The sequence below is a fragment of the Streptomyces sp. NPDC005070 genome (genome assembly GCF_053600395.1).
Genome location: NZ_JBSFZS010000014.1, coordinates 56,417 through 97,678, shown reverse-complemented (window position 1 = coordinate 97,678; position 41,262 = coordinate 56,417). Strand labels below are relative to the sequence as shown.

Below are 41,262 nucleotides of genomic sequence, written 5' to 3'. Positions count from 1 at the left end.
CGACCGCGTCCTGCGACACCGTCACCTAGGACGGCGATACACCGACGGGGAGCGCACGGGACCACACGATGTCGAGCGGCTCCGCCATCTTCGCCTTTCGGCGCCGGGGCCTGTCCTCCCCTGTGCTGACCCGGAGCCCCGAGCTCCCAGGGTCATTCCCTTCGGACCGTTTTCCCCGAGCGGTCCGCCTCCCGCAGGAGATCTCCCCCGGGCGACGACGGTCAATCCTGGTGGGCGGTCACTCGAACGAGGGGTGTTGCGGCCGGAAAGGCCAGTTTCGAATCCCCATTCGATAACGTGGCGATGTGGCGGAGTGCGCGAGGGCATCGACCCGCACACGGAAGAGCGGCAGAAAGCGGTACGAGTGGACCGGCCGGGAAGAGCGGGAGCGAGCGGGTCCGAGCGAGCCAGGGGGGTGCCATTACCGATGGTGCGGCGCATCGACGTGACAGGAGCGGGCGGTGTACGCCTTGCCGCATGGGAGTACGCCGACCCTCCCAAGAATGACCAGCCGAAGGCGTCCGAGGCGCCCGGCGTGCTGTTACTGCACGGCCTCATGGGCCGCGCCTCGCACTGGGCGTCCACCGCCCGCTGGCTCTCCGAGCGGCACCGCGCCATCGCCCTCGACCAGCGCGGTCACGGCCAGAGCGACAAGGCCCCGGAGGCCGCGTACACCCGCGAGGCCTACGTCGAGGACGCCGAAGCCGCCCTCGACCAGCTCGGCCTCGGACCGGCCGTCGTCGTCGGCCACGCGATGGGCGCGCTGACCGGCTGGCAGCTCGCCGCCAAGCGCCCCGATCTCGTCCGGGCCCTGATCATCTGCGACATGCGGGCCTCGGCGCTCGGCTCCGCCTCCCAGCGTGAATGGGAGGATTGGTTCAAGGCCTGGCCCGTCCCCTTCGCCACACTCGCCGACGTACGGAAGTGGTTCGGCGAGGACGATCCCTGGGTGGAGCGCCCACATCCCTCCCGCGGCGAGTTCTACGCCGAGGTGATGCACGAGTCGTCCGACGGCTGGCGCCCCGTCTTCGAACCCGAACAGATGCTCAAGTCCCGCCAGACATGGGTGTACGACGCCCACTGGGAGGAGCTCGCCCAGGTCCGGTGCCCCGCCCTGGTCGTCCGCGGCCTCGACGGCGAACTCGGCCGGGCCGAGTCCCAGGAGATGGTCCGGGTCCTGCCGCGCGGCCAGTACGCCGAGGTCGCGGACGCCGGCCACCTCGTGCACTACGACCAGCCCGAGGCATGGCGCGCCGCGATCGAGCCGTTCCTGGACGGAGTGCTCACCGGCTAGTGCCGGCGCCGTCCGGACGCGTCACAAGGTGATCACAAAGCTTCACTGGATCTTCATATTCCGTTCATGTGCGGTGCCCAATAGTGCTGCGGCGCGGTGTGCCGTCCCGGCCGCTCAGCTCACCTCTCAGGGGGACGCGCACCGCAACGCCGCACGAGCACCGGTGGCTGCCCGCCCGTTCACCCCTTGCTGACCGCCGTCAGGATCTCCGGCAGCCGCCCCGCCGTCCGGGGCGCCGCGAGCTTGAGCCCCAGCAGCGTGATCAGCGCCCCGTAGACGGCGCCCACGGGCAGCAGCAGCCAGGTCCAGCGGTCGCCGTCGGCGCTCACGTTCAGCCAGATCGTCAGGGCGATGACGGGAGAGGCGAGCAGGGCGGCCGAGATCAGACCGCCGAAGATCGCGATCCAGGCGAGACCGGCCTGACCGGGCGCCACGTTCTTGTAGCCCTCCTGGGGGATGGAGTACGGGAAGCGCGCCGAGGACCAGGCGCCGGTCGCCAGCATCGCGCCGAGCAGCGCGAAGGACAGGCCGAGCACCTCGGGCAGCTTCCCCCACGCGCCGAGCAGTCCGGTCGTCACGGTGGTCACGAGCGTCGCGTACGGCAGGGTGATCAACAGCAGGGCCAGCGCCCGCCCGCGCAGTTCGACGTACGCGTCGCGGGTCGAGGAAATCGTCAGCGCCACCATCCAGAACGCGGACGTGTCCTGCCCGAACTGGTTGTACATCTGGATCCCGAGCATCCCGGCCGCGAAGCACGCGAAATACACCGAGCCGGTGCCCTGGAGCGCGTTGAACACCGGCACGATCAGCCCGATGGCCAGCGAGGTCACCCAGGCGGCCTTGGTCTTCGGATCGCGCCACACGTACCGCAGGCTGCGCTCCATGACCGTGCCGGTGCGTCCGGCCGGCAGCAGCCGGGCGAGCCCCGAAGGGCCGCGCTCCTTGGCGGCGGGTTCCGCGGCCTGGAGCGTGGACCCGTCGGGCGAGGTCATCAGCCGCGTCAGATGACGGGACCAGAGCGCCAGCAGCCCCGCCAAGGCGGCCGCGCACAGCGCGAGCTGGACCGTTCCTGCCCCGTACGCCCCGTCGCTCACCGAGTCCACGGCACCGATCGCCGACGCGGGCGGGATCCAGCGCAGCACGTCCGTCACCGGGTCCAGTGCCGACAGCCCGCCCGCCGAACCGAGCCGCTGCGCGCCGAAGTTGACGAGCTGGGCGCCGACCGCGACGACCAGTCCGCTGAGCACCGCCAGATCGCGGCCCTTGCGGCTGGACAGCAGCCGGATGTTGGCGGCCGCGACGGCCCGCGCGAGGGCCACGCAGACCAGCAGGGCGAGTACGAGGGCGACCACCGCCGTCGCGTACGCGGCCGCCCCGTGCGCGACCGCGATCACCGAACCGAGCAGCAGGCAGAACGTGAAGAGCGGCCCGATACCGACCAGGGAGGCCGCCAGCAGCGCCCGGACGAGCGGCCGCGGCCGCAGCGGCAGCATCACGAGCCGCGTCGGATCGAGTGTCTCGTCGCCGCTGGGGAAGAACAGCGGCATCACCGTCCAGCCGAGCGCCAGGACCGCCACGAGAAGGACGCCGACGGCGGTGGCGTGCTCGTTGCCGCGCAGTGCGATCAGGCCGATCAGCTGGAGCGCGGCGAAGAGCAGCACGAGCACCGTGGAGGCGATGAACGCGGCCCGCCGCCCGGCGGACTGCCGCAGGCCGTTGCGCAGGAGCGACAGCTTCAGCCGGACGACGACGGGGGTGATCGACGCGGCGGAGACGCCGGTGCCGGCGCTCATCGGGGCGTCCCGCCGCCCAGCCAGTCCAGATCGGCCGTGGGGCCGCGGCCGTGCGCGCCGACCAGTTCCAGGAAGGCCTGCTGGAGCGAGGGTGCGCCACCGCGTACCTCGGCGAGCGGACCGTGCGCGCGGATGCGCCCGGCGGCCATGACGGCGACCCAGTCGCACAGCGACTCGACCAGCTCCATCACATGGGAGGAGAAGACGACGGTGGCGCCGGACGCGGTGTACCGCTCCAGGACGCCCCGGATGGTCTGCGCGGAGACCGGGTCCACGCCCTCGAACGGCTCGTCCAGGAAGAGGACTTCGGGGTTGTGCAGGAGCGCGCAGGCCAGGCCGATCTTCTTGCGCATGCCCGTCGAGTAGTCGACGACGAGTTTGTGCTGGGCGCCCGCGAGGTCGAGGACGTCGAGGAGCTGGGTGGCGCGCTTGTCGACCTCGGCGCCGGGCAGCCCCCTCAGCCGGCCGGTGTAGCCGAGCAGTTCGCGTCCGGAGAGCCGCTCGAAGAGCCGGAGCCCCTCGGGCAGCACGCCGATCCGGGCCTTCACCTCCGCCGGGTCGCTCCAGACGTCGTGACCGACGACCTCGACCGTGCCCTGATCGGGCCTGAGCAGCCCGGTCACCATCGACAGGGTGGTGGTCTTGCCGGCGCCGTTCGGCCCGACGAGCCCGATGAACTGTCCCGCGGGAAGCTCCAGATCGATCCCGGCCACGGCGACCTGCTCACCGAACCGCTTCCAGAGCCCCCGCACACGCACGGCGGGCACGCCGCCGCCCTTCGCTCCCTCGCTCATACAGGCACCCTAAGGGCCCCCGGCCGCCCGGTACCGGTCCCCTCCGCGTCCCGGTCGATCTAACGATCCCGTCCGCAGGCGTAGGCCAGCGGGGAGATCAGCTCCTCCGCGTCCGGCAGCCAGCGGTTCGCGGGCGTCGGCCGGCAGGCCCACTGCACGGCGCCCCGGGATCCGACCCGGGTCGGCGGCGCGGCCACGTAGGCGCCCTCGCCGAGCACGGTCAGATCGAGCGAGGCGGGCGGCCAGCCCAGCGCCCGCACCAGGTCGGGGACCTTCGCCGCGGCTCCGGGGAGCACGAAGAAGTGCATGCGGCGGTCCGGGGTGCACGTCACCGGCCCGAGGGTGAGCTCCATCCGCCGCATTCGGGCGAGCGCCAGGAACCCGGCCGTCTCGGGCACGTCGATCGCGTCGAACGTACGCCCCGTGGGCAGCAGGATCGACGCCTCCGGCCGCACCGACCAGAACCGCCGCGCGACGGTCGCGCTGCCCGTGGCCTGGGCCGCCCAGTCCTCGCGCGCCGGATGCGCGCCGGGCGCGGCACAGGCGGGTTCACCGCAGGAGCAGAGCTGCACTCCGCCCGCCGTCACCAGCCAGGTGCCCGGGAACACGTCCCAGTGGCGTTCCTCGGCATAGCGCACCGCGGTTTCCGGCAGCGATTCGCCACGCTGCCGGGGAATGTGCGCGGACTCGGTTCCTGTGATGATCTCTTCCACGCCGATCTCAACTTCCGCGTCAGCCCAGGGTTACGGGGACACGCGCGCGGGGGAGGAGCATCGGTTCCCCGGCTGGGGCGCATGGATGCACGTGTGGGGGCGCGCGGGGGCAGCGGCAGCCGGTAGCGGGTAATCAGGGGTGGGGTCGGGCGACCGCCCTTACCCCGGCAATCCTCACATGTCTCGCATCTTCGGCATGTCTGCGGGGCATTGATCTTTCTGGCCGGCCTCCTTCGGTGCACCGGCCGGTGAGGACACGTCAACTCGGTGCGTGGGCAGGCACCGCAGCCACAGGGGGTACGCCATGGCCGCAAGGCCTCTCATCGCCAGGCAGCCGAACGAACGGCTCCAGGCACTCATCCAGGAAGCGGGCTGCTCGAACGCCGGGCTGGCCCGCCGAGTGAACATGTGCGGAGCGGAGCACGGACTCGATCTGCGCTACGACAAGACGTCGGTCGCGCGCTGGCTGCGCGGGCAGCAGCCCCGGGGGCGGGCTCCGGCGATCATCGCCGAGGCGCTCGGCCGCAAGCTCGGCAGGACGGTCACGATCGACGAGATCGGCATGGCCAACGGCAAGAACCTGGCGTCCGGCGTGGGTCTCCAGTTCTCGCCGACGATACTGGGCGCGATCGAGCAGGTCTGCGAGCTGTGGCGCAGCGACGTGGGGCGACGGGACTTCCTGTCCGGGTCGTCCGTCGCCGCCTCCGCGCTCGTCGAGCCGAGCCGCGACTGGCTGATCTCCTCGCCGGACTCGCAGGTGGCCCGGTCGGCGGGCCCGCGCGTCGGGCCCTCGGACGTGGCGGCGGTCCGCGCGATGACCCAGGCCCTGACCGACCTGGACCACCAGTACGGCAGCGGGCATGTGCGCCCGGTGGTCGTGCACTACCTGAACAGTGTGGTCTCCGGGCTGCTCGCCGGTTCCTACCGCGAGGCGGTCGGACGTGAACTGTTCGCCGCCGTCTCCCGGTTGACGGAACTCGCCGGCTACATGGCCATCGACACCGGCCAGCCCGGGCTCGCCCAGCGCTACTACATCCAGGCGCTGCGGCTCGCGCAGGCGGCCGGCGACCGGGCCTACGGCGGATACGTCCTCGCCGCGTCCATGAGCCATCTGGCCGCCCAGCTCGGCAACCCGCGCGAGATCGCGCAGTTGGCGCGCGCGGCCCAGGAAGGGGCGCGCGGCCGGGTGACACCGCGGGCGGAGTCGATGTTCCACGCCGCCGAGGCGCGCGGGCACGCGCTCATGGGCGACGCGCGCGCCGCGCAGGTGGCGTCCGGGAGGGCCGTCACGGCCCTGGAGAACGCGGACGCGGCCTCCGGGGACGACCCGACGTGGATCGCGCACTTCGACGAGGCCTATCTGGCGGACGAGTTGGCCCACTGTCACCGGGACCTCGGCCAGGCCGAGGCCGCCGCGCGGTGCGCCGAGGAGTCCCTGGCCGGTCTTCCCGAGTCGCGTGCCCGCCGCCGGGCCATCGGCTATGTCCTGCTCGCCACGGCACAGGTCCAGCAGCGCGAGGTGGAACAGGCCTGCCACACCGGTCTGCGCGCCGTCGAACTCCTCGGCACACTCCGCTCCAACCGCGGTGCCGAGTACCTGGAGGACCTTCAGCAGCGCCTGGCACCGTTCCAGGACGAGGCCGTGGTGCGGGAGTTCGGGGCGCGCATGGAGCTGCAGGCGGCAGCGTGACCCTACGCCGGCGCGGGGTGTGATCATTTCGCTTCGCGATCTTCCGGGCTCGGGTCCGTGAACATATGGCCCGTAGAGGAGTGAACGCCGGGAAAACGAGGGCGCTGTGGGGGAGGGGAGTGAGATACAGCGCATTCGGGGGCGGTTTCGTTACCCGCGTCACAAGGCGCCGCGGTCACCGCAGGTGCTGCGTGGCACCGGGTTGTGGGGACCCGGTAGCGTGAGCCGATGATTCCGAAGGTCCCCCATTCGTAGGAGTCCCGGTGACGCAGAGTGGACAGGGCGAGGAGCCCTCGGCGCGGCCCGCGCGCGAAGGCATCGTGCTGCCCTCCGACGGTAGCGAACCCCTGCTGCCGGGCACGACGGGTGACCGTGTGACCCCGGCCAGTGGTCCGGCCTGGGGTGGGCAGTGGGGCCCCGACCAGTCGGCCGCCCCTGCCCCGCAGGCCGCCGACGGCTGGGGCGCGCCCGCGAACGCCGATCCGTCGTGGGGTGCCCCCACGCCTCCCGGGGCCCAGGGCTGGCCGGCGGCGGACCCGCACGGCGCACAGCAGGCGCACGGCTTCGGCGCGCCCGGATCCGGCTCCGCACCGCTGCCGCCCGAGAGCGCGCCGTCCTCGGCGTACGGCGCCCAGAACGGCTATGCGCCGGGGGCGCACGGCTCGGGCGCCCCGGGATACGACGGCTATGGCGCCTACGGGATCCAGGAGCAGCAGGGCGGGCACGCCGGCCACGGGACCCAGCTCCCGTCCGGCGGCGAGGACGGCGCCACCCAGTACATTCCGTACATACCGGCCGCCCCGGGTGCCGACGACGGGGCGACGCAGTTCATACCGCCGGTCCCCGCCGCGGACGAGGGCGCCACCCAGTTCATCCCGCCGGTCGGGCCGGGCGCCCTGCCGCCGGAGGTCGCGGCCGGCATCCCGCACTACCCGGGGCAGACCGCGCGGGGCGGCTCGGACGCCGACGCCACGCAGTACATCCCGCCCGTCCCCGCGCAGCCCTCGGGGTCCTACGGGATGTCCTCCGGCGCGCCCGAGGAGCGGCAGCCCCCGGCGGAGTTCGACAATCTCTTCCGCAGCGAGCCAGAGGTGGCCGGGGCGACGCAGATGCTGCCCCGTATCGACGCGGGCGGCCCGCAGGATCCGTACGGCCCGCAGGACCCTTACGGGCCGGGTGACCGGTACGGCGCCCAGCCGGTTCCCGGCGGCGGACGTGCCGCCGGGCGGCGTGGCGGTCAGTCCGGCGGTGACGGGGGCGGCGGTGGCCGCAGCGGCTCGCGCGTCCCGCTGATCGCGGCGGTCGGCGTCGGCATCATCGTGCTCGGTGTGGGCGCCGGTGCCCTGCTCAGCGGTGGCGGCGGTGGCGACGACGGCAAGGACGACACCGGCAAGACGGTGGCCGCGACCGCGCCCGCGACGGCGGGTTCGTCGGCGCCCGCCGGTGCCGATCCGGTGAAGGCGCAGGCCGTCGAACTGGACAAGCTTCTCGCGGACAGCGCCAGCAGCCGCGACTCGGTGATCAACGCCGTGGCGAACGTGAAGGCGTGCGGCGACCTCGACCAGGCGGCCGGTGATCTGCGGGACGCGGCCAAGCAGCGCGGCGAGCTGGTCACCCGGCTCGCCGGCCTCTCGGTCGACAAGCTGCCGAACCACGACGAGCTGAGCGCCGCCCTCAACAGCGGCTGGAAGGCCTCCGCCGCGGCCGACAACCACTACGCGGCCTGGGCCGACCAGGTCAAGAACGACAAGAAGGGCTGCCGCAAGGGCCATGCCCGCACCACCGGGCAGACCCAGGCGGGCGACCGGGCCAGCGGCACGGCCTCCGCGCAGAAGGGGCAGGCCGCGACGCTGTGGAACTCCATCGCGTCGAAGTACGGCCTGACGCAGCGGGCCCGCACCCAGCTCTGACCGCGTAGACCGGCTCCGGCCGCGTAGACCGGCTCCGACCACGCACGAAAGCCCGGCCCCCGCACCGAACGGCGAGGGGGCCGGGCTTTCGTCGTGAGCGGTGTCCCGCCTCCGGCCGGCTAGTCCTCCCCGGCGAGGGTCTTCGTCATGTTGACGAACCCCTTGCGCTGCGAGGTGAGCTGACCGCCGCGGACGGCCTGGAACGTGACGTCGGCGTTGACCAGGCGCGGGAAGTCGGCGGCGGTGCTGTCCGCGTCGAAGCGCCAGCTCAGCGTCGGGGTGAGCCCGCCCGTTTCCACCTTGAGGCCGTTGTCGAGTTCGCGCCGGAGGGTGAGGGGCGAGACCTCTCCCGCACCGAGGGACTCGATGGCCTTCTTCAGCACGGTGTAGGCGATCCAGGTGGTCTGCACCCCGGCGTCGGCGGGGTCGATCCGGTTGTCGCCGAAGGCCTGTTCCTTGATCACCGCGCGCATCGGGTTCCAGCGCGAGTCGTCGGAGGTCGGGTACCAGCCGGTGACGTACGAACCCTCGTAGGGGCCCGACTTGCCGCCGGTGGCGTCGATGAGCGACTGGTCGACGTTGCCGATGACCGTACCGGTGTGCACCTTCGGGAAGTCCTCGGCGTCGCGCCGGAAGGAGTCCATGAAGGTGTTCGTGCGGTCGCCGAGCGCGGGGACCACACAGCCCGGCCTGCTCGGGTCGGACGTCGCGTGCTTGAGCGCCTGCTGGGTCGGCAGGGAGTACTCGGTGGCGTCCTCGGCCGCCCGCTGGTCCGCGGCCCTGGAGTGGCCCAGCGCCTTCAGGCCGGAGTCGAGCAGCACCGGCAGCTCGTCACCGGCGATGGTGTCGGGGCGTATGAGCGAGACAGGGCCGCAGTTCTTGCCGAGCTGCTCGCCGAGGCCCGCCAGCAGGACTCCCTGACCGCCGTTGACGGGGTAGGAGACGGGGCTGGTGAACTCGTCGTCGGTGACCCCGAAGCCCCCGATGTAGGGGATGCCCGCGCTCTCCAGCGGGGCGAGGAACGCCCGGCTGTGCTGGCTGTAGGAGCCCACGACCGCGACGACGTCCTCGTCGGCGGCCCGCTCGGCGCAGTGCGCGGCGTCGACCGAGTCGTTGTGGTCGTTGCAGGTGAGGACCTCAAGACGACGGCCGTTGATGCCGCCGTGGGCGTTGACCCAGCGTGCGTAGGCCTTCGCCAGGGCCGGCATTCCGGGCTTGTTCGTCGCGTTGGTCTTCTCGGGGGCCCAGGTCATCACCTTCACGGGGCCATCCCCGGAGCCCCCCGTGGCACCAGGGATGACCCCGCATCCGACGGCGACCGACGCGCACGCTACGAGAGCGCTCGCGTACAGCAGCTTGGCCTTGCGGGGCCGGGGCGGGGTGGGGGAGATGGTGCGAGTGCGTCGCCTACCGGTCATGGGCACGCACGATTCCGTCACACGAAAAATATTTGTGTGACCCGCGGTCGACACCAGGTGACGCAGAGGTGAATTACAGGGGGCGATGAACTGTTTTTCACAAGGAACGTACGATCGATGACCGTGCAAGACTCGGAGAACTCTTCCCGCCGCGGCCGTCGCTCATCCACCATGGGCGGCATGCCACTGAACGACATGCCCTGGTGGCGCTGGCGCAGCAATGTGCGCTCCGCGCTGCACATGCTTTCCGACCCCGCGTTCCAGAGAGACGTCTGGCTCGCCGGCGTCGACGGATACGGCGACGTCACCGACGCCGTGTACCGCCTGGTCGAGGACACCTGGCTGGACAACTGGTCGGCCGAGAAATACGTCGGCACGATCTTCCGGGACTCCCAGGAGGCGGCCCTCGTGGACAGTGCCGTCCTGCGGGTCCTGCGGATCATGCACCAGGTCGGACCCGACGCGCCGGTCTCCGCCTATCTCGACCACCAGGGCTGGCCGGACGCCCTGCAGGCCGCGCGCGCCGCGCACGTACGGCTGGCGTCGAGCGACGGAGAGGACCCGGACGCGCCTCCGCGCACCCTGGAGGTCCTGCGCATTCTGACGCGGTCGGCGTAGGTCCCGCGCGGCGTTCCGACACCGTCGGCGCGGGGCCCGTGCGGCGTCCGCGTGGCGGGACGGCCCTCCTGCGCGGGTGCCTGGTATGAAAGCCTGTCCCGCATGAATGAGCCGTCCGTCCGCGAGACCGTGCCGTCCGCCGAGCAGTACGTCCTGACGCTGTCCTGCCCCGACAAGCAGGGCATCGTGCACGCCGTGTCGAGCTACTTGTTCATGACCGGCTGCAACATCGAGGACAGCCAGCAGTTCGGCGACCACGACACGGGTCTGTTCTTCATGCGCGTCCACTTCTCCGCCGAGTCCCCGGTGACTGTGGAGAAACTGCGTGCGAGTTTCACAGCGATCGGCGACGCCTTCCACATGGAGTGGCAGATCCACCGGGCCGAGGACCGGATGCGGGTCGTCCTCATGGTCAGCAAGTTCGGCCACTGCCTGAACGACCTGCTCTTCCGCGCGCGGATCGGCGCTCTGCCCGTCGACATCGCCGCCGTGGTCTCCAACCACACCGACTTCGCGGAGCTGGTGGGGTCGTACGACGTTCCCTTCCACCACATCGCGGTGACGAAGGACACGAAGGCCGACGCCGAGGCGCAGTTGCTGGAGCTGGTGCGCGAGAAGGGCGTCGAGCTGGTCGTCCTCGCCCGCTACATGCAGGTCCTCTCGGACGACCTGTGCAAGCAGCTCAGCGGACGCATCATCAACATCCATCACTCCTTCCTGCCGAGCTTCAAGGGCGCCAAGCCGTATCACCAGGCACACGCTCGCGGGGTCAAGCTCATCGGCGCCACGGCGCACTACGTCACCGCCGACCTCGACGAGGGCCCGATCATCGAGCAGGAGGTCGAGCGGGTCGGCCACGACGTCACCCCCGACCAGCTCGTCGCCATCGGCCGTGACGTGGAGTGCCAGGCGCTCGCCCGCGCCGTGAAGTGGCACGCGGAGCGCCGCATCCTGCGCAACGGACGCCGCACGGTCGTCTTCGCCTGACTTCCGGGCTGCCTGACCGCCGGGCCGCTCGGCGTTCCGGCCGCCTCGCGATCGGGCCCGCCCGACTTCCGGGCGGCCGGATCACATCCGGCTCAGCGAAGCCGCCGCGGACAGGACGTCCCTGATGACGTCGCGGTCGCCGTCCTGTCCGGCGGCCGCCTCCTCCGGGGAGACATGGCCCGCGGCCAGGCGGCAGAACTCCACCCCGTCCAGCGCGACATGGGCCACCTCGTGGTCGGCGGAGCCGACGGCGCCGGGCGAGTCGAGCGGGATGAGCCACTCACCGCCCCCGGAGCCCTCGATCTCCAGGCGCAGACTGCGTCCCGGAGCGCCGGCCGTGACGAGATGCCGGACCGACCGGGCCGACAGCCCGGCCCGGCGCCGCTCGGCGAGGGAGACGGGCAGCATCCGCGCGGCCAGGTCGATCATCCGGTGCAGATGCCGGGGAGCGGGCGGCTCGTACGGGTAGTCCACCGCGTCGGCGATGTCCCCAGCGTGCACCCAGCACTCGAAGGCCCGGTCCAGCATCGAGTCGCTGAGCGGCAGCTCGAAACCGCCGTACGCCACGGTGAGCCGCCCGGAGGCCTCCCCGCCCGCGACCCCGCCCGCGGCGGGGACGCCCTCCTCCACGAACGACACGCTCCGGACGATGCGGTGGCTCTGTTCCCGCCAGGGGACGCGCACGGACCGGGTGGGCGGGACGCGCGAGGAACGCCAGTACGCTTCGGTGCGCTCCTGCGGGGTCGGGCGCTCCTCTCCGGCCGTGCCGACGGGGTCGTCCAGCCCCAGTGCGACGGCGACCAGTCCGTCGACGCTCAGCAGATGGGCGATGACCCCGGCGACGGTCGTACGACGGCTCACGGGTCCGTCGCCCTCGAACCAGCGCAGCCGCACGGGCGCGTGCCATTCGGAGCCGCCGATGTCCTGGAGCAGGGCGTCGAGACGGGCGGTCTCCGCGTCGTACGGAGCGGCCCACTCGGGTACCGGGATGCGCGGCGGGCGCCGGTCCAGGCAGTTCGTCAGGACGCGGGTGCGCAGCGCCGGGTCGAGGTCGAGGCTCTCCGCCGGGTGCAGCAGCCCGACCGCCTCGCGCAGCCGCAGCGCCTCCTCCGCGCACGAGCCGCAGTGCCCGAGGTGGTCCTCGACGGCAGTCGTCTCGTCCGCCGAGCAGGCGGCCAGGGCCCAGGCCCCCAGCAGCGACTTCAGGACCCGGTGTTCGAGGACCGGCGGTGCCGGACGGTCGGTGCCGGCCGGTTCGGGCAGCGGCAGCCCGGTGTCCTCCACGGAGGTGCGGGGCGGCGGTATGCGTGGCGGCCCGCCCGGCAGCGGCCCGGCGCCACCGCCGTCGGCGTCCTCGTGCCCGTCCTCGTGCATGCCGCTGTGCCCGTCCTCGTTCTCGTCCGTGGTCCCGTGCCCGTCCCTGTGACCGTCCTCGTACCCGCCCGCGCGGCCCTCCCCGTCGTCGGGCGACGGGAACCGGCCAGGTTCCTCGCTCACCGCGCACCCCCGGGTTCCGGCGGTGTGCCGGCCGGCCCGGCGTCATGGGCGGTGGACAGCAACTGGAGGCCGAGGCGCAGCCGGCGGCGGGCCTCGTCCTCGGTGACGCCGAGGTCGGCGGCCGCCTGGCGGTAGTCGCGGCGCTGGAAGTACGCCAGTTCCAGGGCGGTCCGCAGTGGGGTGGGCATGGACGTGACGATGTAGTCCGCGCGGGCGGCGACGGACGCGCTGCGCACCTTGCGCTCCAGCTCCTCGGCGGTGCCGTCGCCTCCGAGGGCGAGGGCGGCGGCCTCGGTCGTGCGCAGGCGCTGCACGGCCAGGCGGTGGGTCAGGGTGGCGACCCAGGAACGCAGCGGACCCTGCTTCGGGTCGTACGCGTCGGGGTTCTCCCAGACGTGGGTGAAGACCTCGCGGGTGATCCCGTCGGCGGCCCGCTCGTCCCCGAGCACGCGATGGGCGAGACCGTGCACGAGCGAGGCGAACCGGTCGTAGAGCTCGCCGAGTGCGGCGGCCTCCCCGCGCGAGAGCCGCTGCTGCATCTTGCGGTCCCAGCGGGGCGGTGCGTCCTGCGTCGCCATACGGCCCCCTCACCCCTGGTCGTGCCCGGCGCCCGTCCCTGCGTCCGGCCTGTGTGCCGGTCGTGTCCCCTGTCGCTGTCCAGCCATGCGGTGCTGCCGTCCAGCCTGTGCGCATCCGCTGTCCTGAATGTAGTCGGCACGTCCGGCGACGCACGCCCCTTTGCGTCAATGTGCGCCCCTGGGCGGGCGGTGGATGGTAGAGGCGCGCCACTTCCGCCCCCGTGCCTGACCGTAACTGGCCGTATGCGACCGAAAGAGAACCCTCGTGAAGCACTTTCGACCGTAGACAGACGTTTCTTCCTGGCGGGATCCGTGTTTCATGGAACTACGGCGGGGCAGCCGCGCTGGAAGGAAGCGTACGGAGTGCTTCCGTTTCTGCTGGGCGAGGCGAGCGAAAGGCGTGGCGGTGACGCTCGAAGTGACGCACGTGACCGACGTGACCGACGGCGAGTGGGCCGTGCTGCGGGTGTCGGGCGAACTCGATCTCGTGACGTCGCCGGGGCTGCGGCAGAGCGTCCACGACGTGGTGGCCGCGGGCCGGCACAGCATCGTCCTGGACCTGTCCGAGGTCGTGTTCTGCGACTCCAGCGGCGTCGGCGTCCTGATCGCGGCCCGTCGCCTCATGCGCTCCTGCCGCGGGCGTCTGCGCCTGATACTGCCCGCGCGGGGCGCGGTCGACGGCTCCCATGTCAACCGCGTCCTCGGGGCCCTCGGCGTGCGCCGGCTGTTCGACGTGTACCCGGACGTCGGCGCGGCCACGGACGAGGAGTCCCGCCCGCTGTCGGCCTGAGGGCCCGGTCACGACCGCTCGGTTCGACGGCCCCGGCGACGGCCGCTTCCCGCCCCGTCGCGCCCCCGCCCGCCCCGTTCCGGTCCTTTTCCGGTCCCGTCCCGGTCCCTTTCTCGTGTCTCGGAATTCTTGCGGTCTTGGTACAACCGTCGCTTTCCGGCACCCCGGACGGTTCGGTCGTCGTACGCTCCGTCCCAGATGAACCGCAGTCCGGCCGAGGCCGGCTGAGTAGTGAGGCGGTCCGACAACACCATGGTCAGTTCCGAGTACGAGCGCAGGATCGCCGCCCGGTTCGCCGGCTTCGACCAGGACGGCAACGGCTACATCGACCGGGAGGACTTCAGCGCCGCGGCCAAGTCCGTGCTCGCCGAGTTCGGCACGACCGCACGGTCGGACAGGGGCCAGGCCCTCTACATCGGGGCCGAGGCGTTCTGGCAGGGCATGGCCGGGATAGCGGACCGTGACGGCGACCAGCGGATCACGCGCGAGGAGTTCGTGAGCGGCGCCGTGAAGCGGCTGCGCGACAACCCCGAGCGGTTCGCCGAGATCGCCCGTCCCTTCCTGCACGCGGCCCTCGCCGTGGCGGACACCGAACGGGCCGGCGCGGCCACGGTCGGGGAGGTCACGCGCGTCCTCAGGGCGCTGGGAGTGGGCGAGAGCGTCGCCGCCGGCGTGGCGGCCGCCCTGGACTCGGACGCCGACGGGCGGATCGGCGAGACGGAGATCGTGAGCGGGTTCGCCCGCTACTTCACGGTGCCGGACCAGCCGGAGTAGCCGCACCACCCAGCCCACCCGGTGCGGCCGCAGTAGCCGGTCCACCCGGACCAGCCCCAGCGGCTCGGGTGGCCCGAGCGGTCCGGCGCGGGGGGATCACCCCGAGAAGCGCTCCCTGAGCCGGTACTTGAGCACCTTCCGCAGCGTCTCGTTGCGCGGAAGGGCGTCCACGACCTCCAGTTGCTCCGGCAGCTTGTGCACGGACAGCCCTTCCCCGCGCAGGTACGACGTCACCGCGGCCAGCGTCAGCTCCGGCGCGTCCGGCGGCTGCTCCACCACCGCGCACACGCGCTCCCCGCGCTCGGCGTCGGGCAGTCCGATCACGGCGGCGTCGCCGACCGCCGGGTGCCGGTGCAGCAGATCCTCGATCTCCTTCGCGGAGATGTTCTCGCCCTTGCGGATGATGATGTCCTTCACCCGGCCGGTCAGGACGAGGTGACCGCTCCCGGTCAGATGCCCCACGTCCCCGGTGATCAGGAACCCGTCCCCGTCGAACGCCTCCGCGGTCTGCGCCGGGTCCAGATATCCCTGGCACACGGCCTCCCCCCTCAGCCGCACGTCACCGTCGGCCCCGCACGGCCGGTCGGCGCCCGCCGCGTCCACGATCCGTATCTCCATGCCCTCGGGGGGCCTGCCCTCCGTGGTGGCCAGGTTCTCGGCCGTGTCGTCCGGTGCGCCCATCGTGATCATCGGGACCTCGGTCATCCCGTACCCGTGGGTGAGCTGCACGCCCATCTCCCGGACGACCGAGTGATAGACCTCGGGCGGCTTCGGGGCCCCGCCGCCCGCGAGCAGCCGCAGCGTGGGAATGACCGGCTCCCCGGGCCGCTTGCGCTGTTCGGCGAGGAACATCGAGTAGAACGCGGTCGACCCGCCCGCCACCGTCACGCCGTGCCTGCGGTACTCCTCCAGGGCGGCGGGCAGCGCGAAGTGCTCGAACATCACGGCCGGGAAGCCGTACAGCAGCAGCATCACCGTGTAGTCGGGACCGGCGATGTGCGCGTACGGGAAGGCCATCGAGCCGACGTCGCCCTCGGACAGCCGCAACGCGTGGGCGAGGCAGGAGCCGCCCGCGATCAGTGAACGGTCGGTGTGCAGCACGCCCTTGGGGTCGGAAGTGGTGCCCGAGGTCCAGTAGATCCAGCGGACGGAGGTCCCGTCGGCGGGCGGGGGCGGAAGGACGGCGGGATCGCCGTCGGGCAGCGTGTCGTACACCTCGAAGACGTTCTTCGCGTCGAGCCGGTGGGCCATCGCGGTGTGGTCGAAGCCGCGCCACTCGCCCGGGACGGCGACGTACTCGGCCTTCGACTCCCGCAGCGCGAAGCCGACCTCGCGGTCGCGGTAGAAGGGGATGACCGGCGACTGCACGGCGCCGATACGGGCCAGCGCGAAGGACAGCAGGGCGGTCTCGATCCGGGTGGGCAACTGCCAGGCGACCACCGTGCCCGGCCGTACGCCCTTGTCGTGGAGGCCCGCCGCCACCCGCTCGGCGCGGTCGCGCAGCTCGCCGAAGGTCAGGGAGCGGTCGCCCTGGAGCAGGACGGGCCGGTCGGGGGTGAGGCCGGCCCGGCGGTCGACCAGTTCCCACAGCGTGCGCGCGGAACTCAGGGCGTGTGCGGTGTCGTTCACTTCGACCCCCTGTGGTCGTTCTCTTCGACCCAATAGCTGACGGACAGTCAGATCGTGGCAGAGCGTAGGGCTCGGCGCCTTGTCGGTCCATAGGCGCGGGGCTAGCCTGCTGGTGGAATTGAATCTGACGGGTCATCAGAAACGTACGCCAGGCGGAGGGGACCATGACCGAACTGCCCCGCATCATCAGCGTCGACGACCATGTGATCGAGCCCGCGCACCTCTTCGAGACCTGGCTGCCGCGGAAGTACCACGACCGGGGACCGAGGCCGCTGACCGCCGGCATCGGTGAACTCGCCTACGTCGCCGGCAAGTACCAGATCACCATGGATCCGGACGGCCCGCCGACCGACTGGTGGATCTACGAGGACCTCAAGTTCCCGTACAAGCGCAACATCGCCGCCGTCGGCTTCGACCGCGACGAGATGACGCTGGAGGGCATCACCCGCGCGGAGATGCGGCGCGGCTGCTGGGACCCCGTCGAGCGGCTCAAGGACATGGATCTCAACCATGTCGAGGCCAGCCTCTGCTTTCCCACCTTCCCGCGCTTCTGCGGCCAGACCTTCGCCGAGGCCCACGACAAGGAAGTGGCCCTGGCCTGTGTGCGGGCGTACAACGACTGGATGGTCGAGGAGTGGTGCGGCGACAGCGGCGGCCGGCTGATCCCGCTGTGCCTCATCCCCCTGTGGGACATCGACCTCGCGGTCGCCGAGATCCGCCGCAACGCGGCCCGGGGCGTGAAGGCCGTCACCTTCTCGGAGATCCCCACGTATCTGGGGCTGCCCTCCATCCACTCCGGTCACTGGGACCCGTTCTTCGCGGTCTGCCAGGAGACCGGGACGGTCGTGAACATGCACATCGGCTCGTCCTCCCAGATGCCCGCCGCGTCCCCCGACGCGCCCCCCGCCGTCCAGGCCTCGCTGTCCTTCAACAACGCGATGGCCTCCATGATGGACTTCCTGTTCAGCGGCGTCCTGGTGAAGTTCCCGCGCCTCAAACTCGCCTACTCCGAGGGCCAGATGGGCTGGATCCCGTACGCCCTGGAACGCGCGGACGACGTCTGGTCGGAGCACCGCGCGTGGGGCGGGGTCAGGGACCTGATCCCGGAGCCCCCGTCGACGTACTACTACCGCCAGATCTTCTGCTGCTTCTTCCGCGACAAGCACGGAGTGGCGTCCCTCGACGTGGTGGGCCGCGACAACGCCACCTTCGAGACCGACTACCCGCACGTCGACTCGACCTTCCCGCACACCAAGGAGGTCGCCCTCGACCACGTGAAGGGCCTCGACGACGAGACCGTCCACAAGCTCATGCGGGGCAACGCCATCCGCATGCTGGACCTGGACCTGTAGTGGACCTGACGTACACCCCCGAGGAGGAGGAGTTCCGCGGGCGCCTGCGGACCTGGCTCGCCTCGGCCCTGCCGGCGCTGCCGCCGAAACCGTCCCCCCGCGACTGGCCCGCCAGGCGGGCGTACGACCTCGGCTGGCAGCGGATGCTGTACGACGCCGGGTACGCGGGCCTGCACTGGCCCGTCGACGCGGGCGGCCGGGGGGCCACGCCGACGCAGCACCTCATCTACCTGGAGGAGACCGAGAAGGCGGGCGCCCCCTATGTGGGGGCCAACTTCGTCGGGCTGCTGCACGCCGGACCGACCATCGCCTCCGAGGGGAGCGCGGAGCAGCGGGCGCGCTGGCTGCCGCCCGTGCTGCGCGGCGACGAGGTCTGGTGCCAGGGCTTCAGTGAACCGGACGCCGGCTCCGACCTCGCGTCGCTGCGCACGCGCGCGTGGCGCGACGGCGACGACTACGTCGTCAGCGGGTCCAAGATCTGGACCTCCCACGCCGAGGTGGCCGACTGGTGCGAGCTGCTGGTGCGGACGGACCCCGCCGCGCGCAAGCACCGGGGCATCACCTGGCTCGCGATGCCGATGGACGCGCCCGGCATCACCGTCCGCCCGCTGCGGACGCTCGCGGGTTCCACCGAGTTCGCGGAGGTCTTCCTCGACGAGGTGCGCGTCCCGGTCGCCAACCGGGTCGGCGCCGAGAACGACGGCTGGCGCGTGACCATGGTGACGCTCTCCTACGAGCGCGGCACCGCCTTCGTCGGCGAAGTCGTCGCCTGCCGCCGCGTCCTGTACGAGGTGGCGCGGGAGGCGCGCAAGAACGGCCGCTGGGACGACGCCGTCCTGCGCCGCCGGCTCGGCAGGCTGAACGCCGAGTTCCGCGCGCTGTGGCGGCTCACCCAGTGGAACGTCAGCGAGGCGCAGAGCACCAGGGGTGTGCCCGGCGTCGGCGGTTCGGTCTTCAAGCTGAGCTATTCGCACGCCCGTCAGGAGCTGTTCGAAGCCGCCGCGGAGGTTCTCGGCCCCGAGGCCCTGGACCTGGGACGGGAGTGGACGCTGGACCGGCTCTCGTCCCTGTCGTACACGATCGCGGCCGGCACCTCGCAGATCCAGCGGAACATCGTGGCCGAGCGGATCCTCGGCCTTCCCAGGGGGAGGTGAGTTCGACCGGTGGACTTCCGGCTGACGGATGATCAAAGGGCTCTGCGGCAGGGCGTACGCGAACTGCTCGAAGGCCGGTTCGGGCGGGAGGCGCTGCGCGCGGCCGTCGACCGGGCGGACGGGAAGGGCGCGGCGGGCGGGACGGAGGAGACCGGCGGGACAGGAGGGACCGGCAGGGCAGAAGAGACCGGCAGAGCAGAGGGGAAAGGCGGGACACAGGGGAAGGGCGGGATCGAAGGGGTGCGTGGGAGGCGTCCGGGGGGCGCCCGGGTGCTCGACCGGGAGCTGTGGCGCGAGCTGGGCGCCGCGGGGTTCTTCGCACTGCGTCTGCCCGAGGCCGAGGGCGGCGTCGGGCAGGGCCTCCCGGAGGCCGTGCTGGCCTTCGAGGAGGCGGGACGGGTCCTGCTGCCGGGACCGCTGATCTCCACCCATCTCGCCGCGGGCGCCGTGCCCGGAGCGGCCGCCGGGGACGTCGTCGTGACGTCCGCCGACGGGGGGCTCGTGGAATGGCTGGACGAGGCCGATGTCGTACGGGGCGACGCCACGGGGGCCGAGCGGCTGGACTCGGTGGACCCGCTGACGCCCCTGCACCGGCTGCCCGTGACCGACGGCCGGCCGGCCGGGCGCGGCGCACCCGGGACGGCCCCGGCGCCGGACAGGCTGCTCGTCTCGCTCCTCACCGCCGCCGAACAGCTCGGCAGCGCCGCCCGAACCTGCGAGACCGCCGTGCAACACGCCCGGACACGCGAACAGTTCGGGCAGCCCATCGGCGCCTTCCAGGCGGTGCAGCATCTGTGCGCGGGCATGCTCGCGCGGGTCGAGGTGGCCCGCGCGGCCGTCTATGCCGCCTCGGTCACCGGCGACCCGGCGGATGTCGCGGCGGCCCGTCTGCTCGCCGACGAGGCCGCCGTGCGCGGTGCCCGCGACTGTCTGCAGGTGCACGGCGGCATGGGCTTCACCTGGGAGTCCGACGTCCATCTGCACCTGAAGAGGGCGTGGACGCGGACGTATCGTGCCGGTGGCACTACGCAAAGTGAGGAAGAGCTGGCGGACGATCTGATGGTCGCCGAGGCGTAGCAGGCCGCTGTCCTGGGGTGTCACGGGAAGAACGGGGCTGGATGTCGCGGATCGTGGCAAACCGGGATCACGGAGTGTCGAGACCTGGTTGTGTCCTAGGCGTGACTTGTCACGGCCTGGAGTCGGCGCCGGGCTCCGGTACCTTGTGTGGGATGCGAGTGGTTCTGAGGCTGAGCCATCCCGGTGTTGCCCCCGAGGCCGCGCCGGACCCGGCGATGCGCGCCGCTCGCGGGGCAGTGCGGACCCCCGTACCTGCCTGTTCGACTCCCCGTGGCGAGCGTCGCACAGTATGCCGCACGCGTACTCCTTCGCGCTGGAATATGCCCGAAGCGCTTGTTGGGGTGACTGTACGTCAACCATGCTGTCTCGCAAGGGAATCACGTTCCGTGATCCTTGTTCTGGCCATGCAGAAAATGGCTACGATCGTGGCCCTTGTGAGGCGCGAGGCGATGTGTCCGCCGGTTCGGATGGTGTGAGCGGTGCAGGTGCTTCAAGTGCAGCTGGAGATCCGGCCCGACCCCGCAGAGGTGGGGCGAGCCCGGCGGTGGGCCCGTTCGAGGCTCGCGGGGTCCGGGATAGACGCCGATGAACCACTGGCCGAGACGCTGATCCTGCTCGTCTCGGAACTTGTCACCAACGCCGTGGTGCACACCGGGTGTCCGGCCGTGCTGCGCCTGTGTCTGCCGGGTGGTGCCGGAGCCGCCACCGTGCGTCTCGAAGTGGCCGACTCCAGCGCCAGGCCGCCGATGCCCCGCCATGCCGACGGTGACGAGACCAACGGCCGAGGCCTGGAACTGGTCGACGGCCTCGCGGACCGCTGGGGCTGGAATCCCGAGGGTGCCGGCAAGCGCATCTGGTGCGAGCTGGACCGCTGCGCCTCGGACGCCGCGCAGGACTCCCCTTACGGCGCCTACGGCGGCTTCGCGTACGAGGCGGTCTAGGGCCGGTCCGTCCGGCCCCCTTCCTCGCCGTCGCCGTCGCCATCGCCGTGCCGTGCGGCCGGGGTCGGCGAGGTGGTCCGTCCTCCTCGCGCGCGTCTCGCGTTGTGTGCATGTATGCACGAAAGCGCTGTACACGGCCGCGGTAGTGGCCGAATGCGCCGGGTCGTGCTTCCGTACGCGCTGTCTCAAATAGGATGAAACGCTATAAATCCCCGATCGACTGTTGACGTGGCGTGTCCGTTTGATCACGCTTATGTTCAGCGATTCGCCGCGAGGGGACGACGAGGGTTCCGGTGACGGGGGCCCTCGGCGAGTGTGGGTCGTGATTCGGCGTCGGCTCCCCCACGGGCGGGGGAGGTAGGGCGGGTACGCCGGAGGCGGATGGCGGCGCGCGGTGCCGTGCCCGGGGTGAGGTGGGGACCTTCGGCCGGGCGCAGTCGAGAGTGGGGGAAGCGCGCCGCCAGTCGGCCCTCGTACGGCAGGCCCGTGGGCCGCTCTCGCGCGGACCGGGTGTCAGAGGATCGCCACGGGTGCCACCGGTGTGCCGGTGCCGCCGACGAACGGTTCCGGCATCGCCGACAGCAGGAAGGCGTACCGGCCTTCTTGTCCACAGGCTGTGGACAACTCTTCGAGATTCCAGTTCTGGCCCTGCAGCATCCCCATCTCGACCAGGTCGAGCGCGTGCACGGGCAGCCACAGGTCCTCGATCTCGGGCGGGAAGATCTCGAAGGTCAGGGTGTCGTTGGCGACGGCCGCGACATCGCGCGCGTGGAACCACTCGGGGGTGCGCACCGACAGGCCCGGCGACGGATACCCGTACCCGTGCTTGTCGCCCGCCAGATACACCTGGATCTGCCCGGTCCGTACGAGCACGATGTCGCCCGCCCTCACCCGCGTGCCCGCCAACTCCTCCGCCGCCTCGAGGTCTTCGGGGGTGACGGCGTGCCCGCCGGCCAGCCGGTGTTCGCCGCGCGCCCGCGCCACGTCGAGCAGGACGCCCCGCGAGACGATGTGCCGCGGCTTGTCGATCCCGCTGAACTCGGCGCCGCCGTGCGGGGTGACGGTGGAGGCGGGGCGTCCGTTGTAGAGCCTGCCGGAGTGCGAGACGTGCGGCAGCGCGTCCCAGTGGGTGGCCGCCTGGAGGCCCATGGTCACGGCGTCGTCGCTGCACGCCACCGTGCCGGGGCCGAAGATCTCCTGGTTGATCTGCACCATCGCGTGCAGCGGATTGACCCGCCCCGGGATCATCCCGGTCTGCACGCCGTCCTGCCGGAGCGGCAGGGCGAGCGGCACGCGGAGCCCCGTCCGTACGGTCGCGGCGGCTTCCCGCACGACCTCGTCGGTGACGAGGTTCAGCGTCCCGATCTCGTCGTCGGCGCCCCAGCGCCCCCAGTTGTTGACGCGCTTGGCGATCTCGTGGAACTCCGGATGGAGCGCCGACTGCGACATGAGTCCTCCCCGGGGGCTTGTCTCCAGGTATCCGACGGGCCGTAGAATCCGAGTTGAATCTAACGGACCGTCAGAAACTGCGGGAAGGGGCCGGGCATGGGGAACTTCCTTGCGGGCAAGGCCGTCGCCGTCACGGGCGCGGGCCGGGGGATAGGCCGGGCGGTCGCCCTCGCCGCGGCCGCCGAGGGCGCGCGCGTCGTCGTCAACGACTACGGCGTGTCCGTCGAGGGCGGCGAGCCCACGAGTTCCGTCGCCGAGACCGTCGTCAAGGAGATCGAGGCGGCCGGCGGGGAGGCGGTCGCGGTCGCCGACGACATCTCGACGATGGCGGGCGGGCAGCGCGTCGTCGACACCGCGCTCGCCTCGTACGGACGGATCGACGGAGTGGTGTGCGTGGCCGGCATCCTGCGCGAGCGGATGCTCTTCAACATGTCCGAGCAGGAGTGGGACCCGGTCGTCGCCACCCATCTCAAGGGCACGTTCACGCTCTTCCGCGCCGCCTCGGCGGTGATGCGCAAACAGGGCTCGGGCACCCTGATCGGCTTCACCAGCGGCAATCACCAGGGGTCGGTGGCGCAGGCCAACTACAGCGCGGCGAAGGGCGGGATCATCTCGCTGGTGCGCAGCGCGGCCCTCGGCCTGCACAAGTACGGGGTCACCGCGAACGCCGTCGCGCCCGTCGCCCGTACGCGCATGTCGGCGAACGTACCGATGGAGCTGAAGGAGATCGGCGAACCGGAGGACGTGGCCGCGCTCGTGGTCTACCTGCTGTCGGACCGGGCCCGCGAGGAGCGCATCACCGGGCAGGTCTACACGATCGCCGGACCCAAGATCGCCGTATGGGCCCAGCCGCGCGAACTGCGCGCCGGATACGCCGAGGGCGCCTGGACCCCGGAGAAGATCGCCGACTTCCTGCCCGGGACCGTCGGCGTCGATCCGATGCCGCTGCTCGAGCAGCTCGAGGCGATGGCAAGGGCGGCCGCGGACAAGGCGCGCCCCAACGCGTGACCGTTCCCGGTCCCGGTGCCCCGGGTCCGGTGGGGAGGAGAGCGCGTGGATTTCGCATTCGGTCCCGAGGACGAGGCCTTCCGGCGCGAGGCGCGGGCCTGGCTGGAGGAGCACCTGGCCGGCACCCCCGGGCGCCGCGACTGGGAGCGGGAACTCGGGAAGGCCGGCTGGATCGGCCTCGGCTGGGCGGAGGACGGGTACGGCAACCGGCGCGCGGACCTGACCCGGCAGGTCGTGTGGGCCGAGGAGTACGCCCGCTCCGGGGCGCCCGCCCGCTCCGGGCACATCGGCGAGAACCTGCTGGCGCCGACGCTCATCGCGCACGGGACACCGGAACAGAAGCGCCGCTTCCTGCCGCCGGTCGCCGAGGGCCGGGAGCTGTGGTGCCAGGGGTACAGCGAGCCCGGCGCGGGCTCGGACCTGGCCGGAGTCCGCACGACCGCCGTACCGGACACGGGGGCCGGGTCCCCGGGGGTGTACCGGGTCACGGGGCAGAAGATCTGGACCTCGCTCGCCCACGAGGCCGACTGGTGCTTCGTGCTCGCCCGCACCGAACCGGGGTCCGTCCGCCACCACGGGCTGTCCTTCCTCCTCGTCGCCATGGACCAGCCCGGCCGCGTCGAGGTCCGTCCGATCCGCCAGCTCACGGGCACGAGCGACTTCAACGAGGTCTTCTTCGACGGGGCGGTGGCGCGGGCCGGGCACGTGGTCGGCGGCGAGGGCGAGGGCTGGAAGGTCGCCATGAGCCTGCTCGGCTTCGAGCGCGGGGTCTCCACGCTCGCCCAGCAGATCGGCTTCGCCGAGGAGTTGGGGCGGGTGCTGCGCGCGGCCGTCGCCACGGGAGCGGCCCGGGATCCCGTCGTACGCGACCGGCTCGTGCGGCTCTGGGCCGAGCTGCGCACGATGCGGTGGAACGCCCTGCGCACCCTGGACGGTCCGGGGAGCGCCCAGGGACCGGGTGCGCCGAGTGCGGCCAAGCTGCTGTGGGGCGGCTGGCACCGGCGGCTCGGTGAGGTGGCGGTCCAGGTGCGGGGGGCCGCGGCGGCGGTGGGTCCGCGGGACTGGTCGGCCGCGCTGCCCTACGAACTGGACGCCTCCCAGCACCTGTTCCTCTTCAGCCGGGCCGACACGATCTACGGCGGCTCGGACGAGATCCAGCGCACGATCATCGCCGAGCGCGCGCTCGGCCTGCCGAAGGAGCCCCGGGGCCGGTCCTGACCGGCCCCGGAACCAACAGCCCAGGAACAGCCCGGGGCGGCCCGGGAAGAGGGGAGCCGGCGCGATGCGAGGCGTGATCTTCGACGGGAGAAGGACCCGGGTCGTGGACGACCTGGAGGTACGGGATCCAGGACCCGGAGAGGTACGGGTGGCGATCTCCGCGGCGGGGCTCTGTCACAGCGATCTGTCCGTGGTGGACGGGACCATCCCCTTCCCCGTCCCTGTGGTGCTCGGCCATGAGGGCGCGGGCGTGGTGGAGTCCGTGGGTGTGGGCGTCACCCATGTCGGGCTTGGCGACCATGTGGCGCTGTCCACCCTCGCCAACTGCGGGACCTGCGCCGAGTGCGACCGGGGACGGCCCACGATGTGCCGCAAGGCGATCGGCATGCCGCAGCGGCCGTTCGCGCGCGGGGGCGAGCCGCTCTACCAGTTCGCCGCCAACTCGGCCTTCGCGGAACGCACGGTGGTGAAGGCGGTGCAGGCGGTCCGGATCCCGAAGGACATCCCGCTGACCTCGGCCGCGCTGATCGGCTGCGGGGTGCTGACGGGTGTCGGAGCGGTCCTGAACCGGGCCGGGGTCGACCGCGGCGACACCGTCCTGGTCATCGGCACGGGCGGCATCGGTCTCAACGTCATCCAGGGCGCCCGGCTCGCGGGCGCGCTGCGGATCGTCGCCGTCGACTCCAATCCGGCCAAGGAGTCCGCGGCCCGGCAGTTCGGCGCGACGCACTTCCTGACGTCGGTGGACGGGCTGAAGGACATCCTGCCCACCGGCGCCCAGCACGCCTTCGAATGCGTCGGCCGCGTCGAACTCATCCGCCAGGCCGTCGACGCTCTCGACCGGCACGGCCAGGCCATCCTGCTCGGCGTCCCCCCGGCGACGGCCGAGGCGTCCTTCCTGGTCTCCTCGATGTACCTCGACAAGTCCATCCTCGGCTGCCGCTACGGCTCGTCCCGGCCCCAGCGGGACATCGCCCTGTACGCCGAGCTCTACCGCGAAGGCCGCTTGCTCCTCGACGAGTTGGTGACGGCGATGTATCCGGTCGAGGACTTCGAGCGGGCGGCCGAGGACGCGCACGCGGGGAAGGTGGCGAGGGCGGTGCTGACGTTCTAGGACACCGGCGCGCGGGGAGGTAGGGAGGGGTCCGGGGCCGCACGTCCGGGGGTCAGCGGTCCGCGGGGGTGCCGGATCTGAAGGTGCGCCGGTAGGTGGTCGGGGTGACGCCGAGGGTCGCCTGGAGGTGCTGGCGCATCGACTGGGCCGTGCCGAAGCCGGCGTCGCGGGCCACGTGGTCGATGGACAGGTCGCTGGACTCCAGGAGATGGCGGGCGTGCTCCACGCGCTGCCGGGTGAGCCACTGGCCGGGGCTGACGCCGACCTCCTCACGGAAGCGCCGGGTGAAGGTGCGCACGGACATGGACTCCTGCTCGGCCATGTCGCGAAGCTGGATCGGCTCGTGGAGGCGGCCGAGCGCCCAGGCACGTGCGGCGGTCGTGCCCGCCGAGCGCGCCTCCGGGACCGGGCGCTGGATGTACTGCGCCTGGCCGCCGTCGCGGTGCGGCGGTACGACGGTCCGGCGGGCCACCTCGTTGGCGACGGCGGCGCCGTGGTCGCGGCGTACGAGGTGCAGGCACAGGTCGATCCCGGCCGCGACCCCGGCCGAGGTGAGGACGTCTCCGTCGTCGACGAAGAGAACGTCCGCGTCGACGTCGATCCGCGGGAAGAGCCGCTGGAAGTGCTCGGCGTGCATCCAGTGCGTGGTGGCGGGGCGGCCGTCGAGATAGCCGGCGGCGGCGAGGACGTAGCTGCCGGTGCAGATGGAGACGAGACGGGTGCCGGGGCGGATGTGCGCGAGGGCGGCCGCCAGCTCCGGGGTCAGGATGCCCTCCCGCTGCACGGGCCCGAGCTCGTACGAGGCCGGGACGACGACGGTGTCGGCGCCGGCCAGCGCCTCGGGCCCGTTGCCCACGAGGACCGAGAAGTCCGCGTCCGTCTCGACCGGGCCCGGCGGCCGGACCGAGCAGGTGACCACCTCGTACAGCGGCCGCCCGTCCGTGTCCCGTGCCTTGCCGAAGATGCGCTGCGGAATGCCCAGCTCGAAGGGCAGCAGGCCGTCGAGGGCGAGGACGACGACGCGGTGCGGAGGCAACGTATCCGGAAGGGCCATGGCCCGATCCTAGCGAATGCTGTCTCTCGGGCCAGTGGTTCACCGGTGCCCGTTCCCCGAAGCTCTATGGCGTGACCCAGACAACCGAAGCCGCGCAGGTCCCGGAGGACGCCCGGCCCGTCCGCCCGACCCCCTCCCATCGCATCCACCGCGCCTGGTTCGTCGCCGCCGTCACCTTCGTGACGATCATCGGCGCGGCCGCCTTCCGGTCGCTTCCCGGACTGCTGATCGACCCGCTGCACGAGGAGTTCCACTGGTCGCGCGGCACGATCGGCGCGGCCGTGTCGATCAACCTCGCGCTGTACGGACTGACGGCGCCGTTCGCGGCGGCGCTCATGGACCGCTTCGGCATCCGGCGCGTGGTGGCCGTCGCCCTCACCGTGATCGCGGTCGGCTCGGGGCTGACGGTGTGGATGACGGCGGCCTGGCAACTGCTGCTGTGCTGGGGCCTGCTGGTGGGCCTGGGGTCCGGTTCGATGGCACTCGCCTTCGCGGCCACGGTCACCAACCGCTGGTTCACCGGACGCAAGGGCCTGGTCACCGGCATCCTGACGGCCGCCTCGGCCTCGGGCCAGCTCATCTTCCTGCCGCTGCTGTCCTGGATCGTCACGGAGCACGACTGGCGCCCGGCCGCGGTGACCGTGTCCCTCGCCGCCCTCGCGGTCGTCCCCTTCGTCTGGCTGCTGCTGCGGGACCACCCGGCCGACGTGGGCCAGATGCCGTACGGGGCGACGGAGTTCGTGCCCAAGCCCGAGCCGGTGCGCGGTGCCGCCCGGCGCGCGGTGACCGTACTGCTCTCCGCCGTCCGCACCGGCCCCTTCTGGCTGCTGGCCGGGACGTTCGCGATCTGCGGCGCCTCGACGAACGGCCTGGTCCAGACGCACTTCGTGCCCGCGGCCCACGACCACGGCATGCCCATCACCGCGGCCGCCTCGCTCCTCGCGGTCATCGGCGTCTTCGACGTCGTCGGCACGATCGCCTCCGGCTGGTTCACCGACCGCTTCGAGCCGCGCCGCCTGCTGGCCGTGTACTACGCCCTGCGCGGTATCTCGCTGCTGTTCCTCCCGATGCTCCTGGCCTCCACCGTGCACCCGCCGATGATCTTCTTCATCGTCTTCTACGGCCTTGACTGGGTCGCCACCGTCCCGCCCACCCTGGCCCTGTGCCGCGAGCAGTACGGCGAGGACAGCGCCATCGTCTTCGGCTGGGTGCTCGCCTCCCACCAGGTCGGCGCCGCGCTCGTCGCCTTCCTCGGCGGTGTCGCACGCGACCGCTTCGGCTCGTACGACGTGGTCTGGTACGCCTCGGGTGCGCTGTGCGCGGCGGCCGCGCTGATGGCCCTGGTCATCCGTCGGCGTCGGGTGGCGGGGCCGGGCCCGGGGGCGGCGGGGGTGCCTGCGGTGGGACCGGCTGCCGCCTGAGCCGGCTCGGGTGACGGGCTTCGGGGCGGGGGGCTTGGGCGAGGGGTCTCAGGTGAGGAACCTGCCCTTGTGGAAGAGCAGCGGCGGTACGTCGTCGCTCGCGCCGAGGGCGTCCACCCGGCCCACCACGATGAGGTGGTCCCCGCCCGTGTGCACCGCGTGGACCGTGCAGTCGATCCAGGCCGCTGCGCCCGCGAGGCGGGGGGAGCCGGACACCGGAGCGGCGTCGTGGACCACCCCGGCGAACTTGTCCGCACCGCTCACCGCGAAGCCGCGGCACAAGTCGCCCTGGTGCGCGCCGAGTACGTTGACGCAGAAGACGCCGGCGCGGGCTATGCGCGGCCACGTCGTGGACGTACGGCCGACCATGAAGCAGATCAGCGGAGGGTCCAGGGAGAGCGAGGCGAACGACTGGCAGGCGAAGCCGGCCGGGCCCGCCGGATCCCCGGCGTTCGCGGCAGGCGCCGTCACGACGGTCACGCCGGTCGCGAAGTGGCCCAGTACATGACGGAACCGGGCCGGATCGACCGGCGCCCGTTCGTCCTCGCGGACCGCGCGCAGATCCGGGCGCGGCAACGCCTCGACGGGCCCCGCGACGGTGGGGGCCCCGGCCGACCTGAGGTAGCGGACGGCGGCGGCCGCCATCCCTGCGTGTCCCATCACATCCACCATTGAAGCTGACGGACTGTCAGATAGGAAGGGGCTCGCGAGGCCCGCGGCACGGTGGTGCGGGGGGCCGCGACGGTTGCCCCGGCGGGGCGGACGGAGACAACCCCCTCGCGGCGCACCGTGTTTCGCCCGCGTATCTTTCGCCTCATGAGGTCGGCGAACTCCGGGAGGCTCACGCGCCCCTGGTCGGCATGGACCGGCGCGGAGGTGCATCTCGCCGCCGCGGTCTGCGCGGCGCAGCTCGCGGTCGCGCTCGTCGTCCGGTGGGTCGGCACGTTCGACGACGACGACCACGGCGCGGGCCTCGGCGGCGGGTTCGCCGCCGTCGGGCTGCTGTGCGTGCTGGTCTTCGGGCCGCCCCTGCTCGCGGCCCTGGGCCTGCTGCACGCGGTGACGTTCACCATGCCGGCGACCACGCTCGCCCGTCTCGCGCGCCGCCGCGCACCCGGCCCCGAGGGCGCCTGGCACCTGGGCTTCGTCCTGCTCCTCGGCGCCTTCTGGACCGTGCTCGCGGTCCTCCTCCTCGGCCTCGGCCCCACAGGCGCCCTGCTGCTCGCCGTGTCCGGTGTCCCGCCCGTCCTGGCGGCCGCCGGGGCGCGGTGGCGCGCACGGTCCGGCGGACCACCGCCGGACCGCGGGCGCGTCTGGCTCCGCTCGGCGCTCGTGGCCCTCGGGGCGTGCGTTCTGGTCGTGACGGCGGGCACCGTGGGCCTGGCCACGGGGCTCATCCAGGAGTACGAGCCCCCGAAGCTCGGCGCCGACCGGCTCACCGGCGTCTGGCGCGGTGATCACGGGGCGGTGCTGCGGCTGCGCGCCGGCGGCGGGGCCGAGCTCTCGTCCGTGCCCGCCCAGCCCGAGTTCGGGGACGTGGCCACCAAGGAGTTCACCCGCTGCGACGGCGCCGGCACGTGGTTCCTCGACACCGCGGGCCGCTACGACCCGTACGCCGACGGGCCCGACTCCGAGCGGCGGGACGGCGTCGTCGTCCGCGTCGGCGACTGCGGCCACGACACCTACTGGACCATCGGCGGCACCGGCACCCAGCCGGAACTCTTCGTCCTCTTCGGCGACCCCGACGCGGGGGATCTGCGCATATTGCGGCGGGGGTGAACGGGGGGCAGCAGCCCGTGTCCGGGTCCTGCCGGTGGGTGTACCGGCCAGCGGCCGGTGGTGGGTCGGGGCCGTGCCGGTGCATCAGCCCGTCGCCGTTGGGTGAGGGGTGGGCGTCGGTGGCGACGGGCATCGATGTACCGGCACGGCCCCGACGGTGCGTCGCCGGCTGCGGGTGCATCGTGGTGCTGCCCCGGGCCGGGTACGACGAAGGCGGCAGCCCCGGAACGGGGTGCCGCCTTGTGTGTGCTGGGCTGATCAGTACCAGCCGTTGGCCTGCCAGAAGCCCCAGGCGCCGGCCGGGCTGCCGTAGCGGGAGTTCATGTAGTCCAGACCCCACTTGATCTGGGTCTTGGGGTTGGTCTTCCAGTCGGAGCCGGCGGAGGCCATCTTCGAACCGGGCAGAGCCTGGACCAGGCCGTACGCACCGGAGGACGAGTTGGTGGCGCTGACGTTCCAGCCGCTCTCGTGCTCGACGATCTTGCTGAAGGCGTTGAACTGCGAGGCGTCCGGAATCATCGTGTGCGCGATCGACTTCGCGGCGGAGGCGCTCGTCGGCGTGGCGGCCTGGGCGGGCGCCGCGGCCAGGACCATACCGGCGGTGGCGGCGGCCACGGCGGTACCGGCGAGGGCCTTCTTCGGGGAAGCGACGATGCGGCGGATGACGGAGACGGACACGGAGAACCTGTTTCCTCGGGGACATGGAGTCGCTGGTGCGCCGTGACCACGTGGTGTGTGGAAGGAGCGGCGTACGTCGGCGCCGCGGCCCGTGAGGGCTCGTGGCGCCTGGCGACGTCCTCAAGACAAACAGGATCCGAGCCTGTCCGCAATGACCCTTTTTACTAGTTGTGGTCGCATCCGAGGGGAAAGTGTGGTGTGTGATGTGGCTCTCAAGCCGCAGGTCAGGGGGTGGATTGGTGGGGGCATGCCATGCGCTTTGATCTACTAGGGCGCCTCGTATGTGACCTGCGCCCTGTGGGCCGGTTCACCCCGCCCCTGACGGACGGTGCGGGGGAGGCCACGCGGTGCTGACGGGCGATGTGACGTGGGTCGCGGATCACCGGGGGTCGAACGTGACCGGGCTCTCGAAAGCCGCCCGGCGCGTGGCCCGGCGCAGTGCCTTGAGGAGGGTCGGGCCGATCGTCAGGGTCAAGACGACGGTGACGACCGCCCGCCCCAGGTCCCAGCCGAGGGAGGTGGCCAGGCAGTACGCGACGAAACGGGCGAGGTTGGCGGGTACGGCGGCGTGCGGGTCGAAGGCGATGTTCGAGGCCAGCGCGTCCATGAAGGGCCAGCCGGCCAGGTTCATGACGGTGCCGTACGCGAAGGCGGCGACGAAGCCGTACCCGGCGAGCATCAGGAGCTCCGCGCGGCCGCGCAGCCGGTCCGGGCCCGGCAGGAGCCCGGCCCCCATCGTGAACCAGCCCATGGCCAGCATCTGGAACGGCATCCAGGGCCCCACCCCGCCGGTCAGCAGCGCCGACGCGAACATGGTCACGGACCCGAGGACGTAGCCGAAACCCGGCCCGAGCACCCGGCCGCTCAGCACCATCAGGAAGAACATCGGCTCGATGCCGGCGGTCCCGGCCCCGATCGGGCGCAGCGCGGCGCCGGTCGCGGCCAGCACGCCGAGCATGGCGACCGCCTTCGGGCCGAGGCCCGACTCGGAGATCGTCGCCGCGACCACCGCGACCAGCAGGACGAGGAGCCCCGCGAACAGCCAGGGCGCGTCCTGGGCGTGCGCGCTGACCTGCGAACCGGGACCCGCGAAGAGCGGCCAGGCGAATCCGGCCGCTCCGGTCGCGCTGACCAGGACCAGGGCGGCGACGGAACGCGGGCCGAGACGGACGGCCCGGGCCTGGGGCTGGGGCCGGCGGCGGGGGGTGGACGCGTCGGCGGTGGTCATGCGAGGGCCCTTCCGACCTGGGCGACGGTGAGCCATGGCTCGGGGGCCAGGATCTTGGCGACCTGCGGGGCGAACGACGGGGACGCGACGACCACCTCGGCGGTGGGACCGTCGGCGACGACCTCACCGTCCGCGAGGATCACCACACGGTCGGCGAGCTCGGCGGCGAGTTCCACGTCATGGGTGGCCAGCACAATGGCGTGCCCCTCGGCGGCCAGTCCGCGCAGCACGGAGACCAGCCGGGCCTTGGCCGCGTAGTCGAGGCCGCGGGTCGGCTCGTCGAGGAGCAGCAACGGAGGGCGGGCCGTGAGGACGACGGCCAGCGCCAGCGCCAGCCGCTGCCCCTCCGACAGATCGCGGGGATGCGTGTCGTCCGCGATGTCCGGCAGCAGCTCGGACACCAGCGCCCGGCAGGTTCCGGTGGCGGCCCCGGCGTCCTCGTCGGCCGCCGCGCACTCTGCGGCCACCGTGTCCGCGTACAGCAGGTCCCGCGGCTCCTGCGGTACGAGTCCCACACGGCGTACGAGGTCACGCGGCGCCATGTGATGCGGTGCCGCCCCGCCGACGCGGACGGATCCGGCGGCCGGTTCGACGAGCCCGACCAGCGCTCCGAGCAGCGTCGACTTCCCGGCGCCGTTGCGGCCCATCAGCGCGATGGTCTCGCCCGGTCCCACGGTCAGATCGACTCGCCGCAGCGCCTCGACGCGTCCGCGCCGGACCGCCAGCGATTCGATGACGGCCACCGCCGACGGTGGCAGCAGCGGGGCGGCCGAGGAACCATGGCCGCGACCACGGAGGAGACGGGAGAACGCGGAACGGGGTGTGGCTGGGCGTGCCGGTGCCGGTGGCAGGGGACGGTGGACGGCGGCGGGTTCGGCCGGGGGCGGGGGCGTGGTGGTGAGGCGTTCGCGCAGTGCTCCCGACCGGCGTCGCGCGTCGCGCACGGTCAGGGGGAGCGGGGACCAGCCGGCCAGGCGGCCGAGCTCCACCACCGGCGGGCACACCGGGGAGACCGCCATGATCTCGGCCGGGGCGCCGAGCGTCAGCGGTGCTCCCGGCGCGGGCAGGAGGGCGAGCCGGTCGGCGTACTGGACGACACGTTCCAGGCGGTGCTCGGCCATCAGGACCGTGGTGCCGAGGTCGTGGACCAGGCGCTGCAGGACGGCGAGGACCTCCTCGGCGGCGCCGGGGTCCAGGGCCGAGGTGGGCTCGTCCAGGACCAGGACCCGCGGGTGCGGGGTGAGCACGGAACCGATCGCGACCCGCTGCTGCTGGCCGCCGGACAGGGTGGCGATCGGGCGGTCGCGGAGGTCGGCCAGCGAGAGCAGGTCGAGGGTCTCCTCGACCCGGCGGCGCATCACGGCCGGCGCGAGGCCCAGCGACTCCATGCCGTAGGCGAGTTCGTCCTCCACCGTGTCCGTCACGAAGTGGGAGAGCGGGTCCTGTCCCACCGTGCCGACCACGTCCGCGAGTTCGCGCGGCTTGTGGGTACGGGTGTCCCGCCCCGCGACGGTGACCCGGCCGCGCAGCGTTCCGCCCGTGAAGTGCGGGACCAGTCCGCTCACCGCGCCCAGCACCGTCGACTTGCCGACCCCGGACGGGCCGACCAGCAGCACCAGTTCGCCCTCGGGCACCTCGAAGTCCACGCCCCGGACGGAGGGTTCGGCCGCTCCGGCGTACGTCACGGAGACATCCTCGAAGCGGATCACGGTGACTCCTCAGGGGCAGGTGCGGGGGTTCGCCGGGGGGCCGGGGCCGGGGCCGTGAAGGCGGGGAGCAGGCCGAGCAGGATCGCCGCCGCCGGCCGGAGCGGGAGGTCGGGGGCGACCAGGGGGATGACGCCGGGGCGCAGCGCGGCGGGGTCCTGGGAGGCGGCCACGATCATCAGGGCCGCGACCGCCACGCCCGACCCGGCGACCAGCCAGGCCCGGACGCCCCAGAGGTCCGGCCGGTACCGCGTCCGCGGTGAGCGGCGGCCGCCCAGCCACAGGCCGCCGAGCGCCGCGCCGAGCCCGGCCAGCAGGACCGGAAGGCCGTAGCTGTCGCCCGCCGCGGTCAGCAGTCCGTACGTGCCGGCGCAGACGCCGAGCAGGCCGCCCAGGGTGAGGGCTCCGGTGGTCCGGCGTACGGCGGCCGGGACCTGTGCCGTACGCCCGTACCCGCGTGAGTCCATCGCCGCCGCCAGCGCGACCGAACGCTCCAAGGCGCCCTCCAGGACGGGGAGTCCGACGTGCAGCAGGCCGCGCAGCCCCCGGTCGGGGCGGCCGCGGAGCCTGCGCGCGGCGCGCAGCCGCTGGACGTCGGCGATCAGATGCGGCGCGAAGGTCAGCGCGACGACCACCGCGACGCCTGCCTCGTACAGCGCTCCCGGCAGCGACTTGAGCAGCCGTGCCGGGTTCGCCAGGGCGTTGGCCGCGCCGACGCAGACGAGGAGGGCGGCCAGCTTCAGGCCGTCGTAGAGCGCGAAGAGCAGGCCCTCGGCGGTGACCCGGCCGCCGACGCGCACCCCCTGCGCCCAGTGCGGGAGGGGGATCTCGGGGAGTGTGACGATCACGTGCGTGCCGGGGATCGGGGAGCCGAGAAAGACGGCGAAGGCCAGCCGGATGACGAGGACGGCCGCCGCCAGCTTCACGAACGCGGTGTAGGAACGGGCCCAGGGGGCGTCGGTGCGGTGGGTGGCCACCACGAAGCCCGCCACCGCCATGAGCAGCGCCAGCAGAAGCGGGTTGGTGGTGCGCGAGGCGGCCGTGCCGAGGCCCAGGGCCCAGACCCACCAGGCCCCGGGATGCAGCGCGTTGGCGCGGGTCGCCGCGGGGGCGAGGGTACGGGGGAGAGGGCGAGGACGGGGACGGGGACGGGGACGGAGAGCAGGGCGGGTGCGGGTGCGGGAGTCCGACGCCGGCTCAGCAGGGGCGGCGGGCGGTGATGATCCTGCCGGGCCGGTGCGCGGTGGGGATTCGGTACGGCTGTCGCTCGGCGACGATTCCGCCGGGCTCGCGGACGGCGTTGATCCTGCCGGGCCGGTGCGCGGGGGCGATTCGGTACGGCTGTTGCTCGGCGATGACTTCGCCGGGCTTGCGGGCGGTGGTGATCCTGCCGGGTTCGGGGTCTGCGGTGTCCCCGACTCGGTCGTGTCCTGGTCGATGCGGCGGGGGCCCGGGACGTCGGGTTCCCGGTGGCGTTCGGGCAGGCGGGAGCCCCACCGCTTCGGGGTGGTGGGGCGGTCGGCCTTCGTCATGAGCTGTGCCTAGCCCTTGCGCCGGCGGGCCTGCCAGACGGCCGCCGCGCCCAGCACGGCCACCGCGGCAGCCCCCGCCAACAGGCCCACCGAGGGGCCCTGGTGGGCCGGCGCGGAGGCGCCCGGGCGGGCGGACGCGGTCGGTCCGCCGGCCGCGACCGGCTCGCCGCAGCCCGTACGCGGATAGCCGGTGATGGCGCAGAGGAGGGCGTTGGTGTCGTAGCGCAGGGGGGCGGCGACCTCGGCCAGGGCTTCAGCCGTGCTCGCGTCGGGGGCGACCTGGGCGCAGGCGGTGCGCGCGGACGGCGGACGTTCGCCGGACGGCGCGTCGGCGGCCGTGCCCGGGTCGATGACCAGGGCCACCCGCTTCTTGCCGTGCCGCGCGGGCGTCTTGGCGCATATCGCGGCGAACGCCCGCTCCCCGCGCGGCTGTACGGCGTGCCGGGAGTCCTCGCTCACCGCGAAGCGGAAGCCCTGGACGTCGCCGTCGGACGGCCGCGCGGTCGACGGGCCCTGGGTGGCGTACGTCCACTTTCCGCCGGTCAGGTCCCAGAAGGACCAGTAGCGGTAGCCGACGGCCCGGGCCTGCCCCGCGCCACCGAGGACGAGGAGCAGGAGGGTCAGCGCGAGGGCCAGAGCGGGCGCGGCCGTCCGACGGCCGGTCACGGCTGGCGCTTCTTGTTGCGGCCGCTGATCAGGAAGCCGATGCCGATGCCCGCGACCAGGCCGACGCCGATGATCCACCAGACGCCGAGCCCGTTGCCGTCGTCCTTCTTCTCGTCGTTCTTCTTCTCGCTCGGGCTCGCCGAGGCGCCGGCCGCGGCCGGGGCGGGGCCCGTGGCGTTGAGCTGCGCGACGAGGTCCTTGCCGCCGAAGTCGCGGGGGTCGGTGCCGGTGGCGTGCGCGGCGAAGATGAGCTGCGCGTACGCGGCGGGGCCGGACTTGGCCGCCCAGTCCGCGGAGTTCTTCTCCAGCCAGGCGAGCGGCTCCTTCACGAGCTTCGTCGCGCCGTCGGCCGACAGGGCCACGACCGCGTCCGCCGTGTTGCCGTAGTCGGGCTGGTCCTTGGCGCCCGGGAGCGCGGACTTCAGGTAGGGGGTCTTCGCGAGCGACCTGGCCAGGTAGTCGGCGCCGTTCGAACCGGCGTCCGTCCGGTTGGGCGTCCCGGCGATCACGCAGTCCGTGAGGTCGTACGGCTGGAGGCCGGGCTCCGCCACGAATCCCTTGCCGAGGCTCGCGATCACGCCCGCCGCGGTCGCGTCCGCGTTCGCCACCAGCTTGCCGGTCTTGTCGGGCTGGTAGGCGAAGGCGCCGCCGCCGTCTCCGCCGCAGACCTTCGACAGCTTCACCAGCACGTCGTACGGGGACTTGCCGTCCTTGGTGACGCTCTGGGGCTTCTTGTCGACCGCCTTGAGCGCGCCGATCACGACGGACGTCGAGTTGGTGTCGCTGGCCCCGCCGGCCATGTAGCCCCAGCCGCCGTCCTTGTTCTGGACGGACTTGAGCCAGGTGACGGCCCGGCCGGTGGCGTCGTCGTGCCCGCCGAGGGCGCCGAGCGCCTGGACGGCGGCCGCGGTGCTGTTGGTGTCGACCTGCGTCTTCGCGTCGCACGCGGCGGTCGCGTCGGCGCGGTACGCGGCGAAGGCGCCGTTCGCACACTGCTGACCGGTCAGCCAGTCCACGGCCTTGACGGCGGGCTTCACCCCGACGGTGTGCTGGGCGAGCAGCGCGAGCGACTGGCGCCAGACGCCGTCGTAGGTCGGGTCGGCGGAGCCGAACAGGCCCGAGGGGAGTGCCACCGAGGGCGACGGGGACGGGGACGAGTCGGCGGCGGAGGCGGCCGGGGCGATCACCGCCCCGAGGACGGCGGTGGCGGCCAGTACCGCTGCGGTGCGGCGAACAGACATGACTCTCCCTGCGGGGAGCCGGGCAGCACCGGGCACACGGAGGTATCCGGGCGGCTCCGGCTCCGTATCCCTCGACGGTGCCGGCCGTCGGCGGGCTGCCGAGGGCACGAGCCGGTCACGTCCCGGGCGAGGCGATCCGGCTCACCACCGAAGTGGCTCACGGTTGCGGGTCAGCGCCGGATTTGCACCGGCTTCTCCTCGTACGGGTGTGATGACGACGCGCACACTCTACCGGCCGGTCCGACGCCGCCGACTGTCGCGTGCGGCACTGGCTCGGAGTGACCTGGGCGACATCCGCTAGGTTCGGGCGCATGCGAACGGGGAGACTGCTCGGCTCGGGGCGTTCGGCGGACGTCTACGAGATCGACGAGGCGTGGGTGCTGCGGCGGGACCGCGCGGGCTGGGGCGACGCGACGGCCGAGGCGGCGGTGATGCAGCACGTGCGCTCGCACGGCTATCCGGTGCCGGGTGTGCGGGCCGCGACCCGCGGGGACCTGGTGATGGAGCGGCTGTCGGGGCCGACCATGCTGGAGGCCTTCGGGCAGGGCCTGCTCTCCGCCCCGGAGGCGGGCCTGACCCTGGCCAGGCTGCTGCGCAAGCTGCACGCCGTGCCCGCCCGGCTCTCGGACGATCCCGGAGTCCGTGTCCTTCATCTGGACCTGCACCCCGACAACGTGATGCTCACCCCGGACGGGCCGAAGGTCATCGACTGGTCCAACGCCGAGGAGGGGCCGCCCGGTCTCGACTGGGCGATGTCCGCCGTGATCCTCGCTCAGGTCGCCGTCGGCGGCGAGGCGATCGGGGACGTGGCCGCCGAGACGCTGGAGGCGCTGCTCGACGGGAACGAGGACCAGGTGACCGAGGCGGGGCTCGTGGAGTCGGGCCGGCGCCGTGCGGCCAACCCGACGATGAGCACGCGGGAGGTTGAACTCCTCGGCGAGGCGGACGAGTTGATACGGGAGCTGTTGGGCTGAGGTGTTGGCGGGCGCGGACGCGGGTGTCGTCCGGCGGCGTCACACCGCCGCGTACGTCACGGGGTCGCTGCCGGGTACCGCCTCCGCCCGTCCCAGTTTCACCAGGCGGCGGATGTGGGCCTCGGCCTCGGAGACCGCGATGTTCCGTGATCCGTAGGGGATGTCGGCCCAGGGGCGGTTCCACTCCATGCGCTCGGCGAGCTGCCAGGGCGTGAGCGGTACGGAGAGCAGGGCGAGCAGGCCGGTGAGCCGCTCCTCGTGGTGCGCGAGCAGCTCGGCGACCCGGGAGGGGGCGTCGGTGAACACGTGCTGGTGAGCCGGAAGCACCTCGGCGGGGCCGAGGCGGCCGACGCGCTCCAGGGAGTCGAGGTAGTCGCCGAGCGGATCGGCGATCTCCCCGAGGCCCTCGATGCCGTTGGCGTAGGGAGGGCGCCCGTGGGTGTCCGGGTCCTCGTAGAGGCCGATGTGCGGGGTGATCCTCGGCAGCAGGTGGTCGCCGGAGAACAGGCGTCCGTTGCCGGGCAGCCGGTCCGGGTGGGCTTCCTCCAGGTGGAGGCACACGTGTCCGGGAGTGTGGCCGGGGGTCCAGACGGCGCGCAGCCGGCGGCCGGGCAGGGGCAGGAGTTCGCCGGGGACGATCTCGCGGTCGGGCAGCGCGGGGGAGAAGCCGGGCAGGGTGCTGGGGCGGCGGAGCGCGCGGGGTGCCTCGCGGAGCGGGGCGACATGGTCCTCCGGGGCGCCGCAGGCGGTCAGCTTGGCGGCCATGTAGGCGAACCAGCCCTCCGGCCGGGTCTCGCGGGTGCGCCGGACGATCGCCGCGTCGGCGGCGTGCATCGCGATCCAGGCGCCGGACGCCTCCCGGACCCGGCCCGACAGGCCGTGGTGGTCGGGGTGGTGGTGGGTGATGACCACGCCGTGGATCTCCGTGACCGAGGTTCCGCAGCCGGTGATCCCCTCGGCGAGGGTGTCCCAGGAGGCCGGGTCGTCCCAGCCGGTGTCGACGAGCACGGGGCCCGCGTCGGTGTCGACCAGATACACCAGCGTGTGGCCGAGCGGGTTGTCCGGGATGGGGACCCTGATCGACCGTACGCCCCCGCCGTGATCGGTCACGTGCGTCATGCGTTCCCACCCATCGCCGATTCCCGCCACTATAACTAGAACGGGTTCCAATGGGAGCCCAAGTCGACTGGTGTGTCCGCGCGGACGGCGGCCCGTCGCGGTGTCCGTGCCGTGGACTCATCCGACGAGAACTGGTATCAGTTCTCGTATCTGATGAAGCGTCAGAATCAGTGACAGAGAGCGTCCTTGGGAGGCAGTCGGCCATGACCGAGCTCGTGGAACACGGACAGCTGTTCATCGGCGGGGAGTTGACCGACCCGCTCGGCAAGGACGTCATCGAGGTGATCTCGCCGCACACCGAGGAGGTCATCGGCCGGGTGCCGCACGCCTCGACGGCGGACGTCGACCGCGCCGTCGCCGCCGCGCGCCGGGCGTTCGACGAGGGGCCCTGGCCGCGGACGAGCCTCGACGAGCGGATCGCGGTCGTGACCCGGATCAAGGACGCCATCGCCGTACGCCACGAGGAGATCGCCCGGGTCATCTCCTCGGAGAACGGCTCCCCGTACTCCTGGAGCGTCCTCGCGCAGGCCCTCGGCGCGATGATGGTGTGGGACGCGGCGATCACGGTCGCGCGCGGCTACACGTACGAGGAGAGCCGCGACGGGGTCCTCGGCAAACTCCTCGTCCGCCGCGAGCCAGTGGGCGTGGTGGCGGCCGTGGTGCCCTGGAACGTCCCGCAGTTCGTCGCGGCGGCCAAGCTCGCGCCCGCGCTGCTGACCGGCTGCACCGTCGTGCTGAAGCCGTCGCCCGAATCGCCGCTGGACGCCTATCTGCTCGGGGAGATCGCGAAGGAGGCCGGACTGCCCGAAGGGGTGCTGTCGATCCTCCCGGCCGACCGTGAGGTCAGCGAGTACCTGGTCGGACACCCCGGCGTCGACAAGGTCTCCTTCACCGGCTCGGTCGCCGCCGGCAAGCGGGTCATGGAGGTCGCCGCACGTCATCTCACCCGCGTGACACTTGAGTTGGGAGGCAAGTCGGCGGCCGTGGTGCTGCCCGACGCGGACCTCGCCACCGCGGTCCCCGGGATCGTCTCGGCGGCCTGGATGAACAACGGCCAGGCCTGCGTGGCCCAGACCCGCATCCTCGTGCCCCGCTCGCGCTACGACGAGTTCGCGGACGCCTTCGCCACGGCGGCGAACGCGCTGGTCGTCGGCGACCCGCTCGACCCGGCCACCCAGGTCGGCCCGCTCGTCGCGGAGCGGCAGCAGCGGCGCAACCTCGACTACATCCGCATCGGCCAGGAGGAGGGCGCCAAGATCCTGGCCGGCGGCGGCCGTCCGCAGGGTCTCGACCGCGGCTGGTACGTCGAGCCCACCCTGTTCGGGGACGTCGACAACACCATGCGCATCGCCCGGGAGGAGATCTTCGGCCCGGTGATCTGTCTGCTCCCCTACGGCGACGAGGCCGAGGCCGTGAAGATCGCCAACGACTCCGACTACGGGCTGAGCGGCAGCGTCTGGACGGCGGACGTCGCCCATGGCATCGACATCGCCCGACAGGTCCGTACCGGCACCTACTCCGTGAACACCTTCAGCCTCGACATGCTGGGCCCCTTCGGCGGCTACAAGAACTCGGGTCTGGGGCGGGAGTTCGGGCCCGAGGGGTACGGGGAGTTCCTGGAGCACAAGATGATCCACCTGCCGGCCGGCTGGGAGGCCTGAGGATGGGTGACCGCTGGCAGGTCGAGGTCGACCGTTCCGTCTGCATCGGCTCGGCCCAGTGCGTCCACCTCGCCCCGGACGCCTTCCGCCTCGACGCCGGCATGCAGTCCCACCCCGTCGAGCCTGAGACCGACGCCAACGAGAGGATCCTCGAAGCGGCCGAGGGCTGCCCGGTGGAGGCGGTCATGATCTCGCTGCTGGCCGGCGGCGAGCCGGTGTTCCCGCCGGAGGAATAGGCCGCCGGGCACGGGGATGGTCCGCCGCCCCGGATATCCTCCGGCTTTCGACGGATCGACCGGGGCGGGAAGCGTGCAGAAGTCCGAGGCCAGGAAGCTGATCGAGGAAGCGGCGGCGGCGTGGGAGGCCGAGGAGTGGCAGCGCTCCGCCGACCTCTACGAGCGAGTT

General features: G+C 72.6%; 37 protein-coding genes (1 of these 37 running past the window's edge). 20 read left to right on the top strand and 17 right to left on the bottom strand.

What is annotated here, in order from left to right; all coding sequences use genetic code 11:
• Window positions 1-427 precede the first annotated feature (427 nt).
• Window positions 428-1,294 (top strand): alpha/beta fold hydrolase, encoded by an 867-nt coding sequence (locus ACWEBX_RS07640; RefSeq protein WP_451883979.1) that lies wholly within the window; start codon window positions 428-430, stop codon window positions 1,292-1,294.
• 179 nt (window positions 1,295-1,473) lie between these two features.
• On the opposite strand, the gene ACWEBX_RS07635 is transcribed toward ACWEBX_RS07640, so the two are convergent.
• Genes ACWEBX_RS07635 through ACWEBX_RS07625 form a run of 3 tightly spaced genes read right to left on the bottom strand, consistent with a single transcriptional unit; the run spans window position 1,474 to window position 4,594 of the window.
• On the bottom strand, window positions 1,474-3,087 hold the full coding sequence (locus ACWEBX_RS07635; RefSeq protein WP_451883978.1) for a transporter: 1,614 nt from the start codon (window positions 3,085-3,087) through the stop codon (window positions 1,474-1,476).
• On the bottom strand, window positions 3,084-3,881 hold the full coding sequence (locus tag ACWEBX_RS07630; protein WP_451883977.1) for an ABC transporter ATP-binding protein: 798 nt from the start codon (window positions 3,879-3,881) through the stop codon (window positions 3,084-3,086). The genes ACWEBX_RS07635 and ACWEBX_RS07630 overlap by 4 nt, the downstream gene beginning before the upstream one ends.
• Before the next feature lie 59 nt (window positions 3,882-3,940).
• A complete protein-coding gene (locus tag ACWEBX_RS07625) occupies window positions 3,941-4,594 on the bottom strand; it encodes a bifunctional DNA primase/polymerase (RefSeq protein ID WP_451883976.1) in 654 nt (217 codons plus the stop codon).
• A gap of 304 nt (window positions 4,595-4,898) precedes the next feature.
• Between ACWEBX_RS07625 and ACWEBX_RS07620 the strand changes: the two genes are divergently transcribed.
• Entirely contained in the window at window positions 4,899-6,284 is a 1,386-nt protein-coding gene (locus ACWEBX_RS07620; protein ID WP_451883975.1) for a transcriptional regulator, read from the top strand.
• Window positions 6,285-6,547: 263 nt separating this feature from the next.
• Window positions 6,548-8,194: a hypothetical protein gene (locus ACWEBX_RS07615; protein WP_451883974.1), complete on the top strand. Its 1,647-nt coding sequence runs from the start codon at window positions 6,548-6,550 to the stop codon at window positions 8,192-8,194.
• A gap of 119 nt (window positions 8,195-8,313) precedes the next feature.
• Here ACWEBX_RS07615 and ACWEBX_RS07610 read toward each other — a convergent pair whose 3' ends face one another.
• Window positions 8,314-9,612 carry an ABC transporter substrate-binding protein gene (locus tag ACWEBX_RS07610; protein ID WP_451883973.1) on the bottom strand — a complete coding sequence of 433 codons (1,299 nt, stop codon included), beginning with the start codon at window positions 9,610-9,612 and terminating at the stop codon, window positions 8,314-8,316.
• 117 nt (window positions 9,613-9,729) lie between these two features.
• Between ACWEBX_RS07610 and ACWEBX_RS07605 the strand changes: the two genes are divergently transcribed.
• Both ACWEBX_RS07605 and purU read left to right on the top strand, forming a co-directional pair.
• Window positions 9,730-10,230: an SCO4402 family protein gene (locus tag ACWEBX_RS07605; RefSeq protein ID WP_361678488.1), complete on the top strand. Its 501-nt coding sequence runs from the start codon at window positions 9,730-9,732 to the stop codon at window positions 10,228-10,230.
• Between the two features lie 102 nt (window positions 10,231-10,332).
• Window positions 10,333-11,217, top strand: coding sequence for a formyltetrahydrofolate deformylase (gene purU / locus ACWEBX_RS07600; RefSeq protein WP_451883972.1), 885 nt, complete (start codon window positions 10,333-10,335; stop codon window positions 11,215-11,217).
• Between the two features lie 81 nt (window positions 11,218-11,298).
• Here purU and ACWEBX_RS07595 read toward each other — a convergent pair whose 3' ends face one another.
• Window positions 11,299-12,591, bottom strand: coding sequence for an MDMPI N domain containing protein (locus tag ACWEBX_RS07595; protein ID WP_451883986.1), 1,293 nt, complete (start codon window positions 12,589-12,591; stop codon window positions 11,299-11,301).
• A 119-nt stretch (window positions 12,592-12,710) separates the two neighbouring features.
• A complete protein-coding gene (locus ACWEBX_RS07590) occupies window positions 12,711-13,292 on the bottom strand; it encodes a sigma-70 family RNA polymerase sigma factor (protein ID WP_451883971.1) in 582 nt (193 codons plus the stop codon).
• Between the two features lie 400 nt (window positions 13,293-13,692).
• Between ACWEBX_RS07590 and ACWEBX_RS07585 the strand changes: the two genes are divergently transcribed.
• Together ACWEBX_RS07585 and ACWEBX_RS07580 are read left to right on the top strand one after the other, a co-directional pair.
• A complete protein-coding gene (locus ACWEBX_RS07585; protein ID WP_451883970.1) occupies window positions 13,693-14,082 on the top strand; it encodes an STAS domain-containing protein in 390 nt (129 codons plus the stop codon).
• Between the two features lie 252 nt (window positions 14,083-14,334).
• Window positions 14,335-14,856: an EF-hand domain-containing protein gene (locus ACWEBX_RS07580; protein ID WP_451883969.1), complete on the top strand. Its 522-nt coding sequence runs from the start codon at window positions 14,335-14,337 to the stop codon at window positions 14,854-14,856.
• A gap of 96 nt (window positions 14,857-14,952) precedes the next feature.
• On the opposite strand, the gene ACWEBX_RS07575 is transcribed toward ACWEBX_RS07580, so the two are convergent.
• Window positions 14,953-16,485, bottom strand: coding sequence for a class I adenylate-forming enzyme family protein (locus tag ACWEBX_RS07575; protein ID WP_451883968.1), 1,533 nt, complete (start codon window positions 16,483-16,485; stop codon window positions 14,953-14,955).
• Window positions 16,486-16,649: 164 nt separating this feature from the next.
• Here ACWEBX_RS07575 and ACWEBX_RS07570 point away from each other — a divergent pair, with 164 nt between their 5' ends.
• The 4 genes from ACWEBX_RS07570 (at window position 16,650) to ACWEBX_RS07555 (ending at window position 21,009) form a co-directional block, all read left to right on the top strand.
• On the top strand, window positions 16,650-17,837 hold the full coding sequence (locus ACWEBX_RS07570) for an amidohydrolase family protein (protein ID WP_451883967.1): 1,188 nt from the start codon (window positions 16,650-16,652) through the stop codon (window positions 17,835-17,837).
• Entirely contained in the window at window positions 17,837-18,991 is a 1,155-nt protein-coding gene (locus ACWEBX_RS07565; protein ID WP_451883966.1) for an acyl-CoA dehydrogenase, read from the top strand. Before ACWEBX_RS07570 ends, ACWEBX_RS07565 begins: the two co-directional genes overlap by 1 nt.
• A gap of 9 nt (window positions 18,992-19,000) precedes the next feature.
• The gene (locus tag ACWEBX_RS07560) at window positions 19,001-20,068 is read left to right on the top strand and encodes an acyl-CoA dehydrogenase family protein (RefSeq protein ID WP_451883965.1); all 1,068 of its coding nucleotides are present in this window, start codon (window positions 19,001-19,003) and stop codon (window positions 20,066-20,068) included.
• A 494-nt stretch (window positions 20,069-20,562) separates the two neighbouring features.
• Entirely contained in the window at window positions 20,563-21,009 is a 447-nt protein-coding gene (locus tag ACWEBX_RS07555; protein WP_355765406.1) for an ATP-binding protein, read from the top strand.
• A gap of 513 nt (window positions 21,010-21,522) precedes the next feature.
• On the opposite strand, the gene ACWEBX_RS07550 is transcribed toward ACWEBX_RS07555, so the two are convergent.
• Entirely contained in the window at window positions 21,523-22,458 is a 936-nt protein-coding gene (locus tag ACWEBX_RS07550; protein WP_451883964.1) for a cyclase family protein, read from the bottom strand.
• Window positions 22,459-22,554: 96 nt separating this feature from the next.
• On the opposite strand from ACWEBX_RS07550, the gene ACWEBX_RS07545 reads away from it, so the two are divergent.
• The 3 genes from ACWEBX_RS07545 to ACWEBX_RS07535 all read left to right on the top strand — a co-directional run bounded on the left by ACWEBX_RS07545 (window position 22,555) and on the right by ACWEBX_RS07535 (window position 25,798).
• A complete protein-coding gene (locus tag ACWEBX_RS07545; RefSeq protein WP_384792607.1) occupies window positions 22,555-23,466 on the top strand; it encodes an SDR family oxidoreductase in 912 nt (303 codons plus the stop codon).
• 45 nt (window positions 23,467-23,511) lie between these two features.
• The gene (locus ACWEBX_RS07540; protein WP_451883963.1) at window positions 23,512-24,684 is read left to right on the top strand and encodes an acyl-CoA dehydrogenase family protein; all 1,173 of its coding nucleotides are present in this window, start codon (window positions 23,512-23,514) and stop codon (window positions 24,682-24,684) included.
• Window positions 24,685-24,748: 64 nt separating this feature from the next.
• Complete coding sequence (locus ACWEBX_RS07535; protein ID WP_451883962.1) at window positions 24,749-25,798, top strand: alcohol dehydrogenase catalytic domain-containing protein; 1,050 nt, start codon at window positions 24,749-24,751, stop codon at window positions 25,796-25,798.
• A gap of 52 nt (window positions 25,799-25,850) precedes the next feature.
• Here ACWEBX_RS07535 and ACWEBX_RS07530 read toward each other — a convergent pair whose 3' ends face one another.
• The gene (locus ACWEBX_RS07530; protein WP_451883961.1) at window positions 25,851-26,852 is read right to left on the bottom strand and encodes a GlxA family transcriptional regulator; all 1,002 of its coding nucleotides are present in this window, start codon (window positions 26,850-26,852) and stop codon (window positions 25,851-25,853) included.
• Between the two features lie 71 nt (window positions 26,853-26,923).
• On the opposite strand from ACWEBX_RS07530, the gene ACWEBX_RS07525 reads away from it, so the two are divergent.
• Window positions 26,924-28,273, top strand: a complete 1,350-nt coding sequence (locus tag ACWEBX_RS07525; protein ID WP_451883960.1) for an MFS transporter — start codon at window positions 26,924-26,926, stop codon at window positions 28,271-28,273.
• 48 nt (window positions 28,274-28,321) lie between these two features.
• Here ACWEBX_RS07525 and ACWEBX_RS07520 read toward each other — a convergent pair whose 3' ends face one another.
• Complete coding sequence (locus ACWEBX_RS07520; RefSeq protein WP_451883959.1) at window positions 28,322-28,933, bottom strand: flavin reductase family protein; 612 nt, start codon at window positions 28,931-28,933, stop codon at window positions 28,322-28,324.
• Window positions 28,934-29,089: 156 nt separating this feature from the next.
• Between ACWEBX_RS07520 and ACWEBX_RS07515 the strand changes: the two genes are divergently transcribed.
• A complete protein-coding gene (locus tag ACWEBX_RS07515) occupies window positions 29,090-30,052 on the top strand; it encodes a hypothetical protein (protein WP_451883958.1) in 963 nt (320 codons plus the stop codon).
• Between the two features lie 258 nt (window positions 30,053-30,310).
• On the opposite strand, the gene ACWEBX_RS07510 is transcribed toward ACWEBX_RS07515, so the two are convergent.
• The 6 genes from ACWEBX_RS07510 to ACWEBX_RS07485 form a co-directional block, all read right to left on the bottom strand.
• On the bottom strand, window positions 30,311-30,730 hold the full coding sequence (locus tag ACWEBX_RS07510; protein WP_451883957.1) for an aggregation-promoting factor C-terminal-like domain-containing protein: 420 nt from the start codon (window positions 30,728-30,730) through the stop codon (window positions 30,311-30,313).
• A 379-nt stretch (window positions 30,731-31,109) separates the two neighbouring features.
• Window positions 31,110-31,958 (bottom strand): ECF transporter S component, encoded by an 849-nt coding sequence (locus tag ACWEBX_RS07505; protein WP_451883956.1) that lies wholly within the window; start codon window positions 31,956-31,958, stop codon window positions 31,110-31,112.
• Window positions 31,955-33,667 (bottom strand): ABC transporter ATP-binding protein, encoded by a 1,713-nt coding sequence (locus ACWEBX_RS07500; RefSeq protein WP_451883955.1) that lies wholly within the window; start codon window positions 33,665-33,667, stop codon window positions 31,955-31,957. Before ACWEBX_RS07500 ends, ACWEBX_RS07505 begins: the two co-directional genes overlap by 4 nt.
• Entirely contained in the window at window positions 33,664-34,749 is a 1,086-nt protein-coding gene (locus ACWEBX_RS07495; RefSeq protein WP_451883985.1) for a CbiQ family ECF transporter T component, read from the bottom strand. The genes ACWEBX_RS07500 and ACWEBX_RS07495 overlap by 4 nt, the downstream gene beginning before the upstream one ends.
• A 456-nt stretch (window positions 34,750-35,205) precedes the next feature.
• Window positions 35,206-35,862, bottom strand: coding sequence for an SCO2322 family protein (locus ACWEBX_RS07490; RefSeq protein WP_451883954.1), 657 nt, complete (start codon window positions 35,860-35,862; stop codon window positions 35,206-35,208).
• A complete protein-coding gene (locus ACWEBX_RS07485; RefSeq protein ID WP_451883953.1) occupies window positions 35,859-37,103 on the bottom strand; it encodes a prenyltransferase/squalene oxidase repeat-containing protein in 1,245 nt (414 codons plus the stop codon). Before ACWEBX_RS07485 ends, ACWEBX_RS07490 begins: the two co-directional genes overlap by 4 nt.
• A gap of 311 nt (window positions 37,104-37,414) precedes the next feature.
• Here ACWEBX_RS07485 and ACWEBX_RS07480 point away from each other — a divergent pair, with 311 nt between their 5' ends.
• On the top strand, window positions 37,415-38,077 hold the full coding sequence (locus ACWEBX_RS07480; protein WP_451883952.1) for a phosphotransferase: 663 nt from the start codon (window positions 37,415-37,417) through the stop codon (window positions 38,075-38,077).
• Window positions 38,078-38,116: 39 nt separating this feature from the next.
• Here the strand turns inward: ACWEBX_RS07480 and ACWEBX_RS07475 are convergent, their stop codons facing one another.
• Entirely contained in the window at window positions 38,117-39,196 is a 1,080-nt protein-coding gene (locus ACWEBX_RS07475; protein ID WP_451883951.1) for an MBL fold metallo-hydrolase, read from the bottom strand.
• A gap of 203 nt (window positions 39,197-39,399) precedes the next feature.
• On the opposite strand from ACWEBX_RS07475, the gene ACWEBX_RS07470 reads away from it, so the two are divergent.
• The 3 genes from ACWEBX_RS07470 to ACWEBX_RS07460 all read left to right on the top strand — a co-directional run.
• Window positions 39,400-40,857, top strand: coding sequence for an aldehyde dehydrogenase (locus tag ACWEBX_RS07470; RefSeq protein WP_451883950.1), 1,458 nt, complete (start codon window positions 39,400-39,402; stop codon window positions 40,855-40,857).
• 2 nt (window positions 40,858-40,859) lie between these two features.
• Entirely contained in the window at window positions 40,860-41,093 is a 234-nt protein-coding gene (locus ACWEBX_RS07465) for a ferredoxin (RefSeq protein WP_362408351.1), read from the top strand.
• A 73-nt stretch (window positions 41,094-41,166) separates the two neighbouring features.
• Window positions 41,167-41,262: the 5' portion of a tetratricopeptide repeat protein gene (locus tag ACWEBX_RS07460; protein ID WP_451883949.1), read on the top strand. Its footprint extends 753 nt past the window's final position; the window shows 96 of its 849 coding nt (coding positions 1-96); the start codon lies at window positions 41,167-41,169; its stop codon lies off the right edge, out of view.

What these genes read in the sequence shown, in the direction of transcription:
- ACWEBX_RS07550 (WP_451883964.1), bottom strand. Translation starts at nt 22,458, where the DNA reads ATGTCGCAGTCGGCGCTCCATCCGGAGTTCCACGAGATCGCCAAGCGC.
- ACWEBX_RS07635 (WP_451883978.1), bottom strand. Translation starts at nt 3,087, where the DNA reads ATGAGCGCCGGCACCGGCGTCTCCGCCGCGTCGATCACCCCCGTCGTC.
- ACWEBX_RS07620 (WP_451883975.1), top strand. Translation starts at nt 4,899, where the DNA reads ATGGCCGCAAGGCCTCTCATCGCCAGGCAGCCGAACGAACGGCTCCAG.
- ACWEBX_RS07480 (WP_451883952.1), top strand. Translation starts at nt 37,415, where the DNA reads ATGCGAACGGGGAGACTGCTCGGCTCGGGGCGTTCGGCGGACGTCTAC.
- ACWEBX_RS07570 (WP_451883967.1), top strand. Translation starts at nt 16,650, where the DNA reads ATGACCGAACTGCCCCGCATCATCAGCGTCGACGACCATGTGATCGAG.
- ACWEBX_RS07545 (WP_384792607.1), top strand. Translation starts at nt 22,555, where the DNA reads ATGGGGAACTTCCTTGCGGGCAAGGCCGTCGCCGTCACGGGCGCGGGC.
- ACWEBX_RS07630 (WP_451883977.1), bottom strand. Translation starts at nt 3,881, where the DNA reads ATGAGCGAGGGAGCGAAGGGCGGCGGCGTGCCCGCCGTGCGTGTGCGG.
- ACWEBX_RS07580 (WP_451883969.1), top strand. Translation starts at nt 14,335, where the DNA reads ATGGTCAGTTCCGAGTACGAGCGCAGGATCGCCGCCCGGTTCGCCGGC.
- ACWEBX_RS07515 (WP_451883958.1), top strand. Translation starts at nt 29,090, where the DNA reads ATGAGGTCGGCGAACTCCGGGAGGCTCACGCGCCCCTGGTCGGCATGG.
- ACWEBX_RS07505 (WP_451883956.1), bottom strand. Translation starts at nt 31,958, where the DNA reads ATGACCACCGCCGACGCGTCCACCCCCCGCCGCCGGCCCCAGCCCCAG.
- ACWEBX_RS07640 (WP_451883979.1), top strand. Translation starts at nt 428, where the DNA reads ATGGTGCGGCGCATCGACGTGACAGGAGCGGGCGGTGTACGCCTTGCC.
- purU (WP_451883972.1), top strand. Translation starts at nt 10,333, where the DNA reads ATGAATGAGCCGTCCGTCCGCGAGACCGTGCCGTCCGCCGAGCAGTAC.
- ACWEBX_RS07610 (WP_451883973.1), bottom strand. Translation starts at nt 9,612, where the DNA reads ATGACCGGTAGGCGACGCACTCGCACCATCTCCCCCACCCCGCCCCGG.
- ACWEBX_RS07465 (WP_362408351.1), top strand. Translation starts at nt 40,860, where the DNA reads ATGGGTGACCGCTGGCAGGTCGAGGTCGACCGTTCCGTCTGCATCGGC.
- ACWEBX_RS07605 (WP_361678488.1), top strand. Translation starts at nt 9,730, where the DNA reads ATGACCGTGCAAGACTCGGAGAACTCTTCCCGCCGCGGCCGTCGCTCA.
- ACWEBX_RS07485 (WP_451883953.1), bottom strand. Translation starts at nt 37,103, where the DNA reads ATGTCTGTTCGCCGCACCGCAGCGGTACTGGCCGCCACCGCCGTCCTC.
- ACWEBX_RS07520 (WP_451883959.1), bottom strand. Translation starts at nt 28,933, where the DNA reads ATGGGACACGCAGGGATGGCGGCCGCCGCCGTCCGCTACCTCAGGTCG.
- ACWEBX_RS07535 (WP_451883962.1), top strand. Translation starts at nt 24,749, where the DNA reads ATGCGAGGCGTGATCTTCGACGGGAGAAGGACCCGGGTCGTGGACGAC.
- ACWEBX_RS07590 (WP_451883971.1), bottom strand. Translation starts at nt 13,292, where the DNA reads ATGGCGACGCAGGACGCACCGCCCCGCTGGGACCGCAAGATGCAGCAG.
- ACWEBX_RS07475 (WP_451883951.1), bottom strand. Translation starts at nt 39,196, where the DNA reads ATGACGCACGTGACCGATCACGGCGGGGGCGTACGGTCGATCAGGGTC.
- ACWEBX_RS07530 (WP_451883961.1), bottom strand. Translation starts at nt 26,852, where the DNA reads ATGGCCCTTCCGGATACGTTGCCTCCGCACCGCGTCGTCGTCCTCGCC.
- ACWEBX_RS07470 (WP_451883950.1), top strand. Translation starts at nt 39,400, where the DNA reads ATGACCGAGCTCGTGGAACACGGACAGCTGTTCATCGGCGGGGAGTTG.
- ACWEBX_RS07595 (WP_451883986.1), bottom strand. Translation starts at nt 12,591, where the DNA reads ATGCACGAGGACGGGCACGAGGACGCCGACGGCGGTGGCGCCGGGCCG.